The sequence below is a fragment of the Tenacibaculum sediminilitoris genome (assembly GCF_964513795.1).
GTDB classification, from domain to species: Bacteria; Bacteroidota; Bacteroidia; order Flavobacteriales; family Flavobacteriaceae; genus Polaribacter; species Polaribacter sediminilitoris.
The window spans coordinates 1-57,671 of the sequence record NZ_CAZEQR010000007.1 but is presented as its reverse complement, the minus strand read 5'-3'; the positions used below and the strand labels follow the sequence as shown (position 1 = coordinate 57,671).

Here is a 57,671-nt window from a genome sequence, read left to right as displayed (position 1 = left end):
TGCTGACGCCAAACAAGTAACGATTAGTGAGCAGCAAAAAAACATTACTGAGCTACAAACTAAAATAAATACATTAAATAAGGATTTAGCTATGTCTGTTAATAAAGAAGATACTATTTCTTTCGTAGGTATTCCACTTGGAAAAACAACTTATAATACTTTGGTTTGGGGTATTATTTTTGCTTTACTCGCTAGTTTAGCCTTTTTTGTTTATCGCTTTAATAATAGTTATGCCGTTACTAAAGGAACCAAAAGTTTACTAGAAGATGTTGAACAAGAGTTTGAACATTACAAAAAGAAATCGATAGAAAAAGAGCAAAAATTACGTCGTCAGTTACAAGATGAAATTAATAAACAACGCGGTGTGAATTAAGTCGCTTACAATTTTATAACTCATAACAAAAAAACAACCTTAGTTAGGTTGTTTTTTTGTTTATTATCCCTCTTCTTTTAATGAGTATAAAGTCACATAAGTATTTTGCAACATTAAAAAAATCATACGTCTTTAGTATAAAAATAAAATGGTATTAAACTTCAAAACATTCGTGTTTACTTTACTTATTAGCGGTATAATTATTAGTTGTAAAACAAAAAAAATCAACAAACAGATGATGTAGCTATGTTAATTTCAAATGAGCTAGATACTTTAGTTTCTAATTCTGAAATAAATGGGGCGTCTATAGGAGTTTTTACAAAGGAAAAACTTATGAAGTTCACAAAGGAGATATTAATCCTCCTACCAAAAATACGATTTATGAAATAGCTTCTTTATCAAAAACTTTTAATGGTAGTCTATTAGCACAAGCAATAACTGAAGAAAAAGTTTCTTTAGATCATGATATCAGAAATTATTTAAAAGGTAATTTCCCTAATTTAGAGTATCAAGGACAACCTATTACTTTTCGTCATTTGGTAACTCATAGAAGTGGTTTGCCTATTATTTTTCCAAACAAACCTGAAATATTTATTCCTTCAAACAAAGAAAAACTTCCTTTTCTAATAATAGACTTACAAAAAGGTTTTACAGAAAAAGATTTTTTCACCGAACTTCATAACGTAAGGATAGACACAATTCCTGGAACTAAGTTTGGATATTCAAATCCAGGGGCCAACTTATTAGGTTATTGTTTAGAGAATATTTATAAAATGCCTTTTGAGCAATTATTAAAGAAGAAAATATTAACCCCTTTAAAGATGAATAATACCAAAACAACTTTGACAGAAGAAGATAAAAAATTCTTAGCGCAAGGATACAATGGTAAAAATCAAAGAATGCCTTTTGAACCTGAAGTGCCTATGAAAGCTGTGGGAGGTATTCATTCTAGTGTAGAAGACATGATTAAATACATGAAGTTTCATTTGAAACAAAACAACGAAGTAATTGAAATATCTCACAAAAAACTACTTGAACTTTGGGAAGATTTCGGCAATGGCCTTTTCTGGCAAATATTAATTAGTGAAAACAAACCTGATATAATTTTTCAGAATGGTGGAGCTTTTGGTACTTCAAGTTGGCTAACTCTAATCCCCAACAAACAAATAGGTGTTTTTATAATTACTAATGAAAAAGACGACACCACCCATAGTTATTTAAAAAATACCATAGATAAAATTATAAATAATTTGAAATAAACAATTATTAATTAAAAAAATTCCGGGTAATAAACTCGGAATTTTATTTTATGTTTTAAAGCTGTTGTAATCAGTTGGAAAACTATTTTCTTTTAAAATAGAAAAATAAGATCTATTCCATTTACAACATTGATTTGAACTCATACCTTCGGAGTACAATTTTATTGTTTATGACAATCCTGAGATTACTCCGTTATTATCAATTGTCATCTTTTCAGATGCTGGTATTGCAGGTAACCCAGGCATACGCATCATTTTTCCTAAAATTGGAATGATAAACTGTGCTCCTGCTGCAATCTCTATTTCTCGAACCGTAATCGTAAACCCTTCTGGCCTTCCTATTAACTTATCATCATCAGAAAAAGATTTTTGAGTCTTCGCCATACAAATAGCAAAGTTGTTGAATCCTAAACGGTCTATCCTTCTTAGGTTTAATTCTGCCTTTTTATCATATACTACACTATCTGCTCCGTAAATTTCTTTAGCAATAGTTTCTATCTTTTCTTTTACAGGACTTTTCCAGTCGTATAAGGGCTTGTATTGTGTTGCTTTATTCTCTACTACATTAACCACCGCCTTAGCTAAGTTTTTAGTTCCTTCTCCTCCTTTTGCCCATCCTTCTGATACTACTGCTTGTACTCCTAACTCATCACAAGCATTAATTACAAACTTTACTTCTTCTTCTGAATCAGAAATAAATGAGTTGATCGCTACTACTGGTTCAATATTAAATTTTCTAATATTCTCAATATGCTTTTCTAAGTTTTTAAATCCGTTTTGCACACGTTCTAAACTCGGTGTATTGTATTCTTCTTTGAGAGAGCCTCCGTGGTGACGTAATGCTCTAATTGTAGCAACCAATACTACACATTTAGGATTTAATCCTGCATATTGTGATTTAATATTTAAAAATTTTTCTGCTCCTAAATCAGCACCAAAGCCAGCTTCAGTTACTACATAATTTGATAAAGATAATCCCATTTTAGTAGCGATAATAGTGTTTGTTCCTTGGGCTATATTCGCAAAAGGTCCTCCATGAATAATTGCTGGGTTTTCTTCTAAAGTTTGTACTAAATTTGGTTTAATAGCATCTTTTAATAAAATAGCCATTGCATCTTGAGCTTTTAAATCGCGAGCAAAAATTGGTTTTTTATCAAAAGTAAATCCTATGAAAATATTCCCTAGGCGTTCTTTCAAATCATTAAAACTTGTTGCCATACAAAGTATCGCCATTACTTCAGATGCTGGTGTAATATTAAACCCATCTTCACGAGGAATCCCATTAGCTGTACCTCCTAATCCAATGGTTATTTGCCGTAACGAACGATCATTCATATCAATTACACGTTTCCATAAAATGGTTCGTGGGTCGATATTTAAATTGTTCGTTTTGCTTTGTAAATTATTATCTATTAAAGCTGATAATAGATTGTTCGCTTTTTCAATTGCATTAAAATCTCCTGTAAAATGCAAATTAATATCTTCCATAGGAACTACTTGAGAGTATCCTCCTCCAGCAGCACCTCCTTTAATTCCAAAAACAGGCCCTAACGATGGCTCTCTTAATACTACAGTAGCTTGTTTTCCTACTTTGTTCAAACCTTCAGTTAAACCTATGGAGACAGTAGTCTTTCCTTCACCTGCTGGCGTAGGTGTCAATGCTGTAACCAACACCAAGTTGTTTTCTTTTACTTTCTCTTCATCTATCAAGTTTAAAGGGAGTTTAGCTTTGTATTTCCCATACATTTCTAAATCATCTTCATCTACTTGTAACTTACTAGCTATATACTTAATATGTTGTAATTCTTTTGCTTGAGCAATTTCAATATCGGTTAAATGCGCCATGGCAAATTGTTTAATTTTTAAGTTATTTTGTTATGCTAAAAGAGCGAGTAAATATACGTAATATAATCCCTATGAAAACTGATATTTGTTAGCAAATATTCTTTAATTATTATCTAATAAGATAAATATGGTAAAAGAATTGGCTTTTCATTTAATGAAACGCTATATTTGCACGTTTTTAAAATAAAGTCGATTTAAATTATTTACAATGCAAAACAAAGGATTAATTAAATTATTTGCTATACTTTTTGGTTTAGTAAGTATTTATCAATTATCGTTCACGTTTTTTGCCAATAAGGTAGAAGATAGTGCGAAACAGTATGCTAAGGCAAATGTTAGTGATAACAACGGAAGGTCTTTAGCTAGATATGAAAGAAAATACTTAGATAGCGTAGCTAACAAAGAGGTAGTAAACTTAGGATTTGCTAAGTACTCTTACGACGATATCAGAAACAAGGAAATGAACCTTGGTCTTGATTTAAAGGGGGGTATTAATGCAATTTTACAGGTATCGGTAAAAGATATCTTAATCGGATTATCTAACGATTCTCAAAACACAACTTTTAAGCAAGCATTAACAAATGCAGACGAAGCTCAAAAAGACAGCCAAGAGAATTACTTAGACTTATTCTACAACGAGTTTGAAAAATTAAGCAACGATGGTGTTAAGTTAAGCGACCCAAGCATTTTTGGAACAAAAGCTTTACGTGATAAAATAGACTTCAACAAAACAAACGAGCAGGTTAAATCGACTTTACAAGAAGAAATTAACACTTCTATCAACACTGCTTTTGAAGTATTGCGTAGCCGTATTGATAAATTCGGGGTGGTACAACCAAACATTCAACGTATTGGTACTTCTGGAAGAATTCAAGTAGAATTACCTGGAGCAAAAGATATTGATCGTGTAGAAAAATTATTGCAAAGTACTGCTGAATTACAGTTCTGGGAAGTACATACGAATGCAGACGTACAAAGCTTTTTCTTTGCAGCAAACGCAAAAGTTGCGGAGATGCTTAAAGATGATTCAACTACGGAGAAAGTTAAAGACACTACTAAAGCTGACAATGATATTGATGATTTATTAGGAGAATCTTCAGATTCAACTAATGTTGAAACTCAAAAGAATTTATTCACTTACTTATTTCCAAATGTGGCTCAAAGTCAACAGCAAGTAAGTTCTTTAGTTGCACAAGCAAGAGTTCAAGATACCGCAAAAGTAAACAGTTTTTTAAAGAATAAAGAAATAACAGCTTTATTACCAAACAACTTAAAGTATACTAAGTTCTTATGGGATTATAAATCTCAACCAGGAGCAGATGGAACAGAAGTTATTGGTTTATACGCTATTAAATCTAACAGAAAAGATAAAGCTCCAATTGATGGTGACGTAATTGCTGACGCTAAGCAAGAATACGACCAATTAAGCAAGCCTGTTGTATCTATGTTAATGAATGGTTCAGGAACTAAGCAGTGGGCAAAGATGACTAGCGAAAATGTTGGTAAATATGTTGCCGTGGTATTAGATAACTATGTATATACTGCACCAGTAGTAAATGGGGCTATTACAGGAGGTAGCACGCAAATTTCTGGTGGTACCATGACAGTAACTGAAGCGCAAGATATTTCAACCGTATTAAAAGCGGGTAAGTTACCAGCTCCAGCTCGTATAATACAAGCACAGGTTGTTGGTCCATCTTTAGGTAAAGAATCTATTGATGCCAGTTTATGGTCGTTCGGGTTAGCTATTATTTTAGTCTTAGTTTGGATGTTCTTATACTATGGTAAAGCAGGGTTATATGCTAATATTGCTTTGGTAGTAAACATTTTATTCATCTTCGGATGGCTAGCTTCATTCGGAGCTGTATTAACACTACCTGGTATTGCAGGTATTATCTTAACCATTGGTATGTCAGTGGACGCCAATGTGATTATTTTTGAACGAATTAAAGAAGCGTTAAATGGTGGTAAAAACTTATCAGAGTCAGTAGATGAAGGATTTAGTTTTAAAGGAGCTTTATCTGCAATTATTGATGCTAATATTACAACTTTTTTAACGGGAGTTATTTTATTTGTTTTTGGTACTGGACCTATTAAAGGTTTTGCATACACCTTAATGTTGGGTATTGGTACTTCTTTATTTACCGCTATTTTTATAACACGCCTTTTTATTGACGGTGGTGTTAATAAAGGAAGTAATTTAACTTTCAATACTAATATATCTAAAGATTGGTTTAAAAACATTAATGTTGAATTCTTACAAAAGCGTAAGATTGCTTACATTATTTCAGGGTTCTTTATTCTAGTTGGTTTAGTGTCTATTTTCACAGTAGGATTAAAACAAGGAGTGGATTTTAAAGGAGGACGTTCATATATAGTTCGTTTTGACGAAGCTATGAAAAGTAACGAAGTAGCAGATGCTTTAAAAGATGTATTTGGTTCTGCTCCTGAAGTAAAAACTTATGGTTCTGATCATCAATTAAAAATTACTACTGCCTTTAAAATTGACGAAGTAGGAAAAGAGGTTGATCAAAATGTTCAAAGTGCTTTATACAACGGTTTAAAACCTTATTTAGGCGATACTACTTATGAAGACTTCAAACCAGGTTTTGAAAAAGCTGGAAATGGAATTATGAGTTATATGAAAGTAGAACCTACTATTGCTGATGATATTAAGCAGGCTGCTTTATGGGCAGTATTAGGCTCATTAATAGTAGTATTCTTATATATCTTATTACGCTTTAGAAAAATGGCCTATTCTATCGGTGCGGTAGTAGCTGTTTTCCATGATGTATTGGTAGTATTAGGTGTGTTCTCTTTATTATACAAATTCATGCCATTTGATATGGAAATCGGTCAATCTTTTATCGCTGCAATCTTGACAGTAGTAGGATATTCATTAAATGATACCGTAGTAATTTTTGATAGAATTAGAGAATTTACAGAAGGTAAAAATACAGTTACTGCTAGCTTAGTTAATAAAGCTTTAAGCAGTACTTTAGGAAGAACCATCAACACCTCTCTAACAACATTACTAGTAATGTTAGCTATTTTCTTCTTTGGGGGAGATAGTATTAAAGGATTTATGTTCGCATTAATCGTAGGTGTGGTAGTAGGTACTTACTCTTCTTTATTTGTTGCAACGCCAATTATGTTTGACGTTTCTAAAAAAGAGGAAAACAAGTAATTCTTACATAAACATACATAAAACCGTTTTGAAGTTTATTCAAAACGGTTTTTTCATTTAATATCAAGCAACTATCTTTGCACTTTCTAAATATAAGATGAAAATTACAAAACTTCACGATTTATACTTTAAAGAATTTATTTCTGCTGATGAAATTTCAGCTATCGTAACTTCTTTAGCAATACAAGTTAAAAACGATCTACCCAAAGATGAAATTCCTTTTTTTATAGGGATTTTAAACGGATGCTTTGTTTTTACTGCCGATTTCTTACGTAAGTACAACGGAAACTGTGAAATGAGTTTTGTCAAACTTTCTTCTTACGAAGGCACAACTTCAACAGAGAATGTGAAAAATTTAATTGGTCTTAATGAAGACTTATCGGGTCGTACTGTTATTATCTTAGAAGATATTATTGATACAGGTACTACCCTTCAAGAGATTTATGAAATCTTTAAAACAAAAAACTTAAAAGAATTAAAAATAGTAACACTTTTTTATAAGCCAGATGTATACCGTAAAGAGCTACCCATAAACTATGTTGGAAAAAGCATTGAAGATAAGTTTATAGTTGGTTACGGGTTAGACTACAAAGGTTATGGTAGAAATTTACCTGCTATTTATCAATTAACAACACAACCCAACATGAAAAACATCGTATTATTCGGCCCTCCAGGAGCAGGAAAAGGTACTCAAGCAGAAGTTTTAAAAGAAAAATACAATTTAGTACACATATCTACAGGAGAGGTTTTCCGTTTTAATATTAAAAATGAAACTGAATTAGGTTTATTAGCAAAGAAGTATATTGATGCTGGTGATTTAGTTCCTGATGAAGTTACTATTAACATGCTAAAAGAGGAAGTAAATAAAAATTCAGATGCATCTGGATTTATTTTTGATGGATTCCCTCGTACAGAATCTCAAGCAAAAGCCTTAGATACTTTTTTAGCTGAAAAAGGTGAACGTATAAACGGAATGGTGGCTTTAGAAGTTCCAGAAGATTTACTAGTTGGACGTTTATTAGAAAGAGGAAAAACGAGTGGTCGTTCTGACGATATGGATGAAAGTAAAATCCGTAATCGCTTTAACGAATACAATACTAAAACGGCTATTTTAAAAGATTTTTACCAAGCACAAGGTAATTATTACGGAATAAATGGTGTAGGTTCTATTGAAGAAATTACACAACGTTTATCAGACGTATTTGACACACTATAATACCTTATTATGATACTACTGTAAGCTCAGTAATGTCATAATATAAAGAATATAATATTAACAAAGTTTCTACCTTAGTAGGAATGACATTACAGAAGAAATGACTGAAGGAAATTTTGTCGACTATATTAAAGTCTACGCGTCATCAGGTAAAGGTGGTCGTGGATCTGCACACTTACACCGCGAAAAGTACATTACTAAAGGGGGACCAGATGGTGGAGATGGTGGTCGTGGTGGACACGTAATTATTCGTGGTGATAAGAATATGTGGACACTTTTCCATTTAAAATTTAAACGTCACTTCAGAGCTGAACATGGTGGTGACGGTAGTAGTAGCCGAAGTACAGGACATGATGGTGATGATGTTATCATACCCGTTCCATTAGGAACTATTATTCGTGATGCTGATACTGATGAAATTTTACACGAAGTCATAGAAGATGGAAAAGAAATCATCTTATTAGAAGGTGGTAAAGGAGGTCGTGGAAACTGGCACTTTAAATCTTCAACTAACCAAACCCCTCGTTATGCTCAACCTGGTATTGACGGCTTAGAGGGTTGGTATCGTATTGAATTAAAAGTTTTAGCTGATGTTGGTTTGGTAGGTTTCCCTAACGCAGGAAAGTCTACCTTATTATCTGTAATCACAGCTGCCAAACCTAAAATTGCTGATTACGCTTTTACAACCTTAAAACCTAATTTAGGAATTGTAGAGTACCGTAACCATCAAAGTTTTGTGATGGCCGACATTCCTGGAATTATTGAAGGTGCCGCCGAAGGAAAAGGTTTAGGACATCACTTTTTACGTCATATTGAACGTAACGCTGCCCTACTATTTTTAATTCCTGCCGATAGCGAGGATATAAAAAAGGAGTATGAAATTTTGTTGAATGAATTACGTAAACATAACCCCGAATTACTAGATAAAGATCGTTTATTAGCTATCTCAAAATCGGATATGTTAGACGATGAATTAAGAGAGGAGATTAAACAAGATTTACCTAAAGGTATTGAAACTTTATTTATTTCATCTGTTGCTCAACAAGGTTTAATGGAATTAAAAGATAAATTATGGCAGATGTTGAATTAATTTCAACTTCAATAAGAATATCAAAAAGCAATACTCTAGCACACCTAACATGAATAAAAATACACCATAATAACATATTTTTGTATCTATTTACTATTCTTAAGTCTTTCGATAATAGCTCAAAATAAAAATAATCAGTCCTTTAGTATTATACTTTTTTGATAATCAAAACAACAAACACTGTATGAGATTATAATAAATTATCGAAATGAACGACAGGCTAAAAAAGCCGTAAAAATCCTTTTTGGCAAACCTAACTTTAATCAAGTTGAATGGAGAATTAAAACTCAAGGTATTCCTAAAGTTTGAAGTTGGGTTTATAAAAACAAACTTGTCGTAGTTACTAAAACCCTAAGCAGTAAGTGGATTAATAGATTGAACAAAAAATAAAAAAGCAATATACTTATATATCAACTAATTTAATTGAACCTGTGAATATAAGCCACTTAGAAAAAGTTAATCTAAGAAAGTTTAATTTATAAAATCTAAAAAAGAAACTTGGAAAATTCAATCGTATTTGAGAGGTTAAAAAATTGAAAAAAAATATTTTCAATGACTGTGATAAATGGCAGGGAATTTTCAATAAAATTTAAAAACCAAAAAGACATTTTTAAGCCCTTGTTATTCTTCACAAAACCTTTATAATCAAGAAAAAAATAAAATACTCTTCTTAAAAAATCCGTTTAGCAATAACAAACTCTTCTTTCCAATACGTTTCATCCATAGAAGACACTATTACTCCCTGCGAGGTTGTAGAGTGAATAAAACGAATATCACCTTTGTCAATAGATGTTACAAGTCCTACATGATTTATTCCTCCTTCTAAGCGAGATATATCAAAAAATAATAAATCACCAGATTGTACCTTTTTTAAACTTATTTTCTCGCCCTTAACACTCATAGCACTTGATGAACGTGGTAACTGAACACCTACTTTCTTAAAAGATATATATACCAACCCAGAACAATCCATTCCTCTACGAGTAGTACCTCCTGCTTTATATGGAACATCTTTGTAAGAATTGGCGATTGCTAAAAGTTCCATAATTATTGGATTTTCTATTTGGTTTTCTGAAAATTCCTGTTTACTACTACCTTGATTTACATAGCGAAAAACTATAAAACCAAGTAAAAGAAACAAAAAAAGTATCCGCCTATTCATATACTATAATACTCGCTTGGCTTCAATAAAAGCACGTTTCCAATAATGTTCGTGTAGTGAGGTTACAATAACTCCTTGTGAAGTAGTTGAGTGAATAAAACGAACATCGCCATTATCAACAGAAGTTACTAAACCAACATGGTTTATACGCCCTCTTCTTCTAGAAGTTTTAAAAAATAACAAATCGCCTCTTTGTACTTCTCGTAACGGAATCCTTTCTCCTTGTCTATACATTTCATGAGAACTTCTGGCAATAGGCACGTTTCGTTGTTTAAACGAGGTGAAAATCAATCCAGAACAATCCATTCCTCTTTTGCTCATTCCACCAAAGCGATAAGGTACTCCTTTATAAGTTACTGCTGTCCAAACAATTTTATCGGCAACTGTTACTTCTTTTACTACGACCTCTTCTGTAACCTCTGACTTAGTACTTGCAACATCAACTTTTCTAGGTGTCATTGTTGAAGCTGTTTTTTGATAGGTACTACTCACATTTTTTGACGATCCGCATGAAGTCATAAAAAATGATAGTGTACATAAAAAGAGGATTTTTTTAATCATAATTTATTTTATTTTTTCAATCCATCAACAATTAATTTGGCAGTTTTTGCAGAAGCTCCTTTGCCTCCTAACTTCTGTTCCAAATCAAAATACGACAAAAACAATTGTTGACGATGTTCAGACTCTAAAATACGTGCTAACTCATGTTTTAAATTTTCCTTAGTAAAATCGTTTTGTATCAATTCTTTCACCACTTCCCTATCCATAATCAAATTCACCAATGAGATATAACGCAACGTAATAATTCGTTTAGCAATTTGGTATGAAATATTATTTCCTTTATAGCAAACTACTTGAGGGACTTTAAACAGAGCCGCTTCTAATGTTGCGGTTCCAGATGCTACCAACGCAGCATATGAAATACTTAATAAATCATAGGTTTTATTATTAATGAATTTTACATTTACATCGCCTATTATTTGTTGATAAAATTCATAAGATTGACTTGGGGCTCCAGCTACTACAAATTGATATTTTGGAAAATCATTAACTAGTGAAAGCATTACCGATAACATTTTTGTTATTTCTTGTTTTCTACTTCCAGGTAACAGTGCTATAATTTCTTTATGACCTAAACTGTGTTCTTCTCTAAACTTTTCTATAGAAACTTGCTTTCTTCCTGCGATTTCATCAATTAATGGGTGTCCAACAAAATTTACATCATATTCGTATTTTTTATAAAACTCTTTTTCAAATGGAAGAATTACGAACATTTCATCTATATCTCGTTTGATATCTTTTACCCTACCTGCTCTACTTGCCCAAACTTGTGGTGATATATAATAATTGGTTTTAAAGCCTTGTTGTTTTGCCCATTTAGCAATACGAAGATTGAAACCTGAATTATCAATAAAAAGAATTACATCTGGATTGAATTGAACGATGTCTTTTTTACAAAAAGAAATCATTCCTAAAATCTTACGCAAGTTTATTAGCACCTCAACAAAGCCCATAAAAGCACGTTCCTTATAATGCTTTACAAGCTCACCCCCAACCTCTTGCATTAAATCTCCTCCCCAAAAACGAATATCTGCTTTTGGGTCTTCTTGTAATAATGCCTTCATTAAATTAGCTCCGTGCAAATCACCAGAAGCCTCTCCAACAAGAATGTAATATTTCATCTACTAAATTTAGAAAAATTTAAAAAACACTGTTAATAATGCCACTACAATTGTAGTTATTAATACTCCTCTTGCTCTATAATCTTGTTTCTTTTTTAAAAACACCCAAAAAACAAATAAGTTAGGTATGGCAGCTAATGCTATGACTGAACCTAACACTCCTCCTTGCCTAACTTTAGAAATAGTTTCTGAGAAACTAAGATCTGACATGTATTCTAAGTATAGAAAAAAGCCACAGGTTGTTGCAAATAATGAGATTAAAATACCAATAAATATTTCCTTTCTTATATGTCCCATGTATGTAACTTTTGAATTGCGTGATGTGCTGTCATATCAAACTGAACAGGCACTACAGATATAAATCCATTTTCTAATGCCCAAATATCAGTATCCTGACCTTTATCTCTATTAATAAACTCACCAGAAAGCCAGTAATATTCTTTTCCAAATGGGCTTTTACGTTTATCAAATGTTTCTTTCCAATAACCATTAGCTTGACGGCATATACGAACTCCTTTTATCTCGTCTTCTTTTAGCTTTGGAATGTTTACGTTTAAAATTACTCCATCAGGTAATCCATTCAATAAAACATTTAACGCTATTTTCTCTATAAACTTTCGTGCTGCTCTAAAATCTGCATGCCAATCAAAGTCTAAAAGTGAAAATCCTATTGCAGGAATCCCTTCGATACCAGCCTCAACTGCAGCGCTCATTGTGCCAGAATAAATTACATTAATTGATGAATTTGCTCCATGATTAATTCCAGAAACACATAAATCTGGTGTACGATTTAAAATTTCATTCTTTGCCATTTTAACACAATCTGCCGGTGTACCAGAACAACTATATTCTATTTGCGGGCCTTCATCAATAGTAATAGGGTTACAATGCAATACATTGTTAACCGTAATAGCATGCCCCATTCCACTTTGAGGGCTGTCAGGCGCTACTACAACTACATCACCAATCTTATTCATAATTTCAATTAACATACGAATTCCTGGAGCAGTAATTCCATCATCATTCGTAACCAAAATTAAAGGTCTATCTTGCATAGTAAGTAAGTTTTACAACAAATGTAACATAAATAATGGATTCTTTTTTTAACATTTTTTAAAGATAGATTGGTTTTATTTATGTGTAAAATTGTGGTAATCAAACCTAAACATTATGGTACGTATTATTGTTTATGTAACTATTTTTATTGTTTCTTCTTTTTTCTCTATTATTTCTGCACAAGATAAGCCTATCAAACCCTGCAGTGAAATTAGTTATTCTGAATTTAATTTTTGGATAGGAAATTGGGATGTATACAATACTAAAGGGGAACTCATAGGACACAATATAGTTGTGAAAATGCCCAATGCATGTGCTATTCAAGAAAACTGGACTTCAAAAACATCAAAAAGTAAAGGAACTAGTTACAACTATTACAACAAAACAAACAACACTTGGAATCAAGTATGGATTGACAACACCGGTTTTTCATTAGTTTTAAAAGGTAGTTTTAAAGACAACACTATGGTTTTAAAAAGTGATCTTGTAGTAAATGACAACGGTGATTATTACAATCGAATTACTTGGACTAAGAACAAAGATAGTTCTGTAACTCAAGTATGGGATTACCTTGATAAGGATAATAAAAAAATTAAAGAAGTTTTTAGAGGGATCTATAAAAAAAGATAAACCTAAAAAAAATTGGCATTATTTTAGTAGCTTAGCAATACAAGTACTCAATACAAAATTAAACAAGACAGAAGATTTTATGAAGACGAAATTTATTATACCATTTTTAACAATTACTCTTTTATTTTCTAACTCAGTTAGTTCTAGTACACTTCCTAATAATGACCCTGAAAAAGATCGTGTAATTGTTTATGTTTTAAAAAATATTTTAAGCAGGTATCATTATGTACAAAAAGAATTGGATGATGATTTTTCAGAACATGTATATACTAATTTTATAGACGGACTTGATCCTAGTAAACGATATTTTACACAAAAAGACCTAAAAGAATTTTCAAAGTATAAATACCAAATTGACAACCAATTAAGAGAATCTAATATTGATTTTTACAAATTGGTTTATAATCGTTTTTTAGAAAAAATGGAGTCGGGTAAAAAGACCTATCGTTCTTTATTAAAACAACCTTTCAATTATAAAAAGAAGGAAACTATTGATATTGATTATGACAAAGTTCCGTATGCTGAAAACGAAACCGAATTAATCAATTACTGGAGAAAACAATTAAAATTATCGATTTTAAGTAATATTGAAGATGCCGAAAACCAACAAAACGAAAAAGCTAAAAAAGATAAGAATTTTAAAAAGAAAAGTTTTAAAGAATTAGAGACTGAAGCAAGAAAGAAAGTCCTAAAAAATATGGACGATTTATACATGCGTATTGGTGAGCTTGAGAACTCTGATTGGTATTCTACATTTTTAAATAGTGTAGTTAGTGGTTTTGACCCGCACACAACCTACATGTCTCCACGAATTAAAACCCGTTTCGATCAAGAAATGTCTGGTAAATTAGAAGGGATTGGAGCTCGTTTGCAGAAAAAAGGAATTTACACTCACATTATTGAGTTAATTTCTGGAGGCCCAGCATGGAAACAAGGTGAATTAGAAGCTGACGATATTATTTTAAAAGTTGCACAAGGTGATGAAGAGCCTTTAGATATTGTTGGAATGCGTTTAGATGACGCTATAAAATTTATCAAAGGAAAAAAAGGAACAGAAGTTCGTTTAACTGTAAAGAAAAAAATTGATGGTTCTATTAAAGTAATCCCAATTATTAGAGATGTAGTTGAGCTTGAAGAAACTTTTGTAAAGTCGAGTATTGTTGAAAAAAATGGTAAAAAATATGGAGTTATCAACCTTCCTAGATTCTATATAGATTTTAATGACTTAAGCCGTAGAGATGCTGCCAAAGACATGGAAAAAGAAATTGAACGTTTAAAAAAAGAAGATGTTCAAGGTTTAATTGTTGATTTACGTGATAATGGTGGTGGATCATTAAAAACAGCTATTGAAATTGGTGGTTTATTTATCAACAAAGGACCAATTGTTCAAGTAAAATACCGTGGTGAAGATCCTTTAGTAAAGATTGATACAGACCCAAAAATTCAATGGGAAGGACCTTTGGTAGTAATGGTTAATGAATTTTCTGCTTCAGCTTCTGAAATTTTTGCTGCTGCAATGCAAGACTATAAGCGTGGTGTTATTATTGGTGGTAAACAAACTTACGGTAAAGGAACCGTGCAAAATGTATTACCTATAAACCGTTTTTACGAACAATACCCTAACGATTTAGGTGCTTTAAAAATGACCATTCAAAAATTTTATAGAATTAATGGTGGCTCTACTCAAATTGAAGGAGTTTATTCTGATATTTCTTTACCTACCCGATATAGTTATATGGATTTTGGAGAACGTGATTTAGATGGTGCTTTACCTTGGGATAAGGTACAGCAAGCAAAATATACTGCTACAAATTCATATAGTAACTTTGCTGATGTAGTATACAACAGTAAGCAACGTGTAATGAATAACGAAAAGTTTAATAAAATAAACGACTATGCTAAATGGTTAAAGAAAAACCAAGAAGAAAGAATTTATTCTTTAAACTACAAAGCCTTTAAGGAAGAAAACGAAGCTAAAACTAAAGAAGGAGAACAATTTAAAGACATTTTTAAATTTGATTCTCATCTAACTTTTGTGTCTCCTAAGTATGAGTTAAACTTATTTAAAAAGGATACTGTTTTAGAAGAAAAAAGAGTTGCATGGCACAAAAACCTTCAAAAAGACATTTATGTAAATGAAGCGTTAAACGTTCTTGACGAATTGAAAATGAACAATAATCATGTGGCTGTAAAACATTAAAAAAAGGGTTCACTTGAACCCTTTTTCTTTTTGCTTCCTCTTATGCTAAAAAATACTTTTTTAAATCTGCTAGCCAGCTATTCAAACGATAACAACTTCAATATTTTATTATGGCAAGAAATAGAAGAGCATTATACTAGTAAAAAAAGACATTATCACACATTAGAACATCTTGAAAATTTGCTTTTTCAACTAACTCCTATAAGAACTAAAATAAGTCATTGGAACACAATTTTATTCACGCTGTTTTATCATGATATTATCTATAATTCTTTAAAAAATAATAATGAAGAAAAAAGTGCAGAGTTAGCTGCTAAAAGGATGAAACAACTTTCAGTACCTAAAGAAATTATAGAAAATTGCTATTCTCAGATTTTAGCCACTAAATCTCATAAAACATCTGAAGATTCAAACACCAACTACTTTACAGATGCTGATTTATCAATTTTGGGTCAAAACTGGGAAGTATATACTCAATATTATAAAAATGTTCGGAAAGAATACGCATTCTATCCTAATATAGTTTATAACTCTGGGCGTAAAAAAGCTTTACAACACTTTTTAACTATGAAAAATATATTCAAAACAGAATACTTTCACCAAAAGTTCGAGGAAACAGCACGAAAAAATATTCAGAAAGAAATTGAACTATTATAATAGCTCAATTTTAACTACTAATCCTTCATTAGAGCGAACATTAAACACTGTTTCATCTTCAAAAATTAAGTATTGCCCTTTAATACCTACTAATTTACCTGTGTAACTTTCTTCCTTTTCTAAATTTAAGCTTTTAGGTTTTTTAGGAAACTTTTCAACTGGAAATTTAATATTAGTTTCAGTGTTATTAGCTATATAATATTCTTTAGCTTCATCAGGAATAAACTCTTGCAACTTTTCTCTCCACTCTACTAAGTTCTCATCCTTAATATCATTCTTTAGCATGGTTCTCCAATTTGTTTTATCTGCAACATGCTCTTTTAAGGCAACTTCAGTAATTCCGGCTAAATAACGATTAGGTACCTCAACAATTTCAATAGCTTCATGTGCGCCTTGATCTATCCAACGAGTTGGTACCTGTTGCTTTCTTGTTACTCCTACCTTTACATTACTTGAGTTTGCCAAATACACAATATGTGGTTGTAACTGTACCTTTTTTTCATATTCTAAATTCCTATCTTCCTCTCCTAAATGCGCTTTACTTAATTCAGGACGCATTATCCAATCACCTGCTGTTGGAATTTCAAAAAAGCATTTTTTACAAAACCCCTGACGATATATTTTCTTTTCTAAATGACAATTTAAACACTCGTAAGTAACAAAGTTTAAGGTTAACTCCTTATTCAATAACTGGTTCATATTCAAAAAATCAGCTCCCATATCTAAATAATACTGAACTGTGCTTAAATTTTCAGTAGGCATTTTTTTTAAAACTCCTTGGTATTGCATGTCTTAAATTTTGTTACATTTAGCTTCACAAAATTACAGTAAAAAAACTGAATTAAGAGTTAATCTATGACGTTTCCATTTATAAATTCAATCATTTCTTGGTTCTTAAAAAAGCGTAAACATCAAGTGGAGCTATTTTTAAAGTACCCTGTTGATGTTCAAAATGAACTATTATTAAAACTTGTAAGTGTTGCAAAAAATACTGAATTTGGAAAACAGCAAGATTTTTCTTCAATTAAAAATTATAGTGATTTTGCTAATAACGTTCCCATTCAACGTTATGAAAGTATTGAGCCACTTATTGAGCGCTGTCGAAAAGGTGAACAGAATTTATTTTGGCCTACTCCTATTCGTTGGTTTGCCAAATCAAGCGGAACTACTAATGCAAAGAGTAAATTCATTCCTGTAAGTGATGAAGCCATTGAAGGTTGTCACATGAAAGCAGGAAAGGATATGTTATGTTTATACATTAACAACAACGAAGATGCCAAGTTGTTTACAGGAAAAGGATTGCGTTTAGGAGGAAGCTCTGCTGTATACGAAGACAACAATACTTATTTTGGTGATTTATCAGCCATTATTATTGAAAACATGCCTTTTTGGGCAGACTTTAGCTCTGCTCCTAAACAAGAAACTGCATTAATGGGTGAATGGGAAACAAAAATGGAAGCCATTATTAATGAAACCATACATGAAAATATTACAAGTTTAATAGGAGTTCCTTCTTGGATGCTAGTACTACTAAATAGAGTACTTGAAAAAACTGGAAAGGATAATATATTAGAAGTTTGGCCCAATTTAGAAGTTTATTTTCATGGAGGTATCAACTTCAATCCTTATCGTGAGCAGTATAAAAAACTAATTCCGAGAGACGATTTTAAGTATTATGAAACTTATAATGCTTCAGAAGGTTTTTTTGCGATTCAAGACCGTAATAATTCTGATGAGATGCTATTAATGTTAGATTATGGTATTTTTTATGAGTTTATTCCTATGAGTGAATATAACGGAGAAAACTCAACAGCTATTCCTCTTTCTGAAGTTAAGAAAAATGTAAACTATGCAGTAATTATTACGACCAATGGAGGTTTATGGCGTTATTTAATTGGTGATACTCTCAAGTTCACTTCAACAAGCCCTTATCGTATAAAAATTACTGGACGTACCAAGCATCATATTAATGTTTTTGGTGAAGAATTAATTATAGAAAACTCAGAAGAAGCTTTAAAAGCTGCAAGTGATAAGACCAATTGTGAAGTTAAGGAATATACTGTTGGCCCTATTTTTATGAACGGAAAAGAAAATGGTGCCCATGAATGGATTATAGAATTTGAAAAACCTCCTGAAAATCTTGCTTTTTTTACTGAAATGTTAGATAATGCCTTAAAAAATTGCAATTCAGATTACGAAGCTAAACGTTATAATAATATGACTTTAGCTATGCCTAAGGTACATCAAGCCCGCCAAGGATTATTTTACGAATGGATGAAAGAAAAAGGAAAGTTAGGTGGTCAACATAAGATTCCTCGTTTATCAAATAGTCGAGATTTTGTTGAAGAACTTTTAAAGTTATAATTCTAATTTACCTCAATCTTAACTGGTAACTTGTATTTTATTGTTACTGGAATACCTCTTTTCATCGCTGGACTAACTCTAGGTAATTTTTCTACTACCAACCTTATAATACTATCTAATTCTGGTAATTGACTAGTAACTATGTCAGAGGCTGTAACTTTTCCTAAAACAAACTTTCCATCCTTATTAATTAAAACATCAATTAACACCTCTTCATCTAGGCTGTTTTTAGTCACAAAATTATATTCTTGTAAACTTTCAGTTATTCTTTTATAAATTTCTTCTCTAAAACAATTAATTCTTGCTTCATTAAGTAAGTTTTTACATTTACTAAAAGAAGGAAACTCATCTACTTTTGTAAAGTCTACAACAGTATCTACAGCCTTTCCATTTTCTTTTTTTAAATATGAAAAGAAGTCGCAAGAAGAACATAGTAAAGCACAAAGTAAAAAAGCTACATAGCGAAAACTCATCTTATTGATTTTAAGATTAATATACAAATTAAATACTATTGTAAAATCTCTCCTTGTAAAAAATAGTACTTTTTAATTTCTTTTAATCTTGCTTCAGCATGTTTTGTTAATACCGAATCTTTTCTTTCAAAACGATTTACATAATCTTTGTAATGTTTATAAGCTATTCTTTTATCCTTGTAATAATCTTCGCTAGTTTTAGCTAGTTGATACAAGGCTTTATAGTTTTTCCTATTCTCTTCAAAAGATCTTTTATAAGACTTTACCTCTTCTTTAAGGTTGCCTAATTCTTTATACACTCTAGCTAATTGGTAATACTCAACATCTCTTGATTCTTTACCCGCAAAAGTTGCCACCATATAATCTAGCTGAGCTTTATAAAACTTTTTCTTTTCAAAATTGATATCACCTAAATAGGTATATGCTTTAAAATCTGACCTATCAATTCTTATAGCCTTATTAAAGTACTTTTTTGCTTTGTCATATTTCTTTAGGTTAAAATAACAGCGCCCTAACATTTTTTGTGTGTAATGTTCGTTAGGCTCTAGAGTATCAATTCTTTTCAAAAATTGAATGGCTTCAGTAAACTTCTCTTTTCTATATAAATTGTTAATTTTCAACTTATTTAAGTTGATATGATTTGGGCTCACTACCAAACCTCTATTTACAAAAATGTTTGCTGAATCTTTATCTCTTAATAAAGTATAGGCTAATGCTAAGCGGTGAATAGATTTAATGTGGGTTGTATCATTTTTATAAGCCTCTAAAAAACTATTAATTTTTAGATTTCTCTTTTTTAGCATTCCATAAGCAATTCCTAATCGGTAATGGTAATTTGCATTCGTACTATCTTGCTTAATAATGTTTTTAAAAGTATCTATTGCTTTAGCTGGTTGCTTTGTTTGTGCATACAGTTTTCCGAGTTGATACTGAATAAGTATGTTTTCAGCATCCTTATTTACAATACCTTCATAAACATCAATAGCTTTTTGTAGTTTTTTCTCTTTTTTATATGCTTTTGCTAACCTTACTTTTACTGAATAATCATCTTTTAACTCCAATGCTTTTTCATAATATAAAGAGGCCTTTTTATAATTATCAATGGATGCATAAATTGATGCTACTTTTGAAGTTGACTGAAAAGTAGTGTCTAACTCATGTAACTTTGTTAGTGCTGTTTGATAGCGTCCTATATTTACTAAACTATCTATTGTTTTAAAAGTCGAAACTTGTGCATCAACTTTTAAAATTCCCATTACAAAAACAATAAGTAAAATTTTAGTTCTCATGTTTCTATTTTTGGTTTTCAATTGGTTATTTATGACCAATGTAATTAATTTATTCTACGTTAAATGTGATAGGTAATACAAACCCAGTCTCTACAATTTTTCCGTCTTTTTCTCCTGGCTGCATCTTCGGCAACTCTTGTGCCAATTCTTCTGCATGTTGTTTTAATGTAGGGTGTGGTGCTCTTACTTTAATATCTGTAACATTCCCTTTTTTATCTATCTTAAATTGAATATAAATTCGTTTCCTTCCTGAAGGTAACCCTAAAGTTTTTGCTAAAGAATCGTCAAATTTATCAACTAAAAAACGTTGTAAACTTCTATTAAAACAAGCTTTATCTCCTTCTGCACATCCTGGAAATGTTGGTGCTTTATCCATCATAGAGAAAGGAACCTCTTCTCCTTCTATCTTATTTTCTTTATTAGACTTAACTTTTTGTAGTGAAGCACTCATATCTATAAATAAGATTTTTCTATCCTTATTCTCAAATCCCTCATAAATTTTAAAGTTAACATCTTGACCTCTTCTTTTAAATCTATTTATAACCTCTTTGTATTCAGACAACTCTAGACTTGTTAAGTCTTTTAACTCTACTTTATTTGTTTTAGGCTCTTCAGCTCCCATATACGTATCCATATAAGATTGTTTTGATTCAAAAATTTGCTTATTAATTCCTGCCTCATCTAAATACATAACCGAATTTTCCTTTTGTTGCTCAACGTTACTTGTTTCATTTGAACAAGCAGTATATAAAACCATACTTCCTAATAGCGGAATTAGTAACATATATTTTAATTGTTTAACTTTTTTGGATTGTGTTTTCGTCATCATAATAATTCGTTTTTTGATTAATGAATGTTTGTAAAATTGATTAATGAACGAAATATGCTCAACCTGAAAAATATCAGCGAGTAAATGGTTTATATAGTTTTCTTTTTTATCTGATTTGCTGGCTACAGCATCTGAAATATATTCATGAACTAATGAAATACGGTTTTGATATACATATACTATTGGATTAAACCACATTACTATTTTTAAAAACTCAAAAAACAATAAATCTATCGTGTGTTTTTCTTCGCTATGTACTAACTCATGCTGAATGATTTTTTCTCTTTTTTGAGAAGGAATGTCATTTCCTAAAAAAATATAGTTGAAAAATGAAAAAGCTTTGGTTTCATTTGGAAGCAATATCAATTTATAATTGTCCTTTCGGGTAGTTCCGTGCCGTAAAACTAATCGTATAATACGCTCTAATTTTACTAAAAACACGATAAGAAACAATATGCATCCACTCCAAAACAATACATCTAAATAAGTAATGGTTTGATACCAAGCCGCTTTTTCAATTACTTTTTGAGGTGACAACACTACCTCTGGTAATAGAATGTAATATTCTTGCGGTACTGCTTTTTGAACTGTTGGAATTTTAAACAAAGGCAATACAAACGATAGCACTGCTGTACCCAGCAAATACCATCGGTTTTTGGTAAAAAAGGTTTCTTTGCTTAAAAAGAAATCGTACACAGCTACAAAAAGCACCTGAAATAATACAACTTGAATGATATAGTTTATCATGGCTTCTTATTTTTATTCACTTCTTTTAAAATACTCTCTAGCTCTTGAATATCCATTTTATTTTCTTTCATAAAAAATGATACCATACTTTTAAATGAGCCTCCAAAATAACCGTTCATTAGTTTGTGTAAACTATCATTACTGTACTCTGCCTTTTCTACTAACGGATAATACTCGTACCCTCTACCTTTTGGTTTATGCCCTACAAACTCCTTAGTTTCTAAAATCCTGATGATTGTTGAAACTGTGTTGTATGCTGGTTTAGGTTCTGGTAATTGTTCTATTACTTCTTTTACCGAAGCTATTTTTAGCTCCCACAACACCTTCATTATTTGCTCTTCTGCCTTCGTTAACTGTTTACTCATTTTAATGATTTAAATATTTTATCTTACCACATTGGGCGTACTTTTCTTTTCTTTTTAAATCTATTTTAAGCTTTGTAATATTTTCAGACAATAACTTTTCATAGGCTTCTTTTTTACCATCGGTAACATTTTCATTCATTACTTTAAATACCATATAGTCCACTTCTCCATTTTTATTAAAATAGATTTTGTTGAGTATTATTATAGAATTACCCTTTATCTCCCATTCAAAATCATTTTCTTTCAAAATCTCCCCTACTTGTTTATGAAAATTAATCCAAGATTTTCTCACTTCTTCATACTCCTCATCTGCTGTAAATTCTGGATTCAACAAATTTTTATACTTGGTATCTAATTCTAACTTTTTTATTTCATCAAATGCTATTTTATCTTGAAGGTTTACAACTATTCCTTTATTTTCTTTATTACATGAAAATAACACAAATAATAAACAAATTAGTAATCCTCTTTTCACTTCTAATACTTTTTAAATTACACAAACAAATATAACTAAAAAATTAGTTTAAACTAATTTTTTAGTTACAAGTATGTAACAAAGCTTTAATATCTTCGTCTTATCAATAAAAAAATTAATGGATTTATTTTTAGTGATACTAGGTTTTGCATTTGTTTGTTTAGGAATAATTGGCTCTTTTTTACCTGTATTGCCGGGACCTATTACTAGCTGGGTAGGCTTACTTTTATTACACTTCACCAAAGTTATACCACAAAATTGGACATTTTTAGGAATCACCTTAGCTATTGCTGTCATTATATTTTTTCTTGATTATTTTATCCCAGCTATAGGAACCAAACATTTTGGAGGTACAAAATATGGGGTATACGGTACTACAATTGGTTTAATTATAGGATTACTCTCTCCTATTCCTTTCGGAATTTTTATCGGTGCTCTGATTGGTGCTCTAATTGGTGAATTAATGTATGACAGTAAAGATACTAACAGAGCTATTAAAGCTTCTTTTGGTGCATTTTTAGGGTTTTTAGCTTCTGCCACTATTAAGTTTTTGATCTCTACAGTATTTCTTGTATTATTTATTGTAAAGTTTTGGGAATATAAAAGTGCCTTCTTTTAGAAAAGCATCCTCTTCGTACTTTATTTAGGTTATCTAACACTCTATTTAAGGGAGAAAAAAGACAAATGAACTTAGCCCCGATTGTAGTATTTGTTTAAGCTCCTTGCAAAGAACGAATGCGGAAAGCGGGAAACAGCTTCTAAAAAAACGTAAATAAAGCGCAAAAAAAAAGCAACCCATCTAAGGGAAGCTTTCCATTGGTTAACAAAACCATGATACTATTTAAAGTATCTAACAACACAACTAAACGCTGCCTTTTTTGAATTTGACAGCCTGCAAATATACACCCTTTTTAGAAAAACACAAATTAAAATAACTTTTTTTTATAAAATCTATATTACACTACCATTGCTTAATTTTGTAATTGATTGTATCTTTGCACCTTCAAATTAAAATTACTTAAAAATTAAGTCAATGCAATTATCAGAACAAGAAGTTGTACGTAGAGAAAAGCTATCAAAATTACGTGAATTGGGTATTAATCCATACCCAGCAGATTTATTTCCATTAGATTCTAATTCCAAACAGATTAAACAGGAGTTTAAAGAAGGAAAGAAGGTCGTAATTGCTGGTAGGTTAATGTCTCGTCGTATTCAAGGAAAGGCTTCTTTTGCTGAATTGCAAGATAGTGAAGGGCGTATTCAAGTGTACTTTAATAGAGATGAAATTTGTACTGGAGAAGACAAAACTTTGTACAACGATGTATACAAGAAATTACTAGATATTGGTGATTTTGTAGGTATTGAAGGAGAGTTGTTTAAAACTCAAGTAGGTGAAATTACTGTAATGGTAAAAGGTTTTAAATTATTAAGTAAATCTTTAAAACCCTTACCATTACCAAAGATAGATGCTGAAGGAAATACTTTTGACGGATTTACCGATCCTGAAATGCGTTACCGTCAGCGTTATGCTGATTTAGTGGTAAATCCGCAAGTAAAAGAAGTATTTGTAAAGCGTACAAAATTATTTAATGCGATGCGTCAGTTTTTTAATGATGCTGGATATTTTGAAGTAGAAACCCCAATTTTACAACCTATCGCTGGTGGAGCTGCTGCAAGACCTTTTGTTACGCATCATAATGCATTAGATATTCCATTGTATATGCGTATTGCAAATGAGTTATACTTAAAGCGTTTAATCGTAGGTGGTTTTGATGGAGTTTATGAGTTTTCTAAAAACTTCCGTAACGAAGGAATGGACAGAACACATAATCCAGAATTTACTGCAATGGAAATTTATGTAGCTTATAAAGACTACAATTGGATGATGGAATTCACAGAAAAATTATTAGAACATTGTGCTTTGGCAGTGAACGGAACTACGGAAGCAACTTTTGGAGAGCATAAAGTAGATTTTAAAGCTCCATATGCACGTGTTACTATGGCAGATTCTATAAAACACTTTACTGGTTTTGACATCTACGGAAAGTCAGAAGATGAAATTAGAAAAGCAGCTAAAGGAATGGGAATAGAAGTGGATGACACCATGGGTAAAGGAAAGTTAATTGATGAGATTTTTGGTGAAAAATGTGAAGGAAACTACATTCAACCAACATTTATTACCGATTATCCGAAAGAAATGTCTCCGTTGTGTAAAGAGCATCGTGATAATCCTGAATTAACTGAGCGTTTTGAGTTAATGGTATGTGGTAAAGAAATTGCCAATGCTTATTCTGAATTGAATGACCCAATCGATCAACGTGAACGTTTTGAAGCACAATTAAAATTAGCAGCTCGTGGTGATGATGAAGCAGGTGAATTTATTGATCAAGACTTCTTACGTGCTTTAGAATATGGTATGCCTCCTACTTCTGGTTTAGGAATTGGGATGGATCGTTTGGTAATGTATTTAACGAATAATCCGTCTATTCAAGAAGTATTATTTTTTCCTCAAATGAAACCAGAAAAACAGGCTCCTTCTGTTGAACTGAACGATGATGAAAAAGCTTTGTTAGTTTTGCTAGAAAAAGCTGAAAAAATAGCATTGAACGAGTTAAAATCTCAAAGCGGTTTATCAAATAAAAAATGGGACAAAACTATTAAAGGTTTAACCAAAAATAGTCTTGCAAAAGTTGAGAAAACTGAAGAAGGTTTGTTTGTTGAAATCATATAATGATATTCTTATCTTGTTTTACACTAAATTGGTTATTATTTATTTTTTAATACTACCAGTAAAAAATTAAAACAAGAATTATTTGTAAATAGAAAAACAATATCAATATTTTTTTTCTCTAGTAAATCAAATAACCAAACCTAATTAAGAAAACTTACAGCTTTAATTGAGTTGTAAATTATGATATATATAAAATGCTCCAGAAAATACTGGAGCATTTTTTTTAAACAAGATTTTTATCTAATGTTTCAAACAAATTAGGTATGTTATTAGTTACCACATGCTCCAATATTATTCCATCCACTAGCTGTTTTCTCATATAAATTTCCTTGATATGTTACTTTATCTCCTGCAACATAATAATTATACTGATTATATTCAGCTACACCTTCACAAATATCGGCAGGAGGGTTACTACCACATGTTCCAAGATTATTCCATCCTCCTGTACGTTTTTGATATAAACTTCCTTGATACGTTACTTTATCTCCTTCAACATAATAATTATACTGATTATATTCAGCTACACCTTCACAAATATCATCATTAGGAGGATTAGAGTCTCCAGGGTATATTCTAGCAATAAAAGATTTATCTGTTGCTGACAATTGAGTATTTCTCCCTACTCCAACACCATCTGTAGTATGTTCTGCAGGAACTGGGTAGTGCATTATTGATAGTCTGTCATAGTCACTATAATTAGAACTACTTGCTGAAATACGGTTAAATAAATTATTATCTACCTGTGATCTAGACCAGTAATTAGGTGCCCCTGCGTAGTATGCATATACCACTTCTTTATTCCAATTAATTCCAGCGACAGGATTTTGATGTTCATGAACCAAACCAAGTGCATGACCAAATTCATGAATTGTAGTTCTTCTGAATTCGGTGTCAGATGTATTATTGTTAAACCATCCAAAATGCATACTATGTGAAGAGTTGTTAGAATCAGTTCCTAAATAAGACCAAGATCCGCTATCGTTAGCAAATTGACCTTCTCTAAAACCAATCTTAATATTTGCACTACTATTTGAAGACACCCATTCAAATTTGATATTCGCATAATTTTCCCATTCTACAGCGTATTGTTTTACTTTAGATTGAACAAAATTATTTCCATTTAAAAATTTTACCCTAATAGTTTGACCGCTTTTCCATTGCTTCGTTTTAATACTGGCCCCTTTTTCCATTTTGCCCTCATCATTATTCCATTTTTCGATACATACATGAGGAACTTCATTTTGAGTTGTAACGACATCCGTTTCTAAAATGTCATCTGTATTTTTTTCACAATTATATAATAAAAGTGAAAGTGATGTTACTAAAACTAGTTTAGTTAAATTTAATTTTTTCATAATTACTTCTTAATTTAAATTAGTATTAGATTAGTTAACGCTCATTATTTAAAAATTATTATATCTCTTATTACTTTTTTTAAAATTATTTAACTTTTTTTAACTTAAGAATTATCATTTTAATATAAATTCTCTGTGAAATTATTATTTTTTTAACAAAAAAAACGTAAAATATTAAATTCTTACTTAAAACGGAAAAAGCTAAAATCATATAAGCTAAATCTTCCTATAACATGAGCATACAATACTTCTTGTATTTCATTATTTTATAAAAGTCAATTATTTTTCATAACTTTAAAGTGCTATGAAAAAATTGTTAGAGTACCCTCCTTTTCACTTTTTGTTGTGCTTTATTGTTGGCATAGCACTTCAGTTCTATATACAGATTTGGCTGTATGGTTTTATATACTTGCTTTCTTCTTTAATAGGTTTTTTAATTATTCTTTATTTTTTAAAAAGATCTTCAACACGAAAAGTGTTTAGCACAGTTAGTTTGCTGTTCTTTATTTTTATTGGAGTTAGTACTACGTATATTCACAATCCAAAGAATTACTCAAGTTATTATGAACGTCAATTAACAAATAATTCTACTTCAACACTTACCATACAAAAAGTATTAAAATCTGGGAGTTACTTCACAAAATATGTCGCAAAAGTTTCACATGTTGATTCTACTAAAACTATTGGATATATTCTTCTAAACATTCAAAAAGACAGTATACTTGGTTCTTTAAACGTAGGAAATCGAGTTTTTATCAAAACTCCTTTTAAAGAATTGATTCCACCTTTAAACCCACATCTGTTTGATTATAAACAATATTTAGCAAAACAGTATATTAATCACCAAGTGTTTATAAGTAAGCATCAATTCAAGAAACTTGAAAACTCAAAACTTTCTTTAATCAGTTTATCTGCTCATATTAGAGAAAGAATACAAACCTCTTTAAAAAAATATCATTTTTCAAACGATGAATTTGCGGTGATTAACGCACTGCTTCTTGGTCAACGACAAGAGATTTCCAAAGGGTTACTGGAAAGTTACACCAATGCAGGCGCGATTCATATTCTAGCTATTTCAGGATTACATATTGGTATTTTACTGTTATTGCTCTCCCATTTTTTCAAACCTTTGGAGAGGTTGCCAAATGGAACACATATAAAAATCATTTGCATTGTATTGTTACTTTGGAGTTTTGCTTTCATAGCTGGTTTGTCTGCCTCTGTAGTTAGAGCGGTGACCATGTTTACTTTTGTAGCTATTGGGCAATCATTTAAACGAAAAAAGGTTGTTGAGTACTCCTTAATTAGTTCTATGTTCATCTTGCTTTTAATAAAGCCAATATTTTTATTTGATGTTGGTTTTCAATTAAGTTATCTAGCTGTTTTTGGTATCGTTTGGGTACAACCTATACTTTACAATCTTTGGAATCCTAAACTTTGGATACTTAACAAATTTTGGAGTTTGTTTACAGTTTCAATAGCTGCACAAGCAGGGGTTTTGCCTATTAGTTTGTATTATTTTCATCAATTTCCAGGATTATTTATTATATCAAACCTTATTATCATTCCTTTTTTAGCTGCAATATTACTCTTAGGAATTCTAGTAATTATTTTATCAACTCTAAATATCTTGCCACAGGTCATCGCCAATATTTATGGGTTCATTATTTCAATAATGAATGATTTTGTAAATTGGATTTCACATCAAGAAGGTTTTTTATTAAAAGAGATATCAATGTCTTTATTAGCAATGCTAGTTTGGTATATTTTTATTGTTCTCGTATATCAAACTTGGATTCATAAAGTTTCAAAAAACATTATTCTTTTATTAACTTCAATTATTGTTTTGCATGGAGTCTATTTTTATGAGAAACATCACATTAATAGCAAGGATGAGTTTATTATTTTTCATAAAAACAGATATTCTATATTGGGAAAAAGAAATGGTAATAAGCTAGCGATTTATAGTTTTTTAAATGATTCTATCCTTTCTCAAGAAAAATTATTACAATCCTATAAGATTGGTGAACATGTTTCTTCTAAAAGTATTGATTCTATTTTTAATATCATATTGTATAACAATACATATATTTTAGTTGTGGATAGTTTGGGCATTTATCAAATAAATGGAATGCAAAACCCAGTAGTAATACTACAAAACAGTCCTAAAATAAATTTAAATAGACTTATTACTTCGCTAAAACCTCAGCAAATTATAGCAGATGGCAGTAACTACAAATCATACATTAATAGATGGAAAGAAACCTGTAATAAACAAAAAACACCATTTTGGTATACTGGTCTAAATGGTGCTTATATTTTTAAAGAATAAGTTTTACATGGCACTCTTAAAGTTTTTTTCAAACTCTTTCCATGGTGTATTCTTGTAATTATTTTTATTAAAATAAGCTAGTATTTTTTCGAATTTTTTTTCTTCTAAATATCCAGGAACGTTTTGTAGTAACTGTTTTTCTGTATTAAAAAAAGCTGTTGAAGGATAACTTAGCTTACCTTTCATAATTGCTGCTGCTAGCTCATGATAACCTCTTCTTCCTTGTGCCTTGAAGGTAAATGTTTTTCCTTGAAAAGAAATATCTTCTTTAGCTTCCCCATTTAGTTTTACAGGGTAATAATGGGTATTTATATAATCAACGATGATTTTGTTTTTATATGTAGTCTTATCCATTCTTTTACACCAACCACACCAGTCGGTATATATGTCTACTAAAATTGGTTTGGGATTTTTCTCGCTCATTGTCATCGCTTCTTCAAAGCTTAACCAATTTATTTTATCTTGTGCCTTTAACCCAAACGAGCAAATGGCTAAAACCGCTACTAAAATTATTTTTCTCATATCTGTATAGTCTCAATAAGTATTCCAAATTTACAAAAAAACCTGTCAACTTTTTTAAGATTGACAGGTTCTCTTTATTTTTTAACTTTTATTATAGAGTTATTTAACTCCATGCATAAGCTTTTTTAATAAAGGATGAAGTGCAAAAGACACTAATCCAAGGGCAATTGGAACTATGGTAAATATTAAGAAAAAATATGACAATCCACTTTCTTCAGTAATTTTTTCAATATCTCCTCCAATGTAGTGTGCTAATTTATTCCCTATAGCAATTGCTAAATAATATACTCCAAACATAAAGGCCACCATTCTTGCCGGAACTAATTTACTTAAGTATGAGAGTCCCATTGGAGATAAGCATAGTTCTCCAAGAGTATGAAATAAATACGCTAATACTAACCATATCATACTTAATTTAGCAGTCTTAGCTCCCAAAGGAATTTCCATTGTTGCATAAGCTAATAAACCAAATCCTATAGCCATAATTATTAATCCTAAACCATATTTTACAGAAGCTGGTGGATTATATTTACTATCCCACCATTTAGTAAACAACGGTGCAAATGCTATAATAAATAAAGAATTTAAAATAGCAAACCAAGTAATTGGCACTTCAGCCTTAGGGTCACTAAACTCTATATACAATTTATACAAAATAATAGCCCATACAATTAAGAAACTTATCCCTAAAATAATGTTAGACAAACTTATTTTATTGAAAGTTTTCTTAAATAGACTTATTAATACATATGTTATAATTCCCATAGGAACAACTGTTACTAATAAATCAATTATTTTAAAAACACTTCCTGCTGTACCTTCTAATACTCTATCAGTAAAATCTCTTGTATAAATAGGTAAAGAACCCGCAGCTTGTTCAAAAGCAGCCCAAAAGAATATTGTAAATAAGCAGAAAATTGTAAACGCTATCATTCTGTCACGTTCAATTTTAGTATATCTTGGAATTCTTACAATTAATAATATAATAAAACTTATAGCTGCTACCAATGCAAAAAACAATGAATCTGTCATTCCTGCCACTGTAAAGTTCAGTGATTGTATATTGCCTATTTTGCTCAAAGGATCATTAATAATAAATATCAATGCAGATATAATAAAGACACCAATTAAAGTATAATCAATTGTAGAAAATCTATTAAGTTTAACACCATCATTTTTTGGATTCTCAACTAAAGTATCGATCATATCTTTATCTTCATTTTGAGGTTTATCTCCTAAACTTCCAAAAAGTGGTTGTGCTAAATAAAATTGAATCATTCCTAGTAACATAAAGACACCTGCTAAACCAAAACCATAACTCCATCCGATTTTTTCACCTACCCATCCGCAAAGCATAATTCCTATAAAAGCTCCTGCATTAACTCCCATATAGAAGATATTATAAGCTCCATCTTTTTTATCGTCTTTACCAACATACATTTTAGAAATAATAGAAGTCATGTTAGGTTTAAAAAAACCATTCCCTACAATTAATAATCCGATACCTATGTATAAGAAAGTTGGGGTTTCTACAGCCATAGCTGCATGTCCTAACGTCATTAATAATGCGCCTATAACTACAGCCATTCGGTAACCTATTTTATTGTCTGCTAACCATCCTCCAATTATGGGTGTTAGATACACAAAAAGCGCATAAGTTCCTAACAAGGATAGTGCTGCTGATGTGTCCCATCCCCAACCAGGATTACTACCTGTTACGGCTCCTGTTAAAAAAATCACCAAGATAGCACGCATTCCGTAGTACGAAAAACGCTCCCACATTTCAGTAAAAAACAAAACGAACAACCCTGCTGGATGCCCTAAAACTTTGTCTTTAAATAGATTTTCAATATCTGTACTCATACTTTTTAATATATAGTTTATAATAGAAAAAACCTTGGTGATATAATTATCACCAAGGTTTGTATGTTTTAATTATCTGCTAATTCAAAACCTTCTGCTTCTTCATATTTTAGATCTCTTTCATTGTCTTCTGCTCCATGGGTCAATGCTTCTAGTTTTTTTCTAAACAATAGCATTAACAATCCAAAAGAAACACAAAAAACTGCTATTCCTGTAAAAATTGTAAATTCTCCTAAACTTTCTGAAGCTTCCCCTAGAAGTCCTGCTACCTTATTACCTAAACCAGTCATGGCAAAGTAAACTCCCATCATTAAAGACGCATATTTTACAGGTGCTAGTTTAGTTATATAAGATAAAGCTACTGGTGAAATACATAATTCTCCAACTGTATGGAATAAATACGCTAGTACTAACCAGTACATTGCCGAAGTTCCTTCACTATGAAATTGAGCTGATGCTCCAGTCATAAAGAAAAAACCTGCTCCCATGATTATTAATCCAATAATCATTTTAAACAAACCTGTAGATAATTTCCCTTTTAGTTTTCTCTTAGCCCAATATGCTGCTACTGATGTACCTAAAACAATTATAAAGAATGCATTTAATGATTGGAACCATGATGCAGGAACTTCAAAACTTCCTAACATTCTCCCTGTTTTTTCAGAAGCATAAATATTCATTAATCCTCCTGCTTGCTCAAATGCTCCCCAGAAAATAATAACTAATAAGAAAGAAATTAAAAGAACCACAACTCTATCTTTCTCTATTTTTGTTAAAGGTTTATTCATAGCCTCTTTATCCTCTTCATTTTCTGATGTACCTAAGTAATCTCCTACACCTTGCAAATGTTTTTGACCTAATACATATTGAAGTAACCCTAAAGCCATTCCTATTCCTGCTAGTCCAAATCCGTAGTGCCATCCGTAAGTTTCACCTACATAACCAACTATTAATGCTGATAAAAATGCTCCTACATTAATACCTATATAAAAGATAGTAAAACCTTTATCTCTTCTAATATCTCCTTGTTTGTACAAACCACCTACCATGGTTGAAATATTTGGTTTCAACATTCCAACACCTGCTATAATTAATCCTAAACCAGTATAAAATGCCCACATTTGCTCTATTGCTAATACACTATGACCTGCAACTAATAAAATCCCTCCAAATAAAACAGATTTTTTTTGTCCTAAAAATTTATCTGCAATCCAACCTCCAGGTATAGACATTAAGTACACTAGCATTGTATAAGTACCATATAATGATAGCGCATCTCCATTAGACCAACCTAAACCAGCATTTTCATCAGTAGTTTGAGCTACTAAGTACAACACTAATATTGCTCTCATTCCGTAGTATGAGAAACGCTCCCACATTTCTGTAAAAAACAGTACATAAAGTCCCGCAGGATGTCCGAATAATTCTTTTCGTTTCATAGAAGTTGAATTTACCATATTTTATAAGTTATTTTTAATAAAGTTTGTCATTTTGGTATACAGATGTAAACGTGTGTTACCTCCATAAATACCATGGTTTTTATCTGGGTACATTCCCCATTCAAATTGTTTATTAGCTTGAATTAAGGCTTCTGCCATTCTATAAGCATTTTGCACATGTACATTATCATCACCTGTACCATGAATCAACAAATATTTGCCTTTTAATAATTCTGGATAATTTAATGGTGAGTTCTCATCATAACCAGCAGGATTTTCTTCTGGTGTACGCATGTAACGTTCTGTGTAAATTGTATCGTAAAAGCGCCAAGTTGTAACTGGTGCCACTGCAATGGCTGCAGCAAACACGTCATTTCCTTTTAACAAACAGTTTGTACTCATATGACCTCCAAAAGACCATCCCCAAATACCAATTCTATCAGCGTCAACATACGATAATTTTGCTAACTCTTTAGCCACAGAAATTTGGTCTTCAGTTTCATACTTTACTAAATTCATGTAAGTAACTTTCTTAAAGTCACGACCTTTAAAACCTGTACCTCTACCATCTACACAAACAACTATGTAACCATTTTGTGCTAACATTTGGTGCCAATAATCATTTGAACCATTCCAACTATTTTTTACATTTTGAGAACCTGGTCCTGAATATTGATACATTAACACAGGGTACTTTTTATTGGTATCAAAATTTACAGGTTTTATAGTATACATATTTAAGTCGTTTCCGTTTACATTAATTGTAGAAAACTCTTTTTTACTTAAATTATACCCTGCAATAGTTTCTTTTAAGTCTGCATTATTTTTTATAGTCTTTAACACCTTCCCTTCATCATTTCTTAACGTGTACACCGGTGGTGTATTTACATCAGAAAAAGTATGGATGAAATAGTGCATATTTTTACTAAAAGCAGCATTATTTGTTCCTGTAGGATTACTTAATAACTTTTTGTTTTTACCATCTAAAGAAATACTATATACTCCCCTATTAATAGAACCATTTTCTACTGATTGATAGTAAATGGTTTTCTTGTCAGCATTATACCCGTAATATGAAGTAACTTCCCAGTTTCCTTTCGTTACTTGATTCAATAACTTACCATCTTTGTCATAATGATAAATGTGGTTGTATCCATCTTTTTCACTTGTCCAAATAAAACTATTATCGTCTAAAAAAGTTAAATCATCTGTTACATCAACATATGCCTTATCTGTTTCTTTTAAAACTAAACGGCTTCCAAAAGTTGTTGCATCAACAAAATACATTTTTAAATCATTTTGATGACGATTCAATGTACGAACAGCTAATAAATTAGCATCATTTGTCCAGTTAATTCTTGGAATATATTCGTAATCTCCAACCCTGATTTCAGCTGTCTTATTAGTTTTTAATGAAAATATATGTAATGAAACTTTTGCGTTTGTTTCACCTGCTTTTGGGTATTTAAATACATGTTGTGTTGGGTATTTTTCTTTTCCGTATACATCCATTGAAAAGGTTTTAACCTTGCTTTCATCAAAACGTAAAAACGCTAAGCTTTCACTGCTCTTATTCCATTCAAAAGCTTTTACAAAACCAAATTCCTCTTCATATACCCAATCTGTAATACCATTAATGATTTCATTTTTCTTACCATTACTCGTTATTTGAATAACAGTATTATTAGTAAAGTCTTTAATAAATAAATTGTTTGTTTTGGCATATGCCACTTTTTTACTGTCTGGTGAAAAAGTAGGTTCTTGAATGTCTTCACCAATTAAGTCTAATGATTTTGTAGCTATATCATATACGTAGAATGTACCTAAATATGAGTGGCGAAAAATTTGTTTGAAGTTAGTTCCTAAAATTAATTTAGTTTCATCATTGTTAAAACTATATGATTGAAAATACTCTAACCTTTTTAAATCTTTACTATCGACTATGGTTGCTACTTTCTCTAAAGTTTCGTAACTGTATTTATCTACAGTAGAGCTTCCTTCCTCATAATTTAACAGCGAATAAAAATCTCCATTCATAGAGTTTAAAGAGTTCATATAATCGACTCTAAACGTGCCTTTTCGCCATATATCCTCTAAAGAAATATCTTTTTTTTGAGCTTGTACCAGCGAAGATATTCCTATAAACAATAATAATATTTTCTTCATTTTAAGTTGTTGTTTATCTAAAAAGTTTGCCAAGTTTACGGAAAAATAGCCAAAAACCCCCTCAAAAAGTCATAAAAACCAAATATCATAACCATTTTAACAGGATTCATGTATCTTTGAACCATCAAAAATAAATTGAGAATGTCTAAAACGATCTCTGGTTTTTCTAAACTTACCAAAGAAGAAAAAATAGACTGGTTGGCAAAAACTTACTTTAACAATCAACCAGAAATTATACAAACAATTACGCAATATTGGAATATAGATGATAAACTGCAACAATTGCATGATGATTTTATTGAAAATACCATTTCTAACTTTTACATGCCTTATGGAATTGCTCCTAATTTTATAATTAATGGGCGCAGTTATGTAATACCAATGGTAGTTGAAGAAAGTTCTGTTGTTGCTGCCGCATCTTTAGTTGCAAAGTTTTGGAGTACTCGTGGCGGATTTAAAACTGAAGTAATATCTACTACCAAAATTGGTCAAGTACATTTTATATATGCTGGTGATAAAAATGAGTTAAAAGACTATTTCAATCAACAAAAAACCGAATTATACGCAGCTACCGCATCCATTACCAAAAACATGGAAAAACGTGGTGGTGGAATTTTAGATATTCAACTGGTTGATAAAACCGATAAACTTGCAAATTACTATCAATTACATGTTACGTTTGAAACAAAAGATAGTATGGGTGCCAACTTTATCAATTCTTGTTTAGAAGCTATTGCAAAAACTTTTAGAAAAGAAGATGTTGAAATTGTAATGAGTATCCTTTCCAACTATGTTCCTGAATGTTTGGTTAAGGCTGAAGTAAGCTGTACAGTAGGAGAGTTAGGTGGAAAGAATCCTGAGAAGTTTGCTCAAAAGTTTGAGCAAGCTGTTAAAATTGCTGAAATAGAGCCTTACCGTGCAGTTACACACAACAAAGGAATTATGAACGGAATTGATGCTGTTGTGTTAGCTACAGGGAATGATTTTAGAGCAATTGAAGCTGGCGCACATGCGTATGCATCAAAAGACGGACAGTATAAAAGCTTAACACATTGTGAGGTTAAAGATGGAATTTTTAGATTTTGGATTGAAATTCCTTTAGCATTGGGAACTGTAGGTGGCTTAACTTCTTTACACCCTATGGCTAAATTATCGTTAGATATGATGCAAAAACCAAGCGCACGCACCTTAATGCAAATTATTGCTGCTGCTGGTTTAGCTCAAAATTTTGCAGCTTTGCGTGCTTTAACAACCAAAGGAATTCAACATGGACATATGAAAATGCACTTGATGAACATCTTAAATCAGCACAAAGCTACTAATGAAGAAAAAGAAATTGTAGCCACCTATTTTGAAGATAGAACAGCTTCACATAGTACTGTCGTTGAAAAACTAAACGAACTACGTAAGCCTAAAGTACAATGGGTAGATTTTTTAAATGAAGAGGAAGTTTGCAACATTCTATCTAACTTAAAAACCGATGCAAAACCTTTGTTTGGTAAAATGAGCGGGCAACAAATGGTGGAACATTTAAGCTTGGTTACTCAAATTGCGAATGGAAACTGGAAGGTTGACATCTATGTTTCTGATGAGAAATCAGCTAGAAGAAAACCATTTTTAAATTCTGATAGTGAATTACAAATCGGATTTAAAGCTCCGTTTTTATCGGAAGACCCAACTCCGTTAAAGTTTAGTTCTATGAACGAAGCTATTACTGATTTGATTGAGCAAGTGCAGCATTTTGAAACTGTTTTTAATGAAAATCCAAACCGAAAAATAGTACATCCATTTTTTGGAGAGTTGGATTATGAGTATTGGAAAAAATTCCAAGTAAAACATTTTACACATCATTTTAAACAATTTGGGCTGGTATAATGCGACACTATTCTAACGGAAAATTATTACTGACTGGAGAATATGTTGTTTTGGATGGTGCAACATCGTTAGCTGTTCCTACCAAGTTTGGACAAGATTTAATTATTGAACCAATTAAAGAATCACAACTTATTTGGGGAAGTTTTACACATACTGGAGAATGCTGGTTTGAAGCTTCTTTTGATTTACCAAAACTACGATTAACCTCAGCAACGTTTAATTCAGACAAAGAAGGAAGCGCTGAGTTTATTGCTGAAACACTACGTGATATTTTACAAGAAGCGAAACGTTTGAATCCGGAATTTCTAACTACTGAAAACGGTTTTATTGTAAAAACTAACCTAACATTTCCTCAAAACTGGGGATTAGGAAGTTCATCAACCTTAATTAACAATATTGCTACTTGGGCAAGTGTAAATCCGTTTACGTTACTTTGGAATGCTTTTTCTGGAAGTGGTTACGATATTGCTTGTGCAAAACATAACACTCCGATTCTATATCAACTAAAAGAAAAGCAACCTATTGTTAAGGAAGTAAATTTCAACCCAAGTTTTTCTGAAGAATTGTTTTTTGTGTATTTGAATCAAAAACAAAATAGTAGAGAAGGAATTGCTCACTATAAAAAACACAAAGAAGAAGCTAAAATATTAATTCCTGAAATTGACAATTTAACTCAAGAATTTTTAAAAACTAACACCTCTAAAAATTTAGAAAAAATCATTATTGAGCATGAACAAATCATTAGTTCAATTATAAAACAAGGCACTGTAAAAGAAATATTATTTCCCGACTATTTTGGTGAAGTAAAAAGCTTAGGCGCTTGGGGTGGTGATTTTATTTTAGCTACAGGAAATGAAGATACTAAAAGCTATTTTCAACAAAAAGGATTCAATACTATCCTTTCATATAAAGAAATGATTTTATAATGAAAAAAGTAATAATTATTGGTGGTGGAGCTGCAGGTTATTTTACTGCAATTAATGCAAAAGAACTCAATCCTGAATTGGACATTACTATTCTTGAGAAAGGAAAAGAGGTTTTACAAAAAGTAAAAATTTCTGGAGGAGGTCGTTGCAATGTTACGCATGCTTGTTTTGAACCTAAAGAACTAACAAAATTCTATCCAAGAGGTGAAAAAGAGTTATTAGGCCCTTTTTATAAATTCATGACTGGTGATACTTTTGAATGGTTTGAAAATCGCGGAGTTCCTTTAAAAATAGAAGCAGATAATCGTGTATTCCCAGAAGCGAATACATCAAAAGCTATTATAGATTGTTTCCAAAGCGCTGTTGATAACCTCGGAATTACAGTGTTAAAAAATCATGGTGTGAATTCTGTTTATCAACAAGATGATAAATGGGTTATCAACACAAAAAATCAAGTTTTTGAAGCTGATTTCGTAGTGGTTGCCGCAGGAAGTAGTAAAAAAGTATGGGATTTATGTGAGACGCTAAATCACACAGTTATTGAGCCCGTTCCTTCTTTATTCACTTTCAATATAAAAGATAAGCGAATTATTGATTTAGGCGGAATTTCGGTCCCTAATGCAGAAGTTATACTTGTTGGAAGTAACTTGGAAAACTCTGGTCCGTTATTAATTACGCATTGGGGGTTGAGTGGTCCTGCTATTTTAAAATTATCTGCTTTTGGTGCTCGTATTTTAGCAGACAAAAATTATCAATACAACGTACTGGTAAATTGGTTAGGACAAGATACAAATTCTGTTCTGGAAGAATTACAAGAACTAAAGAAGTCACAAGCTAAAAAACAGGTAATTTTAAAATCTCCTTTTAGTGATATTCCTCGTCGATTATGGGAACGATTTGTTACGGCTTCAGAAATAAAAAACAATCAGAATTGGGCTGATGTAAGCAACAAACAGCTTCAAAATTTAGCAAACGAACTTACCAAAGGATTATTCAATGCTAATGGACGTACTACTTTTAAAGAAGAGTTTGTTACTGCTGGTGGTGTAGATTTAAAAGAAATTAACTTTAAACGTTTTGAAAGTAAAAAACACAAAAACTTATTTTTTGTAGGTGAAGTGTTAAATATTGATGCGGTTACTGGTGGCTTCAACTTTCAAAATGCTTGGACAGGTGGTTTTATTTGTGCAAATGCTATTGCTGAATAAATAAAAAATCATTTCGAACAAAGGCTTAAGAATACTTCGTTCGAAATGACTTTATTTTTTTAGTCTTCGTCTTCTCCTTCTTCTTCGTAGCAGTTAAAAATAATAGAGTATCCATACTCTACAGCTTCTTCATACAGTTCTTTTTGTTCTTCGTCTTCTACATCATCTACAGAGTCTAACGTAAAATATTCGTCTTCTATTTCTACTACTTTCCACTCTTCGTTTTTGATGTAAAACTTCGCTAATCGCATAGCTCCTTCAATATCTTTATAATCGATATACAAGCTTACGTAAGCTCCGATAACTTCATCGTAATGTTCAGAAGATTTTTTAGGTTTTGCTAAGGCATTAATTAAAAACATATATCTATTTTTTGTGTTATATTATGCTAATTCTCCTCTGTGAGGCTTTAATGCATCTCTAAAGGTTTTCATATGCTCTTCATCTACTATTATGAAAGCAATGGTGTGCATTTCGTTTAAAGATACAAAATTTACTTCATGATAAGGCAAACTATCAATCTGAGCAAATTCTTTAAGGTGTAAGCAATGATGCTTTGCTGTTTCCAATCCATCTGGACCTTTAAAATCCCAGATTAGTTTAATTTTCCTCATAATGCAAAAATACCCATTTCTATGTTAGAAATGGGTATTTAAATTTACTAACGAATTTAAATTAGTTTTCTCTTTTCCATAACAAGATGATATCAAACAGTCTTCCCAATAGAAAAATAAATAATCCAAAAGTTGGCGCTATTAAACCGACCCTAAAGCCTCCTGCTAAGACCTGTGGTGCTATATCATTAGCCATAGATATAGCTTTCAAAGCACCTAACATTCCTAAAACAAACCCTAATACTCCAAACACAAAAGAAAACAGACTAATAGATTTGATAAGCTTAGAGTTTTTCTCTGTGTTATTTTTCATCCCTCTAATAAACAAAATAACAACAAGCACTAATAATGCTAATAGTGGAATCATAAACGTCCAACCTCCTTCAATAATAAAATTCATAAAATTAGTTTTTAAAATTATACGCTGTAAAAGTAGAATTGACTTTAATTGAATAATTGAAATAACGACAAACTACCAATATCAAACCATATTCAACAAGTTTAATGTTTAAAATAGAAAAACGGTTAAAAAGCCTACTAAATCCTTATTTCATCTATTTTTACTTTTTTTTAAGCTTAAAAATGTGCTTTTTTACAAGATGCTAAAGATATTTACTTCTTTTTTATTTAAAACTCCACTCCATATTTTATACTGGGGGCTTGTTTGGATGTTTTTTTACCTGTTTTTTAGCACAGGGAGTAACAATCCTCAATTCCTATTTTGGTTCACTAGTATTCTTTCTGTCATCTCTATTATAACCTCCTATGTTTTTGCATACAACTTAATACCCAATTATCTACTTACACAAAAATACTGGTCGTTTTTATTATATACTGTTTATGCTATTATTTTTACACTTTTCGGAGTATTAGTAACCGTTGTTTTTGGATTTGTTTTCTTTTTTAACCTGGAGTTTCAAAACATGCCTGCTTTAACAAAAAGTTCATCAGTAATTTTAGTATGCGTGTTTTTAATTATTGTTTTAGCTAGTGGATACAAAATATTAAGTTATAACTACAAATCTACTAAAGAGAAAAAAACGTTAGAAAACAAATTCTTACAAACCAAACTACAACTTAAAGAACAAGAGTTACAGTTTTTAAAAATGCAAATACACCCACATTTTTTGTTTAACACACTAAACACTTTATATGGATTTGCTCTTAAAAAATCGGAAGAAGCTCCTGAGATGATTTTAAAACTTTCTAACTTGTTAGATTACATCTTATATCAGGTAGATAAACCATCAGTTCTTCTAAAAAATGAAATTCAACATATTGAAGACTATATTTCCTTAGAGAAAATGCGTTTTCAAGAAAGTTTACAAGTTAATTTTACCAAAAGCTTATTTGATGAAACTATTCAAGTTCCACCTATGCTATTACTTCCTTTTGTTGAAAATGCTTTTAAACACGGGACACAAATTAATGGGGTGTTAAATATACATATTTATCTAAAAGCATCTAAAGACTTATTAACTTTTCATATTGAGAATACTTCGAAGAAAGCAACGTTTAACAGAAAAGGAATTGGACTAGAAAACATTCAAAAAAGATTAGAAATGTTATATAACAATAAATCTAAACTCTCTATAGAATCAAAAGAAAGTCAATTTATTGTAGATTTAAAAATCCCTTTAAAAAATGATTAAAAAAACAACTTGTGTAATTGTAGATGATGAACCTATAGCTAGAGAAATTCTTGAGTCGTTTATTGAGAAAACTCCACATTTAACCCTCATATCGAGTTGTAAAAATGCTATAGAAGCTTTACAGGTTTTGCAAACTGAAGTTATCGATTTATTTTTTCTTGATATAAATATGCCTGAAATTGACGGATTAAGTTTAGCTAAAATTATTAATAAAAAATCACAAATAATTTTTACAACTGCATATCGTGATTATGCGGTTGATGGTTTTAACTTAAATGTAATCGACTACCTTTTAAAACCCATTGCTTTTGATCGGTTTTTACAAGCAGTTCAAAAGGTTTTTGAATCTAGTCCTGAAATAAAAGTTTCTGACAAAAAAGATTTTATGTTTGTTAGAGCTGATAGAAAAATGGTTAAAATCAATTTTGAAGACATTTTATATATTGAGAGTTTAGGTGATTATGTGAGGGTAATTACCATAAATGATGTTATAGTTACAAGAGAAACGATTAGTAGTTTTGAAAATTCATTGCCCAATAATAATTTCATTCGGGTGCATCGCTCATATATTGTTTCTATACCTAAAATTTCTTCCTATACCAACGAATATATTGAAATTGGCAAGAAAGCAATCTCTATAAGTAGAAGCTATAAAGAAAGCGTTTTACAAAAATTAGCACAAGTGTAAGCGAAATTCTATCTTTACAGCAAAATTTTTATACGTTGAATACATCAGATTTTATATTTCAATCTAAAGATAAAAAAGCAGACAACTTAACAGTTACATGGCAAACACCTAGTAATATTGCTTTGGTAAAGTACTGGGGGAAAAGCGAGCCACAAATACCCAAAAACGCCTCGGTAAGTTTTACGTTGAATAATTGCCACACTACAACAAAGATCGAATTCACTAAACGTGATGTTCTAATGGCTTCAGAATTACAAGCCGATTTTGAACTTTTCTTTGAAGGAAAAAAGAAAGATGATTTTAAACCAAAGATTGCTAAGTTTTTTGAACGTGTTAAAGAATATTGCCCTTATATCTTGGAATATAGCATGGTTATTTCTTCAGAAAACTCATTTCCTCATAGTAGTGGAATTGCTTCCTCTGCAAGTGGAATGAGCGCCATTGCAATGTGCTTAATGAGCTTAGAGAAAGAATTAAACCCTAATATAACTAAAGAATTTATTAACCAAAAAGCGTCTTTTTTAGCTCGTTTGGGTTCTGGAAGTGCTAGTAGAAGTATTGAGGGTCCCATAGTTGTTTGGGGAAGTCATTCAGAAATTGAAGGAAGTTCTGACTTATTTGGTATAAAGTTCCCTTATAAAATTCACCCTATTTTTGATAATTATCAAGATACTATTTTATTAGTTGATAAAGATGAAAAACAAGTTTCTAGTACTGTAGGTCATAATTTAATGCACAACCACCCGTATGCAGAAAATCGTTTTACTCAAGCTAATGAAAACTTAGAAGAAATTTCAAAAATTCTTCAAAACGGAGATATTAAAGCTTTCATCAACCTTGTTGAAAGTGAAGCTCTAACCTTACATGCTATGATGCTTACTAGCAACCCGTATTTTATTTTGATGAAACCAAACACTTTAGAAATCATCAATAGAATATGGGAATACAGACAAGAAAACAATAGCAATATTTGTTTTACATTAGATGCTGGCGCTAACGTGCATGTATTATATCCTAATTCAGAAAAGACTGAAATTGAATCCTTTATTAAAAATGATTTAGCTGCATACTGCCAAAAAAATCATTATATTTGTGATAGTGTGGGTTTTGGCGCGAGACCTATGTAACCTAAATTCCCTACTATTATGAAAACTTCAACAATAATAATAGCCATTTTTATTGGTTTTATAACCAATTTAGTCGCTGCTCAAGAAACTGTTTGGTTTGACAAAAACTGGCAAGAAACAACAAAAGGATCTCATGAGTTTTACAGACCTGCTCCGAAAAAAATGGACAATGGTTTTTGGATTATAGATTATTTCAAGAACGGTAAAATTCAAATGGAAGGTTTTAGTCTAACAAATAAGCCTAATGAAGAAGTATTTGACGGTTTAGTAATTTACTATCACCCTAACGGAAAGCCTTTTCATAAAGCCAATTATAAAAAAGGCAAACTCCATGGGGTACGAAAAGTCTTTTACGAATCTGGAGAGTTAAAAGAAGAAGGAAAATATAATGATGGTAAAAGAGAGGGTATATGGAAAACCTTTTATAAAAATGGTAAAATAGAAACGAAAGGTAAATATCGCAACAATGAAAAAGTTGGTGTATGGAAAACTTTTTACAAAAACGTGTACTAGTTTGTAAACTAGTGCTTTTACTACTATATTTGCATTGTAATTAAAACACCTATGAAAGGACCCTTATTTTACGCAAAAATATTACTCTTTGGAGAATATGGAATTATAAAAGACTCTAAAGGGCTTGCGATACCTTTTAGCTCTTATAAAGGCGCTCTTAAATCTGCTAAAAACTTAACTGGAGAAGCTAAAAAATCAAATGAAAGTTTGGGTAATTTTTACACCTATTTAGCTAACTTGAACTCTGAAATAGTTTCTTTTGATTTAGAATCTTTAAAAAAAGATATTGATGAAGGAATGTATTTTGATTCATCAATCCCGCAAGGTTATGGAGTAGGTAGCTCTGGTGCTTTGGTAGCTTCTATTTACGATAAATACGCGAATAGTAAAATTACCGTTTTAGAAAACCTAACCAGAGATAAGCTCTTAACTTTAAAACAGGTTTTTTCTTTAATGGAATCTTTTTTTCATGGAAAAAGTTCGGGATTAGATCCTTTAAATTCATATTTAAGTTTACCTATTTTAATTAACTCGAAAGAACACATAGAACCTGCTGGAATTCCTTCTCAAAAAGAAGGTAAAGGAGCTGTTTTCTTATTAGACTCTGAGCAAGTTGGTGAAACTGAACCTATGGTAACTATCTTTATGAATAAGATGAAAAATGAAGGTTTCCGAAAAATGATTAGCGAAGAGTTTGCTACACATACAGATGCTTGTATTGAAGATTTTTTACAAGGAAATGTTAAATCACTTTTTGGCAATGTAAAAAAACTATCTAAGGTGGTGCTTACGAATTTTAAACCAATGATTCCTATTGCTTTTCATAAAGTTTGGGAAAAAGGTTTACAAACAAACGACTATTACTTAAAACTTTGTGGTTCTGGTGGCGGTGGTTATATCTTAGGCTTTACCGAAGATTATGAAAAAGCAAAAAACAGTTTAAAAGACTATAAATTAGAACTGGTGTATCGCTTTTAAAATGATACTATGAGTACGTTTAAAAAAAACACCTTATTCTTAAAAATATTTAGCCTTTTATCAGTTATAAGAGGTTATAACATTTTAGTATTAATAGCAGCTCAATATTTAGCTGCTATTTTTATTTTCTCGGATACAAAATCAGTAAAACCCATAGTTTTTGATTGGCATTTACTGTATTTAGTCATAGCTACTGTTTCAGTTGTTGCTTCTGGTTATATTATCAATAATTTTTATGATAAGAAAGCAGACATTATTAACAGACCTATAAAAACAGGACTAGATTCTTATGTAAAACAAGAAACTAAACTAACTTTATATTTTACTTTAAATTTTATCGGTTTTTTCTTTGGATGGTTGGTTTCATGGCGAGCAGCTTTATTTTTTTCAATATATATTTTTGGAATTTGGTTCTATTCTCATAAATTAAAAAAACATCCTTTAGTTGGGTTAATAACCGCTACTGTTTTAACTATACTTCCTTTTTTTGTAGTTTTTGTATACTACAAAAATTTCTCAAAAGTAATTTTTATACATGCTTTCTTTCTTTTTCTTGTCATTATGATTCGTGAACTTATTAAAGATTTAGAAAATATAAAAGGAGCTATTGTCAATAATTACAATACTTTTCCTATAAAATATGGAGAACAGAGCGCAAAAAAACTAATCATCTTATTAATGGTACTAACTTTGGTTCCAATAGGTATATTATTTAACTATCCTGCTATTGAGTATATGAAATACTATTTTTATTTAGCCGCTATTACTTTAATTTGTGTTGGTTTTTACATATGGAAATCAACACAAAACAACCAATATAGATTGGCTCATAACATTTTAAAAATACTATTATTAATTGGTGTTTTTAGCTTACTCTTCATTGACAAATCATTGATTCTAGATAAAGTAGTAGAGGTATTAGACTAAATAAAACCATATAAAAAGCCCCAAACAATAGCTTGGAGCTTTAGTAATCCACATTTATTCCCTTCAATATAAACGTAGTTAAAAATCTTTACCAGGACTTTCTGGACTTTGAGCTTGTGCTGTTTTTGGGTTTAACAACATGTAGGTTCCTAATGCTGTTAGCGCTGTATACTTACCATAGTTACCTATTTTCTTTAGAGCTTCTTTTCTTGTTATTTCTGTTTGTTTATTTAAACTCTCAACTTGTCTCTTCATTTCTATAAAATTATTTTTTTAGTAACTTCTGTATTTTCTGATTTTATATTTATAACATACATTCCTTTAGCCAACATTGGTAAAGTTATACTACTATCAATTTTATTCACATTGCTTTGCTGAATTAATTTTCCTTGTAAATTATATATAAAAATTTTTGATTTTTCTTTTAATCCTTTAATTTGAATTTTATCTAACCCTGTTTTTACTATAGTAATATCTGATTTTGAAAAATCTTTGACAGGTGATAATCTTGCTTTTGTATGTAAATAAAAACGATTTTTGTTGTTTTCTTTTTCCTTAAGTATTATTTTATATTCAGATGCTTCGTCTGTTAAATCTGTAAACGTATTAGTTAGCTTATCTTCAAATAACACTCTAACTCCATCTGGTAATTGATTTATAGCTGCTTTAATTGTTAATTCTTCTCCATCTGTAGTTTTAATACCGATAGGAACAATACTATTCTCTATTTTACTTTTCGCCAAACATTGTATTGAGAATTGAGTATTTGATTTTTCGGAAATTAAATTTGTATAAATCGACAGTTCCTTTTTATGTGCATTGAATGTTCCTGCATCATATCCTATATCTAGCCCATCAGTAGCACCCTGTAAATACTTCACAACTGTCTTTTGTTTATCTTTTATTGTTCTAACAGTAAGTGTTATTTCTGTTAAAGAGTCTAATCTTCTTTCCGTGTAACTAGTAGGAAGGTGAACCAATGCTCCTGTTTGAAAATCCACATTTGAAACATCTACATTTATTTTTATAAAAAAACCTTCCATAGGCTTAATATATGTTGCCTTTGTTGCATTATTAACAATATCATATGAATTCGTATCAGGATTCCAAAAGTATAAAGCAGCATAAGCTGGGTCAAATTTAGTCCCATTTGCAGCCAAAAAGTTATTTGTTTTACCTGAAGCACTATTAGCGGGTATAGAAGCTACATATGGATTACCTATTAAGTTCCAGCCATTTTGAGTTCCTTTATAAGTTCTTATATTAAAGTTTGATAGTAAGAAAGATGCATCTACATTTTCTTGTATCTTTCTTAAATACCTAGAAGACATAGAAGCCATTTTTACAGCAAATCCTTTTCCTGGATTCAATAAATATTGAGAAAGGGTATTAAAGTAATTCCATCCAGTACCTCCTGTATATGAATTATTATAAATAGCTATACCTTTATTGGTACTAGTACCTGTTGCTAAAGTAGAGTTAGCAATTACTTCTTGAGCAGTAATTCCTAATGATGGAAAAGAAGACAAATACCACTTAGTAGGATCTAAAGAATTTCCTTTATAAGTATCTTTAGTAAACATAAGGTTTCCATTACCGCTTACTTTAGACATTAATAAAGAACCTGTAGAGTTATATGTAAATCTTCCTAAATTTATAAACTCATTAGAAATGGTGAGTTTTCCTAAAAGGTTTAAGGTACCCTCATTTGTTATTTTTTTAACTTTAAAGAAAGAACTCTTACCTATGGTTACATTAGCTGTACTAGGTATTTCCACTTCTTCATTTTCAGCAGGTACATGTCCTAAGCTCCAATTAGATGACTCATTCCAGCTCCCTGTTACATTTCCTAAAAAACTATTTTTTATAGTAGACATACTACAATTTTCTTTAAAAGCTGCAGTATTATCTTTATAGTTTGACCAATTTATAAGGCTATACATTTCATCATCTACCTGAATACAAGTTAAATTAAGGTTGTTTTTCACAGAAAAAGTAACAACATTACTATTGTTTCCATTCTTTACATTTAAGCTTGTTAGTTGGTTATCATCTGCAACAAAATATTTTAAAGCTATCGCTGAGCTCAAATCAAGTTCTACCAACTCATTGTTATTTCCATAAAAAGACTCTAATACTATACTTTTACTTATATCTAAACTTGTTAATTGATTGGCAGAGACAGAAAGGTATTTTAAAGCTGCATTCTCACTTAAGTTTAAATTAGATAATTCATTATTATTTGCAGATAAGTTAATAAGAGCTCTATTATTACTTAAATCTAAGCTTGTTATTTGATTAAAGAAAATAGTAAGATCTTCTAAAGAAGTAAAATCTTCAATACCTGTTAAATTTGTAATATTTTTACTTGCTACATTTAAACTTTTAAGAGAACTAATATTGGCCGTTACTACATAATTATCAAGTACATCATCATGTCCCAAATCAATTAATGCTTGTTCAAAATTATCATCAGGAACATACGTATTTTGAGCATAAGAAATGAAACTTAAAAAGTAACATAAGAAAAGTAGTGTTTTTTTCATGATTTAATATTTTGGAGCAAAAGTATTTTGACTTCGAATTTTATAAATCACCCATAATGGGTGATTTTTTAAATTATCTCATTTAAGAAATAGTAGTTGCAAATTTTTTAATTTGAAGAAATGTTACTTTACACCTGTAACATTTATAAATTTTAGAATATGGAATTAATTTAAAAAGAAAGTTTCTTTTCTTTCTTCTTAGTACATTAAACTTACAGCTAGGACATACTACCACAGTTATTCATTTTAGTTATACAATACTTATATTAAACTTAAACCTTATTAAAATAAGAGTTAGAGACTATAACAAAGGTAACTTTGTACTTGGTGGCTCCTTTCACCCTTAATAGGTGATTTTTTATTTTCAGAATAAAATAAAATATTACCTCTGTAGTAAACTATCTATTTTCTTTTTTATAATTTTTATATTTTCTTCTGCCCCGCCAGAGATAAGCAGTCTTATATATCCTTTCTGGTCTATAACAATACTTTTAGGTATTGTTTTCTCAGCATATTTATCCCATATTTTCTTTTGAAAATCAATACCTGCATTAAAATCAATCCTATCTTCTTTTAGTTGTCTCATTTTTTTTAGAACAGTATTTTTCTTCTCTCCTATTGAAATAGGAATGTAAATAAAATCCTTGTCCTTTAAATCATCAAGTATTTGTGGTTGAATATCATAAAACTCACGTAAACAAGGAGCACACCATGTTGCCCAAAAATTTATTAACACAACTTTCCCCTTTAACTTTGAAAGTTGGTACTTTTTCTCATTTAACATCTGTACAACAAAATCTGGAGCTTCTATACCTTCTTTCACTATAAACCCTTCATTTTTATTAGGTCTGCTTTTTATTATATTAGTTGCACTAACGCGTATATTTTTTTCATTTTCAGGATACAATTCAAAACAAATAATAAACTCTTTTCCTACAATATCTTTTCCTACTACACCTACTAACTTATTTCTAAATTCATCACTTACACCTTTATTCATTGATTTTATAAGTCCTGATTTATAATATTTATTTATTTCTTCTTGAGTAACTATTTTATTATTTGCTACCAATAAGTAATTTGGTTTTTTTAAAGAAACTGATTGTCCCAATACTATTCCGTTAAAAAAAATAAATACTATTAAAAATAAATTTCTAATCATAATACTAGTTTTTAAATTACCTCCATAAAAGTATCTAGAAGGCATAATACATTACTCACCTATTTAGGGTGATTTTAAATGTTTTTTTTTACAGATATTTGTATACCCTTTATTTAACACATATGCAGAATAGCACTACACTCATAAAAGTCTTATTTTTTACTTGCTTGTTTATTTTTGGCTACAAAACAGGCTCTGCTCAAAAACCTATTTATAAGCATTATACTGTTGAAGAAGGTTTACCTCATGATATAACTTATCAAATAATTCAAGACTCTAACGGATATATTTGGATAGGAACCGATGATGGGCTAGCTAAATTTAATGGTTCTTCTTTTGAAAGATTCACTTATGAAAATGGACTTCTATCTAATTATGTCATAGACATAATAGAAGACAAACCTAATGAATACTTAATAGCTACATGGGGAGCTGGTGTTCATAAATTAAAAAACGATAGTATTTATCCAATTAAATCAGAAAATCGAAAGACAACAAAAGTCAAGAAAATTCATAGAGTAAATGACTCTATTCTTTTAGCTGATTTTAATAATGGGGCCTTTTATTTTTACAATACTAAAGATCAATCAAAAAAACTGGCTAATATCCTAAGAGACAAAACTTCTAAACAGGTTAAATTAAGTTTCAAAAAGACAACTAGAAAAGATACTGTCATTCCTATGAGTCAAAAAAAAATTGACTCAACTATATACTTTTTTTCTGAAGCTACAAATACTACTAATATAACACCTACTAAAGGAATTTATGTTTTAAAGAAAAAGAATAATTTACTTGAAAAAATAAACCTCCATGAGGTAAACAAAATCCAAATACACACTGTTGCAAAATCCAACGGTTATTTTTTTGCAGCTTCTTATAACACTATTTATGTTTTTAATAAAGCTAAAAAACTCATTGCTAAAAGACAACTTAATGTAAATAACAGTAAAATAACCCAACTACAAGTAATCAATCAAAATCTTTATTTTGTTGCTAAAAACGATATAGATAGCACTAGGAAACTATACAAATACAACTGGGACAACCTCCATTTAAAAAACATATCTAAAGAACTATCTATCAATAGTTTAATTTCCGATTTTTTATTTGACAACGATAAAAACCTATGGATTACCACTTATGGTGAAGGAATTTACTTTATACCCAATAAAGCTAATACTTTTTATGGAAAAGACTTCTTTAAAAACCCTGACCTAAAAGACATTGAAAAATTAAATGAAGGACTTGTTTTACTTTCCTTAAATACAATTTATGAGTTTAATAATAGTAAAATTAAATCAAAATATGTAAGCCCGTTTATCTCAGAAAAACTTCAAGTGAACAATCAAAAAAAAGAAATCACGTTAGTTTCAAGTGTTTGTAAACCGTCATACGATAAATTGAATAATTATAAAATAAACTATGATATATCAAAATCTTTTGAATTTAAAAATGATACAGTAAACATTATTTTACATAAAAATGAATTAAACATTTCTGGATTTAACAATAAGAAAATATCTATTCAAACTACCTATGATGCTAACATAAAAAATGTACTAAAATATAAAAATGCACTAATAGCACTATATGGAAAAGGTGGAATATTTGAAATTAACCTTAACTCTAAAGAATCTATTAAAGAATGGAGTCTTATTAATAAGAAATTTGCTAGTGAATTTAACGATATAGTAATTAATAAAGATACTTTATGGGTAGCTACTAACAAAGGAGTATTTAAAATTACTCCAACACAGACAAAAAACTACACTACAACACAAGGGCTACTTAGTAACCACATTAACGATTTATACGTTGATTCTCACGGCATTTTATGGATTGCTACACAAAGAGGACTTAATGTTTATACAAAAAACACTTTTTGTAGTATTGATAAGAACTTAGGGCAATACTCTTCTTTTGCTACTAAAATTACTGAACAAAATGACTTTATATATGTAACTGGAAATAAGGGATTATTTAGAATAAGTAATGCCAATCCTTTTTCTCCAAAGCAAAATACTAAACTTCTTGTGAAACAAGATAAAGATTCATTTTATTTAAATACAATTAATTTTATAAACCCAGAAACCACGAAAGTTGCGTATAAACTAAACAACAACAATTGGGTAGAGACGACTTCAAGTTTTTTAAATTTTAATAACAATACACAAGGTAAATATCAAATTAAATTTAGGTATAAAGATAATTTAAGTACTTGGAAAGAAACCAATTTTTTTAAATTTAAAATTATATATCCATGGCATCAACAAACTTGGTTTTATATAACAATTACCGTCTTAGTACTTGGTGGCTTTATTTTTCTTCTCTTTTTAGGTTTGCAAAAAAGTATTCATAAAAATATTCAACTTAAAAAAAACATTGCAGAAAAGGAAAAACTTCAAAAAGCATTAAAAGAAGTAAGAAAAAATGTAGCCAGAGATTTTCATGATGAGTTAGGAAATAAACTAGCTAGTATTTCTATAACGTCAAACATGCTTATTGATCATAATTACACGCAAGAAACTAAAAACAAAGAAAAAAAGTTAAAACAAATAAAAAAAGACGCTGATTATTTATACCATGGTATGAAAGACTTTGTTTGGTCTTTAGATCACAAAAATGATGATTTACATCAATTACAAGTATATTTAAACGACTTTGGAGAAAACTTGTTTGAAAATTCTTCCATAACTTTTTACTCTACTCCTAACTTTTCAAATAAAAAAATTGCTCTTCCTTTTTATTGGAGTAAACAACTTGTTTTAATTTTTAAAGAAGCTATGACGAATGTATTAAAACACAGTAAAGCTTCTAAAGTTTATTTAACCTTTAAACTACAAAACAATCTATTAAAAATAACCTTAAAAGACAATGGAATTGGGTTCAAACCGGATGAATTAAATCGTTTAAACGGTATAAAAAACATGCAGCATAGAACAAGCTCTTTACATCAACAAATTAACATTGAAACAAATAATGGAGTTACTGTAACTTTTACAGGAAACCTTAAAGAAGAACACCATGAGTAAACTTAATATTATTATAATTGAAGATCACGAAAGTATTTTAGAATCGTTTAAAGAAATTATTAATTCTTCTGATCGGTTTCAAGTAAGTGGTGCGTTTTTATCTGGAGAAGAAGCTCTTAACTTTATAAAAGAAGGAAATAAACCTAAAATTATGTTGGTTGACATTCAACTAGGAGGTATTAACGGGATTGAAACTATAAAACAAACAAAGAAAATAGTACCAACTATTTTACCTATTATAATTTCTGTACATGAAAATTCAAAATATATTTTTGATGCTTTGTGTGTTGGAGCTGTTGGCTACTTAAACAAAAACACAACACCTAAAGAGTTAATAAACGCTTTAGAACAAGCACGAAATGGAGGTGCCCCAATGAGCAGTAATATAGCTAGAAAAGTAGTAGAATCGTTTCAATCACCCCATGAAAAAGAATTATCAGAAAGAGAAAACGAAGTACTTACCTTGCTTGCTAAAGGAAAAAGTTATGCTTCTATTGCAGAAGAACTTTACCTCTCTATAAACACCATTAAAACTCACACCCGCAATATTTATGAAAAACTTCAGGTTAATAACAAAAAGGAAATTATGCTAAAATATGGGGCGAAAAACAATTAAAAACTAATCAACTCATTTTCTATACCTTAAAAAAACAAAATAAAACTTCATTACCATCTTTTCTCCAAATAATTACTGTAAATTTGCACACTTTTTAAAATTTAATTATGAATTCAAAAAACTCGTCGAGAGGACGACAAGCTGGAGGCAATAGTAATCCTCAAGGAAAAAATCAATTCAAAAAAGACTTCAAAAAACCAAAAAGCAACAAACCTGATCAGAAAAAAACTGAGAGCACAGGAGTTCGCTTAAATAAATTCATTTCTAATTCAGGAATTTGTTCTCGTAGAGAAGCAGATACCTATATAGAGCACGGAAGTGTTTCTGTTAACGGTAAGTTAGTTACAGAAATGGGCTACAAAGTACAACCTGGTGACGAAGTTCGCTTTGACGGAACGTTAATTTCTATGGAAAAAAAACGTTACGTTTTACTAAACAAACCTAAAAATTACATTACTACCATGGAAGATGATCGTGGTCGTAAAACTGTAATGGAATTGGTAGGAAATGCCACAAATGAGCGTATATATCCAGTAGGAAGATTGGACAGAAATACTACCGGTTTATTATTGTTTACCAACGATGGTGAATTAGCAAAAAAACTAACACATCCAAAACATAACGTTCGTAAATTATACCATGCCTCGTTAGATAAAAAACTAAGCATTGCTGATTTAGAAAAATTACGTGGTGATGTTATTATTGAAGGAAGAAAAGTATTTATCGATGCTGTATCTTATGTAGAAGGAGAACGTAAAACAGAAGTTGGTATTGAGATCCACTCTGGTAGAAACCGTATTGTTCGTAAAATTTTTGAACACTTCGGATATACTGTTATCAAGCTTGACAGAGTAGTTTTTGCTGGCATGACCAAAAAGAACTTACCTCGTGGCAGATGGCGTGAATTAACACAACAAGAAATTAACACACTACAAATGTTATAAAAACAAAATCCCGAGCTAAATACTCGGGATTTTGTTTTTTTATTGTTTTGTTTTTTGGTGATCTTGCTGCACTTGTTCATCACGATATTTACAGCATTCATGTAAATTATCATACACTTCTGTGGTTGCCTTAAACTCTTTTGTGTCATGCCCCACACCCGCAATACTTTTCTTTACCACTTCTGTAGTTGTTTTACGCTCATCAATAATTAAACTTAATTTGTGAGTATTTACATCCCATTTAGCAAACTTGACCCCTTTGGTTTTTAACGCTGCTTTTTCAATACGTTTTTTACACATCATACAAACACCATCTACTTCAAAAGAAACTTTAGCATTTTTTTTCTGAGCAAATGCCGATGTACTTAATACTAAAACAACTGCTAATAAAAATATATTTTTCATCTGTTCTTTATCTTTTATTTTATTAATTAATCTATTTTAAATCGTAATCCTGCATAGAAGTTACTCCCAAAAACTGGTGCATATATAATTGTAGTATCAAAATTTGCTTCAAACGGATTGTCACTTCCCAATATAGGATTTTTTTGTTTATAATTTGTAATATTTTCAGCTCCAGCATACACCTCAAACTTTTTTGAAAACACTTTTGTTATTTGGGCGTTTAACAAGTTATAGCTATCCGAATACGTTGGTAACTGGTTATTTGTATTGGGTAAGCGTTGCTCTCCAATCCAATTATAGGTTACATCAAACTTCCAACTAGCATCACTTTCTTCCGTTTTTGTTTCGTAAGATATATTAGCAAAAAAACGATGTTTTGCTTGTAAAGCTTTCGCTAAGTTTCCTGATTTGTAACCTGTAGAAACATCATAAAACTTGTACGAAAATCGTGTGTTAAAGTATGGAATAATGTTTTGATTCATCTCTATCTGAAAGCTATTGGCTATACTTTTTCCTTCTAAATTATAGAAAGAAATTTCTTGTGGATTTTCCCAGTCGACTATCACCTGATTTGAGAAGTTTGTTTGATAAAAATCAACTGTTACATCCCCTTTTCTTCCAAATAATTTATACCCTTGTAAAAAAGACACTCCATAATTCCAAGCCACTTCTGGATCTAAACCATAAATATTTCCGCCTGCGTTTTCAATAGTAATTGCTCTTGATGAAGCAAAAAGCTGTTGATTCTCTGCAAAAATATTGGCACTTCGTTTTCCTCTTCCAACAGAAGCTCTTAACACACCTCTTCCCCAAGGAACATAACGCATATGCAATCTTGGGGTTATAAAAGTTCCTAACAAATTATGATAATCTAATCGAAGCCCTGCAGTAACACTTAAATTATCGGCATTATCATAAGCGTATTCAAAAAATGCACCTACAGAGTTTTCTTTTCTATCAAAATTCGGGTTCATTGCTGTACTAACAAATTCATCGTACTTATCATAGGTAAAACTAGCCCCTATTTTAAATTTATTACGAGTATCTCCAATAATAGAGCTAAACATGAAGTTACTATAAAAGCTTTGATGCAGAATGTTATAGTCTCTAAGTCCAAAATATGAATCTTGTTTATGATTACTATAAGCCGCTTGAAACCCCATATTTTGAAATGGCATGTCTGGAAAAACATACCCTATTTTCAACGATGTATCAAAACGTTTAGTTTTAATTTCACTTCCCCAGACTGTATTTGAACCTTTGTTTTTTTCTGGATCAAAGTTAATTTCTCCTACTTGTTTTGAATCGTCTACATACCTAAAGTTGATAAAACTAACCCAACCTTTTTGAGCATCGGTGTATTGCCAACGATTCATCACGTTAATTTGTTCTGCTAATGGGTTATCTAAAAAATTATCGTTGTTTTTATCAAACTTTTCTCCTCTATAATTTCCATGAACATAGAAGCCTGTTTGCCATTTTTTATTCACTTTTTGATTAAAATGGGTATTCAACTCTAACCTACCCCCTACTGCTCCATAAGCATTAAGGTAAAACTTATGATTAGTTGATGGTTTTACTAACTCGGTATTTATTTGACCTGAAATACTTTCAAAACCATTAACTACACTACCTGCTCCTTTGGTTATTTGAATACTCTCTACCCAAGTTCCAGGTGTAAAGGTTAATCCAAATGCTTGTGCTGCTCCTCTAATTGATGGGATATTTTCTTGAGTAATTAACAAATATGGACTTGTTAAACCCAACATTTGAATTTGTTTAGTTCCTGTTAACGCATCAGAAAAATTAACATCAATAGATGGGTTGGTTTCAAAACTTTCGGATAGATTACAGCAAGCCGCTTTTAACAACTCATCACTATTAATGGTTACCAAGTCCTGTGTTTGCAAATACGATCGCTGAGTTGAACTTTTTTTAGCTGAAACAGCCACCTCCTCTAAGATATTACTTTCCGTTAAATAATGGCGAACAGGACTTAAACGATTAACTGTTATCGTATCAGTTTTATAACCAACAAAACTTATTACCAACTTTTGATATTCTTTTTTATATGGAATTTTAAACTCTCCTTTCTTGTTCGTTATAGTTCCAACACTCGTATGTAACCAATACACATTGGCTCCGAAAATTCCTAAATTCTTTTTTGGATTATTTTTATCTTTAATAGTTCCAGTTAATACTTCTTGAGCAAATAACATGGATGGTATCAGTAAACATATACTGATTAAAAATTTATTTTTCATTTTTTATCTATCGCACTGTATTTTATAATTCTTAATTCACTTATAAATAGAATTTTAAAATCATATGATAAAAACTTCGTAAAGTATCTGTATATCTAAAAACAGTTTGGGTGGTATATATAACTTATGTGGATTGAACTGTTTTTCTAAACTTTGAAATAACAACTTGTAATAAACGTATGGAGTAACTATTGAAGTAGCCTTTGTAAAGACTACTTTTTCTACTGAAGATTTTTGAATTTGAGTTTGACCTTTTATTAGCTCAACATCACTTTTACAACATGAAGCTTCTATAATTTTACTCTCACAACTATCTTCCTCTAAATCATTACAATTAGCAACACCTCCTACATAAGAAACAGCTACTAAAAAATCACCGCAAAAATGTTTTTCTACATTAAAAGAAAATGTAGAAAACAATACAACTAAAGCTAATAATGTGGATGCTATGTTAGAAAAATATTTTCTCATATGGTACAAACATACAAAAAATTAAAAATCTGTTTTTTATCACAATTCATACAGCTATTTTTGTAAGCTTTAAGTACTCTTTACGAACAAGATAAAAATATTTTTTATGAACTTACACGAATTAAAAAACAATATAGATACAATAGTTAGCAAGAAAGTTTCAAAAGAAGAAAAACTACAGGAAATTTGTGACTATCTAGCTTCTCAAGTTTCTTACTACGACTGGGTTGGCTTCTACTTTAAGAATGGAAATAAAGAAGAATTAAAATTAGCCCAATTTAATGGAGAACCTACAGAACATACAATCATTCCTTTTGGAAAAGGAATTTGTGGTCAAGTTGCTGTTAGTAATGAAAAATTTGTAGTTCAAGACGTAAACGAACAAGACAATTACATTTCATGTGGATGGAAAG

51 protein-coding genes (1 of these 51 running past the window's edge) are annotated in these 57,671 nt (G+C 30.6%); 25 read left to right on the top strand and 26 right to left on the bottom strand.

From position 1 onward, the window contains the following. Both ACKTSW_RS03130 and ACKTSW_RS03125 read left to right on the top strand, forming a co-directional pair. Window positions 1-373 carry the 3' portion of a hypothetical protein gene (locus tag ACKTSW_RS03130; RefSeq protein ID WP_408023815.1) on the top strand. The gene continues 227 nt to the left of window position 1, outside the view, so the window shows 373 of its 600 coding nt (coding positions 228-600); its start codon lies off the left edge, out of view; the stop codon is at window positions 371-373. A 353-nt stretch (window positions 374-726) separates the two neighbouring features. After that, the gene (locus ACKTSW_RS03125) at window positions 727-1,632 is read left to right on the top strand and encodes a serine hydrolase domain-containing protein (RefSeq protein WP_408023818.1); all 906 of its coding nucleotides are present in this window, start codon (window positions 727-729) and stop codon (window positions 1,630-1,632) included. 168 nt (window positions 1,633-1,800) lie between these two features. Here ACKTSW_RS03125 and ACKTSW_RS03120 read toward each other — a convergent pair whose 3' ends face one another. Continuing rightward, window positions 1,801-3,477, bottom strand: a complete 1,677-nt coding sequence (locus tag ACKTSW_RS03120; RefSeq protein WP_408023813.1) for a formate--tetrahydrofolate ligase — start codon at window positions 3,475-3,477, stop codon at window positions 1,801-1,803. A 208-nt stretch (window positions 3,478-3,685) separates the two neighbouring features. Here ACKTSW_RS03120 and secDF point away from each other — a divergent pair, with 208 nt between their 5' ends. The 3 genes from secDF to obgE all read left to right on the top strand — a co-directional run bounded on the left by secDF (window position 3,686) and on the right by obgE (window position 8,970). Next, complete coding sequence (secDF, locus tag ACKTSW_RS03115; RefSeq protein ID WP_408023812.1) at window positions 3,686-6,664, top strand: protein translocase subunit SecDF; 2,979 nt, start codon at window positions 3,686-3,688, stop codon at window positions 6,662-6,664. 97 nt (window positions 6,665-6,761) lie between these two features. Further along, a complete protein-coding gene (locus ACKTSW_RS03110; protein ID WP_408023811.1) occupies window positions 6,762-7,880 on the top strand; it encodes an adenylate kinase in 1,119 nt (372 codons plus the stop codon). Between the two features lie 100 nt (window positions 7,881-7,980). Next, complete coding sequence (gene obgE / locus ACKTSW_RS03105; protein WP_408023810.1) at window positions 7,981-8,970, top strand: GTPase ObgE; 990 nt, start codon at window positions 7,981-7,983, stop codon at window positions 8,968-8,970. 670 nt (window positions 8,971-9,640) lie between these two features. Here obgE and ACKTSW_RS03100 read toward each other — a convergent pair. From ACKTSW_RS03100 to surE, 5 genes are all read right to left on the bottom strand, one after another. Continuing rightward, window positions 9,641-10,015 (bottom strand): C40 family peptidase, encoded by a 375-nt coding sequence (locus ACKTSW_RS03100; RefSeq protein ID WP_408023809.1) that lies wholly within the window; start codon window positions 10,013-10,015, stop codon window positions 9,641-9,643. A gap of 120 nt (window positions 10,016-10,135) precedes the next feature. Next, entirely contained in the window at window positions 10,136-10,693 is a 558-nt protein-coding gene (locus tag ACKTSW_RS03095; protein WP_408023808.1) for a C40 family peptidase, read from the bottom strand. Between the two features lie 8 nt (window positions 10,694-10,701). Continuing rightward, window positions 10,702-11,814 (bottom strand): lipid-A-disaccharide synthase, encoded by a 1,113-nt coding sequence (lpxB, locus tag ACKTSW_RS03090; RefSeq protein WP_408023807.1) that lies wholly within the window; start codon window positions 11,812-11,814, stop codon window positions 10,702-10,704. A gap of 9 nt (window positions 11,815-11,823) precedes the next feature. Continuing rightward, on the bottom strand, window positions 11,824-12,111 hold the full coding sequence (locus ACKTSW_RS03085) for a hypothetical protein (RefSeq protein ID WP_408023806.1): 288 nt from the start codon (window positions 12,109-12,111) through the stop codon (window positions 11,824-11,826). Continuing rightward, window positions 12,099-12,869 (bottom strand): 5'/3'-nucleotidase SurE, encoded by a 771-nt coding sequence (gene surE, locus ACKTSW_RS03080; protein ID WP_115901697.1) that lies wholly within the window; start codon window positions 12,867-12,869, stop codon window positions 12,099-12,101. Before surE ends, ACKTSW_RS03085 begins: the two co-directional genes overlap by 13 nt. A gap of 115 nt (window positions 12,870-12,984) precedes the next feature. On the opposite strand from surE, the gene ACKTSW_RS03075 reads away from it, so the two are divergent. The 3 genes from ACKTSW_RS03075 (at window position 12,985) to ACKTSW_RS03065 (ending at window position 16,357) form a co-directional block, all read left to right on the top strand. Further along, window positions 12,985-13,500 (top strand): hypothetical protein, encoded by a 516-nt coding sequence (locus ACKTSW_RS03075; protein ID WP_408023805.1) that lies wholly within the window; start codon window positions 12,985-12,987, stop codon window positions 13,498-13,500. A 79-nt stretch (window positions 13,501-13,579) separates the two neighbouring features. Then, entirely contained in the window at window positions 13,580-15,700 is a 2,121-nt protein-coding gene (locus ACKTSW_RS03070; protein WP_408023804.1) for a carboxy terminal-processing peptidase, read from the top strand. Between the two features lie 42 nt (window positions 15,701-15,742). Further along, a complete protein-coding gene (locus ACKTSW_RS03065; protein WP_408023803.1) occupies window positions 15,743-16,357 on the top strand; it encodes an HD domain-containing protein in 615 nt (204 codons plus the stop codon). On the opposite strand, the gene ACKTSW_RS03060 is transcribed toward ACKTSW_RS03065, so the two are convergent. Next, the gene (locus tag ACKTSW_RS03060) at window positions 16,352-17,146 is read right to left on the bottom strand and encodes a DUF2797 domain-containing protein (RefSeq protein ID WP_408023802.1); all 795 of its coding nucleotides are present in this window, start codon (window positions 17,144-17,146) and stop codon (window positions 16,352-16,354) included. The two genes, ACKTSW_RS03065 and ACKTSW_RS03060, sit on opposite strands and share 6 nt — an antisense overlap. 66 nt (window positions 17,147-17,212) lie before the next feature. On the opposite strand from ACKTSW_RS03060, the gene ACKTSW_RS03055 reads away from it, so the two are divergent. Beyond that, window positions 17,213-18,721, top strand: coding sequence for a GH3 auxin-responsive promoter family protein (locus ACKTSW_RS03055; protein ID WP_408023801.1), 1,509 nt, complete (start codon window positions 17,213-17,215; stop codon window positions 18,719-18,721). Between the two features lie 2 nt (window positions 18,722-18,723). Here ACKTSW_RS03055 and ACKTSW_RS03050 read toward each other — a convergent pair whose 3' ends face one another. Genes ACKTSW_RS03050 through ACKTSW_RS03030 form a run of 5 tightly spaced genes read right to left on the bottom strand, consistent with a single transcriptional unit; the run spans window position 18,724 to window position 22,899 of the window. Next, on the bottom strand, window positions 18,724-19,194 hold the full coding sequence (locus tag ACKTSW_RS03050; protein WP_408023800.1) for an energy transducer TonB: 471 nt from the start codon (window positions 19,192-19,194) through the stop codon (window positions 18,724-18,726). Window positions 19,195-19,229: 35 nt separating this feature from the next. Then, window positions 19,230-20,483 (bottom strand): tetratricopeptide repeat protein, encoded by a 1,254-nt coding sequence (locus tag ACKTSW_RS03045; protein ID WP_408023799.1) that lies wholly within the window; start codon window positions 20,481-20,483, stop codon window positions 19,230-19,232. A gap of 49 nt (window positions 20,484-20,532) precedes the next feature. Further along, window positions 20,533-22,059: a M56 family metallopeptidase gene (locus tag ACKTSW_RS03040; protein ID WP_408023798.1), complete on the bottom strand. Its 1,527-nt coding sequence runs from the start codon at window positions 22,057-22,059 to the stop codon at window positions 20,533-20,535. After that, a complete protein-coding gene (locus tag ACKTSW_RS03035) occupies window positions 22,056-22,424 on the bottom strand; it encodes a BlaI/MecI/CopY family transcriptional regulator (RefSeq protein WP_408023797.1) in 369 nt (122 codons plus the stop codon). Before ACKTSW_RS03035 ends, ACKTSW_RS03040 begins: the two co-directional genes overlap by 4 nt. Window position 22,425: 1 nt before the next feature. Beyond that, window positions 22,426-22,899: a hypothetical protein gene (locus ACKTSW_RS03030; RefSeq protein WP_408023796.1), complete on the bottom strand. Its 474-nt coding sequence runs from the start codon at window positions 22,897-22,899 to the stop codon at window positions 22,426-22,428. Between the two features lie 118 nt (window positions 22,900-23,017). Between ACKTSW_RS03030 and ACKTSW_RS03025 the strand changes: the two genes are divergently transcribed. Both ACKTSW_RS03025 and lysS read left to right on the top strand, forming a co-directional pair. After that, on the top strand, window positions 23,018-23,518 hold the full coding sequence (locus tag ACKTSW_RS03025) for a DUF456 domain-containing protein (protein ID WP_408023795.1): 501 nt from the start codon (window positions 23,018-23,020) through the stop codon (window positions 23,516-23,518). A gap of 414 nt (window positions 23,519-23,932) precedes the next feature. After that, the gene (gene lysS, locus ACKTSW_RS03020) at window positions 23,933-25,630 is read left to right on the top strand and encodes a lysine--tRNA ligase (protein ID WP_408023794.1); all 1,698 of its coding nucleotides are present in this window, start codon (window positions 23,933-23,935) and stop codon (window positions 25,628-25,630) included. Window positions 25,631-25,899: 269 nt separating this feature from the next. Here the strand turns inward: lysS and ACKTSW_RS03015 are convergent, their stop codons facing one another. Further along, window positions 25,900-26,988, bottom strand: coding sequence for a matrixin family metalloprotease (locus tag ACKTSW_RS03015; protein WP_408023793.1), 1,089 nt, complete (start codon window positions 26,986-26,988; stop codon window positions 25,900-25,902). A 304-nt stretch (window positions 26,989-27,292) separates the two neighbouring features. Between ACKTSW_RS03015 and ACKTSW_RS03010 the strand changes: the two genes are divergently transcribed. Beyond that, on the top strand, window positions 27,293-29,320 hold the full coding sequence (locus ACKTSW_RS03010) for a ComEC/Rec2 family competence protein (RefSeq protein ID WP_408023792.1): 2,028 nt from the start codon (window positions 27,293-27,295) through the stop codon (window positions 29,318-29,320). Window positions 29,321-29,323: 3 nt separating this feature from the next. Here ACKTSW_RS03010 and ACKTSW_RS03005 read toward each other — a convergent pair whose 3' ends face one another. The 4 genes from ACKTSW_RS03005 to ACKTSW_RS02990 form a co-directional block, all read right to left on the bottom strand. Then, window positions 29,324-29,842: a thioredoxin family protein gene (locus ACKTSW_RS03005; protein WP_408023791.1), complete on the bottom strand. Its 519-nt coding sequence runs from the start codon at window positions 29,840-29,842 to the stop codon at window positions 29,324-29,326. A 99-nt stretch (window positions 29,843-29,941) separates the two neighbouring features. Beyond that, window positions 29,942-31,705: a peptide MFS transporter gene (locus ACKTSW_RS03000; RefSeq protein WP_408023790.1), complete on the bottom strand. Its 1,764-nt coding sequence runs from the start codon at window positions 31,703-31,705 to the stop codon at window positions 29,942-29,944. A 68-nt stretch (window positions 31,706-31,773) separates the two neighbouring features. After that, window positions 31,774-33,144 (bottom strand): peptide MFS transporter, encoded by a 1,371-nt coding sequence (locus ACKTSW_RS02995; protein ID WP_408023789.1) that lies wholly within the window; start codon window positions 33,142-33,144, stop codon window positions 31,774-31,776. Window positions 33,145-33,165: 21 nt separating this feature from the next. After that, on the bottom strand, window positions 33,166-35,310 hold the full coding sequence (locus ACKTSW_RS02990) for a S9 family peptidase (protein ID WP_408023788.1): 2,145 nt from the start codon (window positions 35,308-35,310) through the stop codon (window positions 33,166-33,168). 141 nt (window positions 35,311-35,451) lie between these two features. On the opposite strand from ACKTSW_RS02990, the gene ACKTSW_RS02985 reads away from it, so the two are divergent. The 3 genes from ACKTSW_RS02985 to ACKTSW_RS02975 are packed head-to-tail and all read left to right on the top strand — an operon-like array spanning window position 35,452 to window position 39,319. Continuing rightward, complete coding sequence (locus ACKTSW_RS02985) at window positions 35,452-37,185, top strand: hydroxymethylglutaryl-CoA reductase, degradative (RefSeq protein WP_408023787.1); 1,734 nt, start codon at window positions 35,452-35,454, stop codon at window positions 37,183-37,185. Continuing rightward, entirely contained in the window at window positions 37,185-38,111 is a 927-nt protein-coding gene (locus tag ACKTSW_RS02980) for a GYDIA family GHMP kinase (RefSeq protein ID WP_408023786.1), read from the top strand. The genes ACKTSW_RS02985 and ACKTSW_RS02980 overlap by 1 nt, the downstream gene beginning before the upstream one ends. Next, the gene (locus tag ACKTSW_RS02975; RefSeq protein WP_408023785.1) at window positions 38,111-39,319 is read left to right on the top strand and encodes a BaiN/RdsA family NAD(P)/FAD-dependent oxidoreductase; all 1,209 of its coding nucleotides are present in this window, start codon (window positions 38,111-38,113) and stop codon (window positions 39,317-39,319) included. Before ACKTSW_RS02980 ends, ACKTSW_RS02975 begins: the two co-directional genes overlap by 1 nt. 59 nt (window positions 39,320-39,378) lie before the next feature. Here the strand turns inward: ACKTSW_RS02975 and ACKTSW_RS02970 are convergent, their stop codons facing one another. The 3 genes from ACKTSW_RS02970 to ACKTSW_RS02960 form a co-directional block, all read right to left on the bottom strand. Beyond that, a complete protein-coding gene (locus ACKTSW_RS02970) occupies window positions 39,379-39,681 on the bottom strand; it encodes a hypothetical protein (protein ID WP_408023784.1) in 303 nt (100 codons plus the stop codon). Between the two features lie 21 nt (window positions 39,682-39,702). Continuing rightward, the gene (locus ACKTSW_RS02965; RefSeq protein ID WP_408023783.1) at window positions 39,703-39,933 is read right to left on the bottom strand and encodes a hypothetical protein; all 231 of its coding nucleotides are present in this window, start codon (window positions 39,931-39,933) and stop codon (window positions 39,703-39,705) included. 61 nt (window positions 39,934-39,994) lie between these two features. Next, window positions 39,995-40,333 carry a MotA/TolQ/ExbB proton channel family protein gene (locus ACKTSW_RS02960; protein WP_408023782.1) on the bottom strand — a complete coding sequence of 113 codons (339 nt, stop codon included), beginning with the start codon at window positions 40,331-40,333 and terminating at the stop codon, window positions 39,995-39,997. 523 nt (window positions 40,334-40,856) lie between these two features. On the opposite strand from ACKTSW_RS02960, the gene ACKTSW_RS02955 reads away from it, so the two are divergent. The 6 genes from ACKTSW_RS02955 to ACKTSW_RS02930 are packed head-to-tail and all read left to right on the top strand — an operon-like array spanning window position 40,857 to window position 45,818. Beyond that, the gene (locus tag ACKTSW_RS02955) at window positions 40,857-41,585 is read left to right on the top strand and encodes a sensor histidine kinase (RefSeq protein WP_408023781.1); all 729 of its coding nucleotides are present in this window, start codon (window positions 40,857-40,859) and stop codon (window positions 41,583-41,585) included. After that, a complete protein-coding gene (locus ACKTSW_RS02950) occupies window positions 41,578-42,273 on the top strand; it encodes a LytR/AlgR family response regulator transcription factor (RefSeq protein ID WP_408023780.1) in 696 nt (231 codons plus the stop codon). The genes ACKTSW_RS02955 and ACKTSW_RS02950 overlap by 8 nt, the downstream gene beginning before the upstream one ends. A 35-nt stretch (window positions 42,274-42,308) precedes the next feature. Further along, window positions 42,309-43,400 (top strand): diphosphomevalonate/mevalonate 3,5-bisphosphate decarboxylase family protein, encoded by a 1,092-nt coding sequence (locus tag ACKTSW_RS02945; RefSeq protein ID WP_408023779.1) that lies wholly within the window; start codon window positions 42,309-42,311, stop codon window positions 43,398-43,400. 18 nt (window positions 43,401-43,418) lie between these two features. Beyond that, the gene (locus tag ACKTSW_RS02940) at window positions 43,419-43,913 is read left to right on the top strand and encodes a toxin-antitoxin system YwqK family antitoxin (RefSeq protein ID WP_408023778.1); all 495 of its coding nucleotides are present in this window, start codon (window positions 43,419-43,421) and stop codon (window positions 43,911-43,913) included. 51 nt (window positions 43,914-43,964) lie between these two features. Next, entirely contained in the window at window positions 43,965-44,891 is a 927-nt protein-coding gene (locus ACKTSW_RS02935) for a mevalonate kinase family protein (protein ID WP_408023777.1), read from the top strand. Between the two features lie 9 nt (window positions 44,892-44,900). Continuing rightward, window positions 44,901-45,818, top strand: a complete 918-nt coding sequence (locus ACKTSW_RS02930) for a geranylgeranylglycerol-phosphate geranylgeranyltransferase (RefSeq protein WP_408023776.1) — start codon at window positions 44,901-44,903, stop codon at window positions 45,816-45,818. 78 nt (window positions 45,819-45,896) lie between these two features. Here the strand turns inward: ACKTSW_RS02930 and ACKTSW_RS02925 are convergent, their stop codons facing one another. The 3 genes from ACKTSW_RS02925 to ACKTSW_RS02915 form a co-directional block, all read right to left on the bottom strand. After that, window positions 45,897-46,073: a hypothetical protein gene (locus tag ACKTSW_RS02925; RefSeq protein ID WP_408023775.1), complete on the bottom strand. Its 177-nt coding sequence runs from the start codon at window positions 46,071-46,073 to the stop codon at window positions 45,897-45,899. A 2-nt stretch (window positions 46,074-46,075) separates the two neighbouring features. After that, entirely contained in the window at window positions 46,076-48,364 is a 2,289-nt protein-coding gene (locus tag ACKTSW_RS02920; RefSeq protein ID WP_408023774.1) for a T9SS type A sorting domain-containing protein, read from the bottom strand. 382 nt (window positions 48,365-48,746) lie between these two features. Further along, complete coding sequence (locus tag ACKTSW_RS02915) at window positions 48,747-49,526, bottom strand: TlpA family protein disulfide reductase (protein WP_408023773.1); 780 nt, start codon at window positions 49,524-49,526, stop codon at window positions 48,747-48,749. A gap of 122 nt (window positions 49,527-49,648) precedes the next feature. Here ACKTSW_RS02915 and ACKTSW_RS02910 point away from each other — a divergent pair, with 122 nt between their 5' ends. The 3 genes from ACKTSW_RS02910 to ACKTSW_RS02900 all read left to right on the top strand — a co-directional run bounded on the left by ACKTSW_RS02910 (window position 49,649) and on the right by ACKTSW_RS02900 (window position 54,118). Continuing rightward, on the top strand, window positions 49,649-52,558 hold the full coding sequence (locus ACKTSW_RS02910) for a ligand-binding sensor domain-containing protein (protein ID WP_408023772.1): 2,910 nt from the start codon (window positions 49,649-49,651) through the stop codon (window positions 52,556-52,558). Then, complete coding sequence (locus ACKTSW_RS02905) at window positions 52,551-53,174, top strand: response regulator (protein WP_408023771.1); 624 nt, start codon at window positions 52,551-52,553, stop codon at window positions 53,172-53,174. The genes ACKTSW_RS02910 and ACKTSW_RS02905 overlap by 8 nt, the downstream gene beginning before the upstream one ends. 107 nt (window positions 53,175-53,281) lie before the next feature. Continuing rightward, window positions 53,282-54,118 (top strand): pseudouridine synthase, encoded by an 837-nt coding sequence (locus tag ACKTSW_RS02900; protein ID WP_408023770.1) that lies wholly within the window; start codon window positions 53,282-53,284, stop codon window positions 54,116-54,118. A 39-nt stretch (window positions 54,119-54,157) separates the two neighbouring features. Here ACKTSW_RS02900 and ACKTSW_RS02895 read toward each other — a convergent pair whose 3' ends face one another. From ACKTSW_RS02895 to ACKTSW_RS02885, 3 genes are read right to left on the bottom strand one after another with little or no spacing between them, the layout of a single operon-like run. Beyond that, window positions 54,158-54,523, bottom strand: coding sequence for a heavy-metal-associated domain-containing protein (locus ACKTSW_RS02895; protein WP_408023769.1), 366 nt, complete (start codon window positions 54,521-54,523; stop codon window positions 54,158-54,160). 26 nt (window positions 54,524-54,549) lie between these two features. After that, a complete protein-coding gene (locus ACKTSW_RS02890) occupies window positions 54,550-56,787 on the bottom strand; it encodes a TonB-dependent receptor (protein ID WP_408023768.1) in 2,238 nt (745 codons plus the stop codon). A gap of 60 nt (window positions 56,788-56,847) precedes the next feature. After that, on the bottom strand, window positions 56,848-57,258 hold the full coding sequence (locus tag ACKTSW_RS02885) for an HYC_CC_PP family protein (RefSeq protein WP_408023767.1): 411 nt from the start codon (window positions 57,256-57,258) through the stop codon (window positions 56,848-56,850). A gap of 106 nt (window positions 57,259-57,364) precedes the next feature. On the opposite strand from ACKTSW_RS02885, the gene ACKTSW_RS02880 reads away from it, so the two are divergent. After that, a partial coding sequence (locus tag ACKTSW_RS02880) for a GAF domain-containing protein (RefSeq protein WP_408023766.1) occupies window positions 57,365-57,671 on the top strand: 307 nt, incomplete at its 3' end.

Bases quoted from the DNA above. Each gene is read 5' to 3' on its own strand.
- ACKTSW_RS03110 (WP_408023811.1), top strand. From the start codon at position 6,762: ATGAAAATTACAAAACTTCACGATTTATACTTTAAAGAATTTATTTCT.
- ACKTSW_RS02900 (WP_408023770.1), top strand. From the start codon at position 53,282: ATGAATTCAAAAAACTCGTCGAGAGGACGACAAGCTGGAGGCAATAGT.
- ACKTSW_RS02930 (WP_408023776.1), top strand. From the start codon at position 44,901: ATGAGTACGTTTAAAAAAAACACCTTATTCTTAAAAATATTTAGCCTT.
- secDF (WP_408023812.1), top strand. From the start codon at position 3,686: ATGCAAAACAAAGGATTAATTAAATTATTTGCTATACTTTTTGGTTTA.
- ACKTSW_RS03000 (WP_408023790.1), bottom strand. From the start codon at position 31,705: ATGAGTACAGATATTGAAAATCTATTTAAAGACAAAGTTTTAGGGCAT.
- ACKTSW_RS02975 (WP_408023785.1), top strand. From the start codon at position 38,111: ATGAAAAAAGTAATAATTATTGGTGGTGGAGCTGCAGGTTATTTTACT.
- ACKTSW_RS03050 (WP_408023800.1), bottom strand. From the start codon at position 19,194: ATGAGTTTTCGCTATGTAGCTTTTTTACTTTGTGCTTTACTATGTTCT.
- ACKTSW_RS02985 (WP_408023787.1), top strand. From the start codon at position 35,452: ATGTCTAAAACGATCTCTGGTTTTTCTAAACTTACCAAAGAAGAAAAA.
- ACKTSW_RS03010 (WP_408023792.1), top strand. From the start codon at position 27,293: ATGAAAAAATTGTTAGAGTACCCTCCTTTTCACTTTTTGTTGTGCTTT.
- ACKTSW_RS02920 (WP_408023774.1), bottom strand. From the start codon at position 48,364: ATGAAAAAAACACTACTTTTCTTATGTTACTTTTTAAGTTTCATTTCT.
- ACKTSW_RS03095 (WP_408023808.1), bottom strand. From the start codon at position 10,693: ATGATTAAAAAAATCCTCTTTTTATGTACACTATCATTTTTTATGACT.
- ACKTSW_RS02925 (WP_408023775.1), bottom strand. From the start codon at position 46,073: ATGAAGAGACAAGTTGAGAGTTTAAATAAACAAACAGAAATAACAAGA.
- ACKTSW_RS02915 (WP_408023773.1), bottom strand. From the start codon at position 49,526: ATGATTAGAAATTTATTTTTAATAGTATTTATTTTTTTTAACGGAATA.
- obgE (WP_408023810.1), top strand. From the start codon at position 7,981: ATGACTGAAGGAAATTTTGTCGACTATATTAAAGTCTACGCGTCATCA.
- ACKTSW_RS02895 (WP_408023769.1), bottom strand. From the start codon at position 54,523: ATGAAAAATATATTTTTATTAGCAGTTGTTTTAGTATTAAGTACATCG.
- ACKTSW_RS02940 (WP_408023778.1), top strand. From the start codon at position 43,419: ATGAAAACTTCAACAATAATAATAGCCATTTTTATTGGTTTTATAACC.
- ACKTSW_RS03025 (WP_408023795.1), top strand. From the start codon at position 23,018: ATGGATTTATTTTTAGTGATACTAGGTTTTGCATTTGTTTGTTTAGGA.
- ACKTSW_RS03120 (WP_408023813.1), bottom strand. From the start codon at position 3,477: ATGGCGCATTTAACCGATATTGAAATTGCTCAAGCAAAAGAATTACAA.
- ACKTSW_RS03060 (WP_408023802.1), bottom strand. From the start codon at position 17,146: ATGCAATACCAAGGAGTTTTAAAAAAAATGCCTACTGAAAATTTAAGC.
- ACKTSW_RS02995 (WP_408023789.1), bottom strand. From the start codon at position 33,144: ATGAAACGAAAAGAATTATTCGGACATCCTGCGGGACTTTATGTACTG.
- ACKTSW_RS03015 (WP_408023793.1), bottom strand. From the start codon at position 26,988: ATGAAAAAATTAAATTTAACTAAACTAGTTTTAGTAACATCACTTTCA.
- surE (WP_115901697.1), bottom strand. From the start codon at position 12,869: ATGCAAGATAGACCTTTAATTTTGGTTACGAATGATGATGGAATTACT.
- ACKTSW_RS03005 (WP_408023791.1), bottom strand. From the start codon at position 29,842: ATGAGAAAAATAATTTTAGTAGCGGTTTTAGCCATTTGCTCGTTTGGG.
- ACKTSW_RS02960 (WP_408023782.1), bottom strand. From the start codon at position 40,333: ATGAATTTTATTATTGAAGGAGGTTGGACGTTTATGATTCCACTATTA.
- ACKTSW_RS03040 (WP_408023798.1), bottom strand. From the start codon at position 22,059: ATGATAAACTATATCATTCAAGTTGTATTATTTCAGGTGCTTTTTGTA.
- ACKTSW_RS02885 (WP_408023767.1), bottom strand. From the start codon at position 57,258: ATGAGAAAATATTTTTCTAACATAGCATCCACATTATTAGCTTTAGTT.
- ACKTSW_RS02910 (WP_408023772.1), top strand. From the start codon at position 49,649: ATGCAGAATAGCACTACACTCATAAAAGTCTTATTTTTTACTTGCTTG.
- ACKTSW_RS02935 (WP_408023777.1), top strand. From the start codon at position 43,965: ATGAAAGGACCCTTATTTTACGCAAAAATATTACTCTTTGGAGAATAT.
- ACKTSW_RS03100 (WP_408023809.1), bottom strand. From the start codon at position 10,015: ATGGAACTTTTAGCAATCGCCAATTCTTACAAAGATGTTCCATATAAA.
- ACKTSW_RS02905 (WP_408023771.1), top strand. From the start codon at position 52,551: ATGAGTAAACTTAATATTATTATAATTGAAGATCACGAAAGTATTTTA.
- ACKTSW_RS02970 (WP_408023784.1), bottom strand. From the start codon at position 39,681: ATGTTTTTAATTAATGCCTTAGCAAAACCTAAAAAATCTTCTGAACAT.
- ACKTSW_RS03070 (WP_408023804.1), top strand. From the start codon at position 13,580: ATGAAGACGAAATTTATTATACCATTTTTAACAATTACTCTTTTATTT.
- ACKTSW_RS02890 (WP_408023768.1), bottom strand. From the start codon at position 56,787: ATGAAAAATAAATTTTTAATCAGTATATGTTTACTGATACCATCCATG.
- ACKTSW_RS02950 (WP_408023780.1), top strand. From the start codon at position 41,578: ATGATTAAAAAAACAACTTGTGTAATTGTAGATGATGAACCTATAGCT.
- ACKTSW_RS03085 (WP_408023806.1), bottom strand. From the start codon at position 12,111: ATGGGACATATAAGAAAGGAAATATTTATTGGTATTTTAATCTCATTA.
- ACKTSW_RS02955 (WP_408023781.1), top strand. From the start codon at position 40,857: ATGCCTGCTTTAACAAAAAGTTCATCAGTAATTTTAGTATGCGTGTTT.
- lysS (WP_408023794.1), top strand. From the start codon at position 23,933: ATGCAATTATCAGAACAAGAAGTTGTACGTAGAGAAAAGCTATCAAAA.
- ACKTSW_RS03075 (WP_408023805.1), top strand. From the start codon at position 12,985: ATGGTACGTATTATTGTTTATGTAACTATTTTTATTGTTTCTTCTTTT.
- lpxB (WP_408023807.1), bottom strand. From the start codon at position 11,814: ATGAAATATTACATTCTTGTTGGAGAGGCTTCTGGTGATTTGCACGGA.
- ACKTSW_RS02965 (WP_408023783.1), bottom strand. From the start codon at position 39,933: ATGAGGAAAATTAAACTAATCTGGGATTTTAAAGGTCCAGATGGATTG.
- ACKTSW_RS02990 (WP_408023788.1), bottom strand. From the start codon at position 35,310: ATGAAGAAAATATTATTATTGTTTATAGGAATATCTTCGCTGGTACAA.
- ACKTSW_RS03035 (WP_408023797.1), bottom strand. From the start codon at position 22,424: ATGAGTAAACAGTTAACGAAGGCAGAAGAGCAAATAATGAAGGTGTTG.
- ACKTSW_RS03055 (WP_408023801.1), top strand. From the start codon at position 17,213: ATGACGTTTCCATTTATAAATTCAATCATTTCTTGGTTCTTAAAAAAG.
- ACKTSW_RS02980 (WP_408023786.1), top strand. From the start codon at position 37,185: ATGCGACACTATTCTAACGGAAAATTATTACTGACTGGAGAATATGTT.
- ACKTSW_RS03065 (WP_408023803.1), top strand. From the start codon at position 15,743: ATGCTAAAAAATACTTTTTTAAATCTGCTAGCCAGCTATTCAAACGAT.
- ACKTSW_RS03045 (WP_408023799.1), bottom strand. From the start codon at position 20,483: ATGAGAACTAAAATTTTACTTATTGTTTTTGTAATGGGAATTTTAAAA.